This is a genomic window from Mesorhizobium sp. M1006, assembly GCF_040318825.1.
Lineage (GTDB): Bacteria > Pseudomonadota > Alphaproteobacteria > Rhizobiales > Rhizobiaceae > Mesorhizobium.
The window spans coordinates 1-57,071 of the sequence record NZ_JAMYMZ010000023.1 but is presented as its reverse complement, the minus strand read 5'-3'; the positions used below and the strand labels follow the sequence as shown (position 1 = coordinate 57,071).

General features: G+C 63.1%; 51 protein-coding genes and 1 pseudogene (1 of these 52 running past the window's edge). 34 read left to right on the top strand and 18 right to left on the bottom strand.

Going from position 1 to position 57,071, the window contains the following annotated elements; all coding sequences use genetic code 11:
* On the top strand, positions 1–58 hold the 3' end of the coding sequence (gene lpxK / locus NKH60_RS21455; RefSeq protein ID WP_352873241.1) for a tetraacyldisaccharide 4'-kinase. 971 nt of this gene lie to the left of the window's left edge; 58 of the gene's 1,029 nt are visible here — the last part of the coding sequence; its start codon lies off the left edge, out of view; its stop codon occupies positions 56–58.
* A gap of 249 nt (positions 59–307) precedes the next feature.
* Here the strand turns inward: lpxK and NKH60_RS21450 are convergent, their stop codons facing one another.
* Together NKH60_RS21450 and NKH60_RS21445 are read right to left on the bottom strand one after the other, a co-directional pair.
* Complete coding sequence (locus tag NKH60_RS21450) at positions 308–541, bottom strand: DUF2093 domain-containing protein (protein ID WP_031211156.1); 234 nt, start codon at positions 539–541, stop codon at positions 308–310.
* 118 nt (positions 542–659) lie between these two features.
* Complete coding sequence (locus NKH60_RS21445) at positions 660–1,586, bottom strand: LysR family transcriptional regulator (RefSeq protein WP_352873239.1); 927 nt, start codon at positions 1,584–1,586, stop codon at positions 660–662.
* A 90-nt stretch (positions 1,587–1,676) separates the two neighbouring features.
* Between NKH60_RS21445 and NKH60_RS21440 the strand changes: the two genes are divergently transcribed.
* Together NKH60_RS21440 and NKH60_RS21435 are read left to right on the top strand one after the other, a co-directional pair.
* On the top strand, positions 1,677–2,570 hold the full coding sequence (locus NKH60_RS21440; protein ID WP_352873237.1) for a DMT family transporter: 894 nt from the start codon (positions 1,677–1,679) through the stop codon (positions 2,568–2,570).
* A gap of 76 nt (positions 2,571–2,646) precedes the next feature.
* Positions 2,647–2,991: a DUF2185 domain-containing protein gene (locus tag NKH60_RS21435; RefSeq protein WP_352541554.1), complete on the top strand. Its 345-nt coding sequence runs from the start codon at positions 2,647–2,649 to the stop codon at positions 2,989–2,991.
* A 61-nt stretch (positions 2,992–3,052) separates the two neighbouring features.
* Here NKH60_RS21435 and mutL read toward each other — a convergent pair whose 3' ends face one another.
* Positions 3,053–4,903, bottom strand: a complete 1,851-nt coding sequence (gene mutL / locus NKH60_RS21430) for a DNA mismatch repair endonuclease MutL (RefSeq protein ID WP_352873235.1) — start codon at positions 4,901–4,903, stop codon at positions 3,053–3,055.
* A 630-nt stretch (positions 4,904–5,533) separates the two neighbouring features.
* Between mutL and NKH60_RS21425 the strand changes: the two genes are divergently transcribed.
* From NKH60_RS21425 to NKH60_RS21415, 3 genes and pseudogenes are all read left to right on the top strand, one after another.
* Positions 5,534–5,791 carry a colicin D domain-containing protein gene (locus NKH60_RS21425; protein ID WP_352474380.1) on the top strand — a complete coding sequence of 86 codons (258 nt, stop codon included), beginning with the start codon at positions 5,534–5,536 and terminating at the stop codon, positions 5,789–5,791.
* Positions 5,788–6,060, top strand: coding sequence for a colicin immunity domain-containing protein (locus tag NKH60_RS21420; RefSeq protein WP_352873232.1), 273 nt, complete (start codon positions 5,788–5,790; stop codon positions 6,058–6,060). The genes NKH60_RS21425 and NKH60_RS21420 overlap by 4 nt, the downstream gene beginning before the upstream one ends.
* A 73-nt stretch (positions 6,061–6,133) precedes the next feature.
* Positions 6,134–6,637: pseudogene (locus NKH60_RS21415) on the top strand (transposase); the annotation flags it as partial.
* A gap of 241 nt (positions 6,638–6,878) precedes the next feature.
* Here the strand turns inward: NKH60_RS21415 and NKH60_RS21410 are convergent.
* A complete protein-coding gene (locus NKH60_RS21410; RefSeq protein WP_352873231.1) occupies positions 6,879–7,781 on the bottom strand; it encodes a LysR family transcriptional regulator in 903 nt (300 codons plus the stop codon).
* 103 nt (positions 7,782–7,884) lie between these two features.
* Between NKH60_RS21410 and NKH60_RS21405 the strand changes: the two genes are divergently transcribed.
* Positions 7,885–8,874 carry a zinc-dependent alcohol dehydrogenase family protein gene (locus tag NKH60_RS21405; protein WP_352873229.1) on the top strand — a complete coding sequence of 330 codons (990 nt, stop codon included), beginning with the start codon at positions 7,885–7,887 and terminating at the stop codon, positions 8,872–8,874.
* Between the two features lie 17 nt (positions 8,875–8,891).
* Here the strand turns inward: NKH60_RS21405 and NKH60_RS21400 are convergent, their stop codons facing one another.
* Positions 8,892–9,794: a LysR substrate-binding domain-containing protein gene (locus tag NKH60_RS21400; protein WP_352682156.1), complete on the bottom strand. Its 903-nt coding sequence runs from the start codon at positions 9,792–9,794 to the stop codon at positions 8,892–8,894.
* Positions 9,795–9,885: 91 nt separating this feature from the next.
* Between NKH60_RS21400 and NKH60_RS21395 the strand changes: the two genes are divergently transcribed.
* The 6 genes from NKH60_RS21395 (at position 9,886) to NKH60_RS21370 (ending at position 16,366) form a co-directional block, all read left to right on the top strand.
* Complete coding sequence (locus NKH60_RS21395; RefSeq protein ID WP_352569798.1) at positions 9,886–11,436, top strand: trimethylamine methyltransferase family protein; 1,551 nt, start codon at positions 9,886–9,888, stop codon at positions 11,434–11,436.
* Between the two features lie 41 nt (positions 11,437–11,477).
* Positions 11,478–13,127, top strand: coding sequence for an ABC transporter substrate-binding protein (locus tag NKH60_RS21390; protein ID WP_352682154.1), 1,650 nt, complete (start codon positions 11,478–11,480; stop codon positions 13,125–13,127).
* A gap of 105 nt (positions 13,128–13,232) precedes the next feature.
* A complete protein-coding gene (locus NKH60_RS21385; protein ID WP_352542343.1) occupies positions 13,233–13,712 on the top strand; it encodes a DUF3828 domain-containing protein in 480 nt (159 codons plus the stop codon).
* Between the two features lie 4 nt (positions 13,713–13,716).
* Positions 13,717–14,274 (top strand): hypothetical protein, encoded by a 558-nt coding sequence (locus tag NKH60_RS21380; RefSeq protein ID WP_352845185.1) that lies wholly within the window; start codon positions 13,717–13,719, stop codon positions 14,272–14,274.
* 11 nt (positions 14,275–14,285) lie between these two features.
* Positions 14,286–15,470, top strand: a complete 1,185-nt coding sequence (locus NKH60_RS21375; RefSeq protein WP_352542345.1) for a mandelate racemase/muconate lactonizing enzyme family protein — start codon at positions 14,286–14,288, stop codon at positions 15,468–15,470.
* Between the two features lie 110 nt (positions 15,471–15,580).
* A complete protein-coding gene (locus NKH60_RS21370; protein WP_352873226.1) occupies positions 15,581–16,366 on the top strand; it encodes an alpha/beta hydrolase in 786 nt (261 codons plus the stop codon).
* A gap of 14 nt (positions 16,367–16,380) precedes the next feature.
* Here NKH60_RS21370 and queF read toward each other — a convergent pair whose 3' ends face one another.
* Complete coding sequence (queF, locus tag NKH60_RS21365; protein ID WP_023674394.1) at positions 16,381–16,842, bottom strand: preQ(1) synthase; 462 nt, start codon at positions 16,840–16,842, stop codon at positions 16,381–16,383.
* A 113-nt stretch (positions 16,843–16,955) separates the two neighbouring features.
* On the opposite strand from queF, the gene NKH60_RS21360 reads away from it, so the two are divergent.
* Positions 16,956–19,001 (top strand): oxidoreductase, encoded by a 2,046-nt coding sequence (locus NKH60_RS21360; protein WP_352473628.1) that lies wholly within the window; start codon positions 16,956–16,958, stop codon positions 18,999–19,001.
* 140 nt (positions 19,002–19,141) lie between these two features.
* Here the strand turns inward: NKH60_RS21360 and NKH60_RS21355 are convergent, their stop codons facing one another.
* On the bottom strand, positions 19,142–19,549 hold the full coding sequence (locus NKH60_RS21355) for a hypothetical protein (protein ID WP_023674396.1): 408 nt from the start codon (positions 19,547–19,549) through the stop codon (positions 19,142–19,144).
* A 117-nt stretch (positions 19,550–19,666) separates the two neighbouring features.
* On the opposite strand from NKH60_RS21355, the gene NKH60_RS21350 reads away from it, so the two are divergent.
* From NKH60_RS21350 to NKH60_RS21340, 3 genes are all read left to right on the top strand, one after another.
* Complete coding sequence (locus NKH60_RS21350; protein WP_352473629.1) at positions 19,667–20,092, top strand: MarR family winged helix-turn-helix transcriptional regulator; 426 nt, start codon at positions 19,667–19,669, stop codon at positions 20,090–20,092.
* 80 nt (positions 20,093–20,172) lie between these two features.
* Complete coding sequence (locus tag NKH60_RS21345) at positions 20,173–20,415, top strand: type II toxin-antitoxin system Phd/YefM family antitoxin (RefSeq protein WP_352873223.1); 243 nt, start codon at positions 20,173–20,175, stop codon at positions 20,413–20,415.
* A gap of 17 nt (positions 20,416–20,432) precedes the next feature.
* A complete protein-coding gene (locus NKH60_RS21340) occupies positions 20,433–20,870 on the top strand; it encodes a type II toxin-antitoxin system VapC family toxin (protein ID WP_352473630.1) in 438 nt (145 codons plus the stop codon).
* A gap of 11 nt (positions 20,871–20,881) precedes the next feature.
* Here NKH60_RS21340 and NKH60_RS21335 read toward each other — a convergent pair whose 3' ends face one another.
* Positions 20,882–22,954: a putative bifunctional diguanylate cyclase/phosphodiesterase gene (locus NKH60_RS21335; protein ID WP_352473631.1), complete on the bottom strand. Its 2,073-nt coding sequence runs from the start codon at positions 22,952–22,954 to the stop codon at positions 20,882–20,884.
* A 265-nt stretch (positions 22,955–23,219) separates the two neighbouring features.
* Between NKH60_RS21335 and NKH60_RS21330 the strand changes: the two genes are divergently transcribed.
* From NKH60_RS21330 to NKH60_RS21320, 3 genes are read left to right on the top strand one after another with little or no spacing between them, the layout of a single operon-like run.
* On the top strand, positions 23,220–24,407 hold the full coding sequence (locus NKH60_RS21330) for a glycine C-acetyltransferase (RefSeq protein WP_352873221.1): 1,188 nt from the start codon (positions 23,220–23,222) through the stop codon (positions 24,405–24,407).
* 48 nt (positions 24,408–24,455) lie between these two features.
* On the top strand, positions 24,456–25,490 hold the full coding sequence (gene tdh / locus NKH60_RS21325; protein ID WP_352836563.1) for an L-threonine 3-dehydrogenase: 1,035 nt from the start codon (positions 24,456–24,458) through the stop codon (positions 25,488–25,490).
* Between the two features lie 18 nt (positions 25,491–25,508).
* Positions 25,509–26,132: a DUF4304 domain-containing protein gene (locus tag NKH60_RS21320; protein ID WP_352873219.1), complete on the top strand. Its 624-nt coding sequence runs from the start codon at positions 25,509–25,511 to the stop codon at positions 26,130–26,132.
* A gap of 30 nt (positions 26,133–26,162) precedes the next feature.
* Here NKH60_RS21320 and NKH60_RS21315 read toward each other — a convergent pair whose 3' ends face one another.
* Positions 26,163–26,600 (bottom strand): MarR family winged helix-turn-helix transcriptional regulator, encoded by a 438-nt coding sequence (locus NKH60_RS21315; RefSeq protein WP_352873217.1) that lies wholly within the window; start codon positions 26,598–26,600, stop codon positions 26,163–26,165.
* A 153-nt stretch (positions 26,601–26,753) separates the two neighbouring features.
* Between NKH60_RS21315 and hmgA the strand changes: the two genes are divergently transcribed.
* From hmgA to NKH60_RS21290, 5 genes are read left to right on the top strand one after another with little or no spacing between them, the layout of a single operon-like run.
* Complete coding sequence (hmgA, locus tag NKH60_RS21310) at positions 26,754–28,067, top strand: homogentisate 1,2-dioxygenase (RefSeq protein ID WP_352873215.1); 1,314 nt, start codon at positions 26,754–26,756, stop codon at positions 28,065–28,067.
* Positions 28,068–28,077: 10 nt separating this feature from the next.
* A complete protein-coding gene (locus NKH60_RS21305) occupies positions 28,078–28,965 on the top strand; it encodes an MBL fold metallo-hydrolase (protein WP_352873214.1) in 888 nt (295 codons plus the stop codon).
* Positions 28,962–29,984, top strand: coding sequence for a fumarylacetoacetate hydrolase family protein (locus tag NKH60_RS21300; RefSeq protein ID WP_352682140.1), 1,023 nt, complete (start codon positions 28,962–28,964; stop codon positions 29,982–29,984). Before NKH60_RS21305 ends, NKH60_RS21300 begins: the two co-directional genes overlap by 4 nt.
* The gene (locus NKH60_RS21295) at positions 29,981–30,274 is read left to right on the top strand and encodes a hypothetical protein (protein WP_352873213.1); all 294 of its coding nucleotides are present in this window, start codon (positions 29,981–29,983) and stop codon (positions 30,272–30,274) included. The genes NKH60_RS21300 and NKH60_RS21295 overlap by 4 nt, the downstream gene beginning before the upstream one ends.
* Positions 30,275–30,278: 4 nt before the next feature.
* Positions 30,279–30,833 carry a DinB family protein gene (locus NKH60_RS21290; RefSeq protein ID WP_352873211.1) on the top strand — a complete coding sequence of 185 codons (555 nt, stop codon included), beginning with the start codon at positions 30,279–30,281 and terminating at the stop codon, positions 30,831–30,833.
* Here NKH60_RS21290 and NKH60_RS21285 read toward each other — a convergent pair whose 3' ends face one another.
* The 3 genes from NKH60_RS21285 to hppD all read right to left on the bottom strand — a co-directional run bounded on the left by NKH60_RS21285 (position 30,834) and on the right by hppD (position 32,617).
* A complete protein-coding gene (locus NKH60_RS21285; RefSeq protein WP_352542356.1) occupies positions 30,834–31,211 on the bottom strand; it encodes a type II toxin-antitoxin system VapC family toxin in 378 nt (125 codons plus the stop codon).
* Positions 31,208–31,432, bottom strand: coding sequence for a type II toxin-antitoxin system Phd/YefM family antitoxin (locus tag NKH60_RS21280; protein ID WP_352473643.1), 225 nt, complete (start codon positions 31,430–31,432; stop codon positions 31,208–31,210). Before NKH60_RS21280 ends, NKH60_RS21285 begins: the two co-directional genes overlap by 4 nt.
* 69 nt (positions 31,433–31,501) lie before the next feature.
* Complete coding sequence (hppD, locus tag NKH60_RS21275) at positions 31,502–32,617, bottom strand: 4-hydroxyphenylpyruvate dioxygenase (RefSeq protein ID WP_352873208.1); 1,116 nt, start codon at positions 32,615–32,617, stop codon at positions 31,502–31,504.
* Positions 32,618–32,756: 139 nt separating this feature from the next.
* Here hppD and NKH60_RS21270 point away from each other — a divergent pair, with 139 nt between their 5' ends.
* A complete protein-coding gene (locus NKH60_RS21270) occupies positions 32,757–33,224 on the top strand; it encodes an Lrp/AsnC family transcriptional regulator (RefSeq protein WP_023674409.1) in 468 nt (155 codons plus the stop codon).
* Positions 33,225–33,477: 253 nt separating this feature from the next.
* On the opposite strand, the gene NKH60_RS21265 is transcribed toward NKH60_RS21270, so the two are convergent.
* The 4 genes from NKH60_RS21265 to aztA all read right to left on the bottom strand — a co-directional run bounded on the left by NKH60_RS21265 (position 33,478) and on the right by aztA (position 36,590).
* Positions 33,478–33,816: a protein tyrosine phosphatase family protein gene (locus NKH60_RS21265; RefSeq protein ID WP_352771525.1), complete on the bottom strand. Its 339-nt coding sequence runs from the start codon at positions 33,814–33,816 to the stop codon at positions 33,478–33,480.
* A gap of 122 nt (positions 33,817–33,938) precedes the next feature.
* Positions 33,939–34,880, bottom strand: a complete 942-nt coding sequence (gene aztC, locus NKH60_RS21260) for a zinc ABC transporter substrate-binding protein AztC (protein ID WP_352747067.1) — start codon at positions 34,878–34,880, stop codon at positions 33,939–33,941.
* Between the two features lie 22 nt (positions 34,881–34,902).
* Entirely contained in the window at positions 34,903–35,778 is an 876-nt protein-coding gene (gene aztB, locus NKH60_RS21255; protein ID WP_352457155.1) for a zinc ABC transporter permease AztB, read from the bottom strand.
* The gene (gene aztA / locus NKH60_RS21250; RefSeq protein ID WP_352873205.1) at positions 35,778–36,590 is read right to left on the bottom strand and encodes a zinc ABC transporter ATP-binding protein AztA; all 813 of its coding nucleotides are present in this window, start codon (positions 36,588–36,590) and stop codon (positions 35,778–35,780) included. Before aztA ends, aztB begins: the two co-directional genes overlap by 1 nt.
* 211 nt (positions 36,591–36,801) lie before the next feature.
* On the opposite strand from aztA, the gene NKH60_RS21245 reads away from it, so the two are divergent.
* Complete coding sequence (locus NKH60_RS21245; RefSeq protein ID WP_352873203.1) at positions 36,802–37,146, top strand: RidA family protein; 345 nt, start codon at positions 36,802–36,804, stop codon at positions 37,144–37,146.
* A 154-nt stretch (positions 37,147–37,300) separates the two neighbouring features.
* On the opposite strand, the gene hutC is transcribed toward NKH60_RS21245, so the two are convergent.
* Entirely contained in the window at positions 37,301–38,062 is a 762-nt protein-coding gene (hutC, locus tag NKH60_RS21240; protein ID WP_352873201.1) for a histidine utilization transcriptional repressor HutC, read from the bottom strand.
* Positions 38,059–39,411: a formimidoylglutamate deiminase gene (locus NKH60_RS21235; protein WP_352873199.1), complete on the bottom strand. Its 1,353-nt coding sequence runs from the start codon at positions 39,409–39,411 to the stop codon at positions 38,059–38,061. The genes hutC and NKH60_RS21235 overlap by 4 nt, the downstream gene beginning before the upstream one ends.
* 98 nt (positions 39,412–39,509) lie before the next feature.
* Here NKH60_RS21235 and hutI point away from each other — a divergent pair, with 98 nt between their 5' ends.
* The 7 genes from hutI (at position 39,510) to NKH60_RS21200 (ending at position 56,791) form a co-directional block, all read left to right on the top strand.
* Entirely contained in the window at positions 39,510–40,760 is a 1,251-nt protein-coding gene (gene hutI, locus NKH60_RS21230) for an imidazolonepropionase (protein WP_352682120.1), read from the top strand.
* Positions 40,757–42,292 (top strand): histidine ammonia-lyase, encoded by a 1,536-nt coding sequence (gene hutH / locus NKH60_RS21225; protein WP_352873197.1) that lies wholly within the window; start codon positions 40,757–40,759, stop codon positions 42,290–42,292. Before hutI ends, hutH begins: the two co-directional genes overlap by 4 nt.
* Positions 42,293–42,701: 409 nt before the next feature.
* Positions 42,702–43,520, top strand: a complete 819-nt coding sequence (hutG, locus tag NKH60_RS21220) for an N-formylglutamate deformylase (protein ID WP_352873195.1) — start codon at positions 42,702–42,704, stop codon at positions 43,518–43,520.
* A 32-nt stretch (positions 43,521–43,552) separates the two neighbouring features.
* Positions 43,553–45,223 (top strand): urocanate hydratase, encoded by a 1,671-nt coding sequence (hutU, locus tag NKH60_RS21215; RefSeq protein WP_352873193.1) that lies wholly within the window; start codon positions 43,553–43,555, stop codon positions 45,221–45,223.
* Between the two features lie 8 nt (positions 45,224–45,231).
* On the top strand, positions 45,232–45,819 hold the full coding sequence (locus NKH60_RS21210) for a HutD/Ves family protein (RefSeq protein ID WP_352873191.1): 588 nt from the start codon (positions 45,232–45,234) through the stop codon (positions 45,817–45,819).
* Positions 45,820–46,086: 267 nt separating this feature from the next.
* Positions 46,087–54,657: a glycoside hydrolase family 94 protein gene (locus tag NKH60_RS21205; protein WP_352873189.1), complete on the top strand. Its 8,571-nt coding sequence runs from the start codon at positions 46,087–46,089 to the stop codon at positions 54,655–54,657.
* Between the two features lie 364 nt (positions 54,658–55,021).
* Positions 55,022–56,791: a glucan ABC transporter ATP-binding protein/ permease gene (locus NKH60_RS21200; protein WP_352473659.1), complete on the top strand. Its 1,770-nt coding sequence runs from the start codon at positions 55,022–55,024 to the stop codon at positions 56,789–56,791.
* Positions 56,792–57,071: the final 280 nt, after the last annotated feature.

Below are 57,071 nucleotides of genomic sequence, written 5' to 3'. Positions count from 1 at the left end.
GCAACGCATCATCGACGAGACGCTGGATGCCTGGCGGCAGCGCCGGCTTAAAGGCTGACCAGAAGCGTGAGCACCGAGGCAATGCGGGACTGGAATTTGCAGCTTTCCGCCGGTCGAGCGTATTTTGTTCTTGCTTTGTGCCGGCAGCTATGCTAGTAATTTGGGTATGGTGATGATTCGCCGGTGGCCCGCCCTCGAGCTTGAGGCGGGTTTTTTATTTCATGGCCTCTAAGGTTTCGGTGTTGCCGGCCTGACGCCGCGGCAGAGGGCGCAGGATCGCAACGGGGCGGCTTACATTTGCGCTGGACTAGCGTCGGCGGCGCAGTTCCGGATGCGCTTCGATCTCGCGGCGCAGCGAGGCGGCGGCGTTCACATAGGGTTCCTGCCTGGCGACACTCCAGTATTTGAGCTCGTCGAGCGGGATGCTCTCGCCGGTCACCGCACAGCGCACGAAGGCGCCGGGGCTGGTCACCTGGAAGTCGCCGTCGAGATAGCGGATGCGGGCTTCCTTGCCGCCGGGTCCTTCGAAACGGTTCATCATGGGGTGGTGCCGAAATTCATGACGATGTCATCGCCACAAATTGCGGCGAGGTCAAGCTTGACGTTGATGACGGCCGATCTCCCCCACAAGGGGGGAGATCAGCGCTTGTCCGTCGCTCCTAGCTCTCTACCTCAAGGAACGCTTCGATCTTCTCCGCTGGCAGCCCTGCCTGGACGGCGATGCGCCGGGCAAGCTCGGCGGCGGCGGCGCGCGGGCGCCCCAGCGGCCGGTCGAGCCAGTAGGATATCGGGCTTAGCGCACTGCGCTCGTCTACGGCGACGATGCGGCCCGATTTCAATTGGTCCACCGTCAACGGCGGACGTGCCAGCGCAATACCGAGCCCGTGCGCAGCGGCGTCGAGCACGAGGTTGTAGTCCTCGAAACGGCGGTCGTGCGGCCGCGGCCGATAGTCCATCTCCTGCGCCGCAAACCAGGCGCGCCACGCCGAAGCGTCGGAATCATTGATCACCGGAAATTCGAGCAGCCGGGCAGGATCTCCGCGACCGATCTCCCTGGCCAGTCCCGGCGAGGCGACCGGGAACACATATTCTTCGAAAAGCTGCACCGAGATCCGGCCCGGAATGCGGCCGCGCCCGCAGCGGATCGACAGGTCGATGCCCTCGTCGGCAAGATCGCCCTGGCGGATGTCGACGTCGAGCACGATACGCAGCTTGGACGGGTGGTTCTCCAGCGCCGCCATGCGCGGCATCAGCCACAGCCCGCTGACCGAAGGGATCGAGGTCAGCCGCACCACCGCCGTGCCGCGCGGCTCGACCCAGCGATCCGAATTGCTGGCGATCAGGGCAAAGGCTTCGGTGGTGCGCAGATGCAGCCGGTTGCCCTCGATGGTCAGCGAGACGCCGCGCGCGCCGCGATCGAAGACTTTCAGCCCGAGCCAACCCTCGAGCTTGGCGATCTGCCGGCTGACGGCGCCGTGAGTGATGTTGAGCTTCTCGGCCGCCGCCGAAAAGCTGCCGGTCCGAGCCGCGGCGTCGAAGGCGCGCAGCGTTTCGAGCGGCAGCATCGGGTCTAAGCTGTGATCCATAGTCACAGGTGATCCTCGATTTGTTCGTTTGTCAACCGACCCGCAATAGCGTTTCTCTACTTCATGGCATTGGATCGCGAGGACACCCAGATGAGCGCTTACACCGGCACGTTGAATACGACACAGCGCATGGATGCCACGGCTGCCATCGCGGTGGCGCTGACGGTGGTCGGCTGGGCCTCCGCCTTTCCGGCGATCCGCGCCGGCCTTGCCGCTTTCGGGCCGCTGGAACTTGGCGCGCTGCGCTTTGCCATCGCCGCGGTTCCGGCGGCGATCTTCTTCGCGGTCAAGCGGCCGGCACTGCCCAGGCTCGATGAACTCTGGCGCTTTGTCTTCGGTGGTGCCGTCTTCGTCGCACTCTACACGGTGATGCTCAATTTCGGCGAGTTGACCGTTTCGGCCGGTGCGGCCGGCTTCATCATCAATGTCAGCCCGATCTTCACCGCCATCATGGCCATGGCGCTGCTCGGCGAACGCTTCTCGGGCCTGGCCTGGGCCGGCACATTCCTGTCCTTCGCCGGTATCGGGATCATCGCCATGGGCGAGGGGCAAGGGCTGCATTTCAACAATGGTGCGCTGCTTGTCCTCGGCTCGGCGCTGTGCTCGGCCGTCAACACCATCGTCCAGAAGCCGCTGTTTGCCCGCCATCACCCGCTGACGATCTCGGCCTCGAACATGGTGCTTGGCGCGCTCTGCCTGTCGCCGTTCCTGCCGAGCGGTCTGACGCAGGCGGCGGTCGCCGATGCCGCCGGGCTCGGCGCGGTCATCTTTCTCGGCATCGTGCCCAGCCTGATCGCCTACGCTGCCTGGGCAACAGCGCTTTCCCGCCTGCCCGCGGCGCGTGCCTCGAACTTCCTCTATCTGGTGTCGCCGATGGCGACGCTGATCGGCTTCTTCTGGCTGGGCGAGGTGCCGACGCTGCTTGGCATCTTCGGCGGCGCGCTGGCGCTGGGCGGCGTCATCGTGGTGAATTTGAAGAGATGAGAGCTTTAGTGCTTGACTGCTGGTGGCGTACGCGGCTGATTTAACTAGAAGTACGGTTGCCACCAGTGAGCTTTGAATGCCTAAGACGTTTTTCAGGGATGGTTCGACGTTTCGCCCAATAGCAGTTGGTTACGGCAGCTGTATTGCGACCGACCGCATCACCGTGGATGGCGCGCAAGTAGGCTATCTTTACCGCGAAACGCCAGATCATCCGGTTGATAGCGGATGGTGCTTTTTTGCAGGCGATGAATCTGACGAATACATCAACGACCCCAACAATTCCGGGTTGTACGATGTCAATACAATTGCGAATTACGACCCGCTCATTACCTCTTGTTTAGAGGCGCCTTGTGGAAGTGCGTTTTTGAGAATCGAGGGGAAGTTTGTCCGTCAGAAGTTCGAACCCCCAGATGATGATTAAAGCCGCCTGTGGAACCAGCCTTGCTAGCGAGTTATAGACAGCGCCAGCGCGAGCGACCTTCTCACCGCCTCCCAAACAGCCTCTCGATATCCGCCAGCTTGAGCTCGATATAGGTCGGGCGGCCATGGTTGCAGGTGCCGGAGCCCGGCGTCGCCTCCATCTGCCGCAGCAGCGCGTTCATCTCTTCCGGTTTGAGCAGGCGGCCGGAACGTACCGAGCCGTGGCAGGCCATGGTCGCGGCTATTCTGTCCAGCCGCTCCTTCAGCGTGTCGACCGTGTCGTTGTCGGCGATCTCGTCGGCGAGATCGCGCACCAGCTGCTGGACGTTGGTCTCGCCGAGCATCGACGGCGTCTCGCGCACCGCGACGGCACCGGGGCCGAAGCGCTCGATGCCGAGGCCGAAGCGGGCCAGCGTCTCGGAATGCCTGGCAAGCCGCTCGGCATCCTCTTCCGACAGATCGACAATCTCGGGCAACAGCAGCATCTGCGACGGCACCGAGCGTGAGTGGAGGGCGTTCTTCAAGGCCTCGTAGACCAGCCGCTCATGTGCCGCGTGCTGGTCGACGATGACCAGCGAATCCCTGGTCTGGGCGACGATATAATTCTCGTGCACTTGCGCGCGCGCCGCGCCCAGCGCCGTGCCGAGCAGCGTTTCCGCCGCTTCGTTTTGCCCGGCGCGCGCATCGGCGCTGTGCAGCGGCCCGGCGTCGAAGGCCGCCTGCTCGTCCTCGCCGAACCCGTCGCCCATATTGAGCGGCCGCTGCGGCGAACGGGCAGGATCGAACCCGGCAAAGCCCGATGCCCGATAGGCGGCCTCGTAGCTGCGGTGACCGTTGGCCGGGCCACCATGCGCATAGGATGCGGCGCCTGGCCGGAACGCCGCCATCATGCCGGCGGCCCCGGTGGTGGCGGCGCGGATGCCGGCATTGGCCAGCGCTTCGCGGATAGCGCCGACGATCAGCCCGCGCACCAGCCCCGGGTCGCGGAAGCGCACGTCTGCCTTGGCCGGATGGACGTTGACGTCGACGATCGCCGGATCGAGCGCCAGGAACAGCACGGTGACGGCATGGCGGTCGCGCGGCAGCACGTCGGCGAAGGCGCCGCGAATGGCGCCGGCGATCAGTTTGTCACGCACCGGGCGGCCGTTGACATAAGCGTATTGCTGCAGCGCGTTGGCGCGGGTGAAGGAGGGGACCGAGACATGGCCGGCGAGATGCACGCCGTCCCGCGTCGCGTCGATGGCGATCGCATTGTCCGGAAAGTCGGCGCCCATCACCTGCGCCACCCGGCGCAGCCGGCCTTCCGGGCTGTCGTCGGTCGCCGGCAGTTCCAGCGTCGAGCGGTCCGGGCCGGCCAGGGTGAAGCGCACGGCGGGAAAGGCGATGGCGATGCGCTTGACCACGTCGCCGATGGCCGAGCTTTCGGCGCGCTCGCCCTTCATGAATTTGAGCCTTGCGGGCGTGGCGAAGAACAGGTCGCGCACCTCGACCGTGGTTCCGCGATTGGCCGCCGCCGGCCTGACCGCGGAGACGCGGCCGCCCTCGATGCCGATCTCGGCGGCGTTTTCACTGGACGCGGTGCGCGAGCGGATCGACAGCCGTGCCACCGAGCCGATCGAGGGCAAGGCCTCGCCGCGAAAGCCGAGCGAGCGGATGTCGTGAATGTTGTCGGCGAGCTTGGAGGTGCAATGGCGCGCAATCGCCAGCGCCAGTTCCTTTTCCGGAATGCCCGAGCCGTCGTCACTGACGCGGATCAGGTTCAGCCCGCCGCCGGCGGTGACGATCTCGACTCTGGTAGCGCCTGCATCCAGCGCGTTCTCGACCAGTTCCTTGACCACGCTTGCCGGACGTTCGATGACTTCGCCGGCGGCGATCTGGTTGATCATCGTTTCGGAAAGCTGGCGGATCGGCATGGGGCACTATAGGCGGATTCGTGGTCGATGCGGGAGGGGGAGAATAGCCTTGACCGTTGCAAGGCAGTGAGACTGCTCCGTTGCTCCGCCAGAGGGGGTGCTGTCCCGCCACGATATAGAGATAGGAATATTGTTGAGTGAATGGGCTTGGCCCCAACTGACTTATTAGAATTAGTCGGGCGAAGGCCAAAATCCGAAGCGAATGGCCGTTGGGGGCGACATTTGGACGTCATCCTAGATTACTTGATGGTAAAGTTCGCTCGATGGATACAGCGTCGAAAGAGTCGTATTGCGAGAATAATTTGGTTTACTATTTGGACGGTTATTTCGATATTGCTAACAGTTTTTCTATTTTACCTCCTGTATATTCGAAACCTGACCATATAGTTTCGTGTTTCTACCACTGCGGCGCAGGTGCCGCCGCAGGCTTGATCGCGGACACCCTCGATGCGGATCTCGGGGGCACTGTCGCGATAGTGTGCTGAAGGTTCTGCAAAAAGTTTTGGAGAGAGAACGGGGCTTGCTCTGAGGGGCGAGCTGCCATGGCACGCTGGTGACGTTTCGACTACCTATTCCCGTGGAAGGGGAGTGCCATGACCAATCGAGAAATTAGACTGAGCAGAGGGCGAGTTGAAAGCGTTGCTGTCGTCGGATGAGGACGGCTTTCGCAAGGTCTTGCAGATTGTGGTGCAGGAGGCTTTGGAGGCCGAGATGACGCAGGCCATCCAAGGAGCTTATCAAGGGCAATCAGTAACGCACTTCGTCGACCCGCAAACCGGCTTGAATGTCATTCGCGATAGTTCAGGAAATCTCCTGTCTGGATGGAAGCTCAGTCCCAAGCAGTTAGAATATGTCTTGACGACCGGAAAACTGGGAGGCGGACTATGAGCAGCGTATCTGGCGAATATCGTGCGTTGGTTGAAACCTTTCTCGCAAGGGAAATAGATGCTCCTAAGTTGGTAGAAATTTACTTAAAGAAATTTAAGAATGAGACGCGAGCCATCCCAGAGCAGGAGTTTAAGGTGATAGATGAGATCTTTGCTGACATTGACTCATACACTTCCGATATCAGCTTGATTAGAGAGAATCCTAGATTCTATGTTGACGAAGCACAACTGAGAGTAAAAGTTGCGGAGGCCCTAGACCGGCTCCCATGAGGCTTACCGGGATAACCGAAAGCAATTATCTCAATCCCGCTCTACAGCGGCGCGAGTTCGTGACAGAGCTCAAGCGGGCTCGCCGGCGGCAATCCGCGAAGTGCTGCCCGAGGCGGTCTGGCAGCGCTGCTACGTGCACTTCCTCAGAAACGCGCTCGACTACGTGCCGCGCAAGATCGACGACGATTGCCTGATGGAGCTCAGATGGTTCTACGACCGGCGCGACCTTGCCGAGGTCAAACGCGACCTGGCGCAGTGGATCGCCAAATGGCAGGCCAAATACCCGAAGCTGGTCAACTGGGTGGAAGATAACATCGAGGAGACGCTGAGCTTCTATCGGCTGCCGCTAGCTCACCACAAGCACATGAAGTCGACGAACATGCTGGAGCGGCTGAACCAGGAGATCAAGCGGCGCACCCTGGTCGTTCGCATCTTCCCCAACCCGCGGAGCTGTCTGCGGCTGGTTCGGGCGCTGGCGGTGGAGATCCACGAGAACTGGCTCGAGGCGACCCGCTACCTCAACATGGATCATCTGCGCGAGCACAAGAAGGAGAGCCTGAGGGCCTTGGCCGCCTGAGCACCGTCATGTGTCCGCCGCTCCGCTAAACACGGGGGCTGCGCGGCGGACACGCCGACGTCACTGCAATGCCACGCCATTTTGCAGAACTTGACGCACACAACTACTGTCGCCCAATGCGAGGCGCGAGCGGATCGATAGCGGCGCTGCCGAGCCGATCGACGAAGCCTCGCCTCGAACGGCTTGTGCTTGCGTCGAGTCGTTCTCGAGGAAATCCACGCAGATAACCGCGACCGTGCATTCAAGTCATGAGCTTGGGCAGCGCTGCCGACAGTGCATCGACGGCAAGGCGGACTTTCATCGGCAGATGAGGCGTCTGCAACCACAGGGCATGAACGTCATAGAGAAACCTCGGCTGTTCCGGCAACAGCGGGACAAGTACGCCGGCTTGAATGCGCTGGCGAACCATCCAGTATGGCAGCCAGGCGAGCCCCATGCCGGCGGCCGCGGCATCGGCGATGGCATCGAGGTCGTCGAGCCGCAATCTGCTGACTGGCCTGACCTCAATCGCGGGGTGGCCATTGCGCGGAAACAGCCACGGCTGAACGGCACGCCCGGAACGGCGGTAGATGATCGCGTGACGGCTGCCGAGGTCATCTATTTCCTGCGGCTGGCCATGCCGGTCGAGATAGGACGGCGACGCGCAGACGACCATGCGCTGGCGCGCGATGCGACGCGCCATCACCCCGGTCTGGTCCTCCAGGTCGCCGGTTCTAATGGCAAGATCGCAGCCGTCCTCGGCGAGGTCGGCGATGGCATCACTGAACGACAGGTCAAGTTCCAGCGCCGGATATTGCTGCGCAAACCCGAACAGGATCGGGGCAACGCAGCGCCGGCCGAAATGCACCGGCATGAGGACACGCAGCTTTCCGCGCGGTTCGGCAAGCTGGTCGGCGGCGAGTGCATCCGCGGCCTCCGCTTCGGCAAGCACCAGCCGGCAGCGTTCATAATAGGCGCGCCCGAAATCGGTCAGGCTTTGGCGGCGCGTGGTCCGGTTGATGAGGCGCACGCTCAGACGCTCCTCGAGAAACCGGACATGCTTGCCGACCATCGGCCCGGACAGATCGAGAGCCGCCGCCGCGGCTGCGAACGAGCCCAGGTCGACGGCTTTGACGAACACGGCCATGCTCGTAAGGCGATCCATATTCAAAACCTACAGTTTCTGCTGATCTACTCAAGCGGCTATTTATCCGCCTGATGAGCGCTGGCATAGCTGATTCAGTTCAAATATTTTGGAGTTTTGACCGATGGCACGTGTCGTTCGCTTTCATGAACTCGGTGGTCCCGAGGTCCTGCGCATCGAGAATGTTGACACGCCTGCGCCCGCGAGCGGTGAGATTCAGATCCGCGTCAAGGCGTTGGGTATAAACCGCGCCGAGGCGCTGCTGCGTTCGGGGACCTACATCCAGACCGCGCCGTTGCCTTCCGGTCTTGGGCTCGAGGCCGCGGGTATAGTCGAGATGGTCGGCGAAGGCGTGGACGGGTTTGCGCCTGGCGATGCCGTCAGCATCGTGCCGCCATTATCGATGGCCCGCTGGCCTGCCTATGGTGAGATTGCCACATATCCGGCCGAGCTCGTCGTCAAGCATCCACCATCGCTGAGCTGGGAAGAAGCCGCCGCAGCGTGGATGCAATATCTCACCGCCTACGGTGCGCTGATCGACATTGCCAACCTCCAAAGCGAGGACTTTGTTGTCATTACCGCGGCCTCGAGCAGCGTCGGACTTGCCGCGATCCAGATCGCCAACATGATTGGCGCGACCCCGATCGCGGTCACACGGACGTCCGCCAAGAAGCGGGCTTTGCTTGAGTTCGGCGCGGCCCACGTCATCGCCTCGGCAGAGGAGGACCTGGAAGCCAGGCTGAAGCGAATCGCCGGCCCGGACGGCGTGCGCGTGGTGTTCGATGCCGTCGGCGGCCCGATTTTCAAGCCTCTGACGGCAGCGATGGCACCGGGCGGCATTCTCATCGAATATGGCGGCTTGAGCCTCGACCCGACACCCTTTCCGCTACCTGCAGTGCTGGCAAAGACACTGACGCTGCGCGGTTATCTCGTCCATGAGATCGTGCGCGATCCGGTCCGGCTGCAGGCCGCCAAGGCGTTCATCCTCGACGGACTGAGCTCGGGTTCGCTGAAGCCGGCAATCGCCAGAACCTTTCCGTTCAACCAGATCGTCGAGGCGCACCGCTATCTCGAATCGAACGAACAGTTCGGCAAGATCGTCGTGACCGTTTGACCGGGCATTTATCGGCCTCACGCCTGCGCTGCCAGCCAGTCCCGCACCTTGCGGGCGTTGTCGCTGAGTTCGCGGTTCCTCGACCAGATGACATGAAAGCCCTTGCCGGTCGTCATCGTGTGGCCGGTGACGCGCACCAGCAGCCCTGATGCCAGCAGCCGCTCCGCGAGGTGACCCCAGCCGAGCGCGATGCCTTGTCCTTCCATGACGGCCTGGATCACCAGCGCATAGTCGTTGATGCGCAAGCCGCGTCCGGCATCGGCGATGTCGACACCGGCTGAGGCGAACCATTCGTCCCAGCTCGCGGCCTCGCGAAACGGCTCTTCAAGATGAATAAGGCGGTGCGATTGAAGGTCCGCGACACGCTCCGGCAGCCCGAACCGTGCCACATAACTAACGCCGGCAACGGGGAATATCACCTCATCGGCCAGCGGCAGCGAATGATAATCCGTCCATTCCCTGGGCTCGCCGCCGCGGACGCCGAGCGGGATGTCTTCGGCGATGATGTCGAGATCGCGGTCGGCGGTCTGGATGCGCAGGTCGATGCCCGGCAATTCGTCGCGAAACTGCTGCAGGCGCGGCATCATCCAGAACGAGGCGAAGGCGGTCGAGGCGGCGAGCGTCACATGCGCGCCGACGGCGATCTGGCGCAGATCCTCCGCCGACTTGCGAATGTGCGACAGGCCGAGCGAGACGTCGGCATGGAAGCGGTCGCCGGCCTCGGTCAGGCTGACCTGCCGGTGGCGGCGCTGGAAGAGTTTGGCGCCGAGCTGCTCTTCGAGCCCACGGATCGCATAGGAGACGGCAGCCTGCGTCATGCCGAGCTCGCGTCCGGCGGCGGTAAAGCTCGACAGCCGCCCGGCGGCCTCGAAAACGATCAGGCTGCCGGCCGACGGCAGCAGGTGGCGCAAGCTTCGCATAAACTGAGCTTATACAAGAGATCAGGATTTTCCAGCGTCACAGCCGCATTTTGTCTGGCTAGATTGGTCGAGACAGGAAGATGGAGCCTCCATGAACGCACCGGCCGTTGAAGTGAGCGAACACACCAACCGCCGCAGCGGTGGCCGCCTGGGGCGCAAGGCGCTGCGGGGCGCACCCATAGCGTCGTTTCCAACCCTGGTCCGCCAGATTCCCGTCTATCAGATGGTTCCGGACGAGGCGGTTGAGCTGATCCACCAGGAGTCGCTCTCCATCCTCGAAGAAGTCGGATGCGAGTTCCGCGACGACGAGGCGATCGCAATGTGGAAGGCGGCGGGCGCCGATGTCTCGGAGACAAGGGTCCGGATCGACCGCGCCCTGCTGATGGAGCTCATCTCGAAGGTCCCGTCGGAGTTCACGCTCAATGCGAGGAATCCCCAGCGTTCCGTACGTGTGGGTGGAAACAACTCCATCTTCGTGCCGATGTACGGGGCGCCTTACGTGCGCGACCTCGACAACAACAGGCGCTACGGCACACTCGCCGACCTCAACAATTTCCACAAGCTCGCCTACATGGCGCCGGCGCTGCATTCGTCGAGCTCGATCATCTGCGAGCCGATGGAAATTGCGGTGCCGAAGCGTCACCTCCACATCATCCATTCGGCGCTTAAGCACTCCGACAAGCCGTTCATGGGCATCGTGACTTCCAGGGATCGGGCCGAAGACACGATGGCGATGGCGGGCATCGTGTTCGGCGAGGATTTTGTCCGCGACAACCCGGTCCTGGTGTCGATCACCAACTGCAATTCGCCGCTGGTGTGGGACGCCACCATGCTGGACGCGATGAAAGTCTATGCGCGCCACAACCAGCCGCTGATCCTCGCCCCCTTCGCCCTTTGCGGCGCCTCGACTTCGGCCTCTGCCGTCGGTGCGGTCGCGCAGGTCAATGCCGAAGCGCTCGCGGGCGTCGCGTTCACACAGCTCCTGCGTCCGGGTTCGCCGCAGATCTACGGACAGTTCATGGTGACGGTCGACATGAAGACCGGCGCTCCCATGGGCGGCACGCCGGAGGCGGCCCAGATGATGTATCTGATGGGCGCGCTGGCGCGGAAGTATCGTCTGCCGTGGCGCACGTCAGGTTTCCACGTCGGCTCGAAGCTGAATGACGCCCAGGCGGGCTACGAGGCGAACATGCTGATGCATGCCGCCATCCTTGCCGGCGCCAACTACATCTGGCACTCCGCCGGTTGGCTCGAGGCCGGCCTGACCTGCGGCTATTCGAAATTTGCCACCGACTGCGAGCAGCTTGTCGGCTGGTACAAATATGCTGGCGGGCTGCCATTCGACGATTTCAAGGAGGCGATGGCGGCTATCCGCGAGGTCGGACCGCAGGGCCATTTCCTCGGCACCCAGCACACGCTTGAACATTTCGAGTCCGCCTTCTTCATACCGAGCATCATGGACTTCAATTCATTCGAACAGTGGAAGGCGGAAGGAGCAAAGGACCACGACACCCGCGGCCGCGAGAAAGCGCGCAACATGCTCGCCGATTATGAGGAGCCGAAGCTCGATGAGGGCATCGCCGATGGTCTCAAAGATTTGATTGCGCGGCGCGAGGAGAAACTGCCGGACAGCGTTAGTTGATCACGGGCGAAGACCCGATGCGAACCATAAGGGAGGAAAAAATGACACTCTTCAGAAGCAACGGCGATCGCGTACCGAGCGCCATCGAAGCAATGGCCAGCGAGGCGCGCGCCGGTCGCGTCGACCGGCGGGAGTTTCTGGCCCTGGCAAGCGCTTTCGGCGCATCGACGGCCCTTGCCTACGGCATGATTGGACTTGCCGTGCCGGAGCGGGCTTTGGCTGAAGAGCCGAAGAAAGGCGGAACGCTGCACGTTTCGATGTCGGTGAAGGCGCAAAAGGACACGCGCACCTACGACTGGGTGGAACTTGCGAACATTTCACGCTGCTGGCTCGAGCCGCTCGTACGCTACACCCGCCAGTTCACATTCGAGCCGGTTCTGCTCGAAAGCTGGGAGGTCAACGACGACGCCACCGAATACGTGCTGCATGTGCGCAAGGGCATCGCCTGGAACAACGGCGATGCTTTCAACGCCGATGACGTGGCCTACAATCTAACGCGCTGGTGCGAGAAGGCTGCCGCCGGCAATTCGATGGCCGCGCGCGTCGGTGCGCTGATCGATGCAAAGACCGGCAAGGCCAGGGAAGGGGCGATCACCAAGGTCGACGACAACACGGTGAAGCTGAAGCTGAACGAGCCGGACGTCTCGCTGATTCCGAACTTCACCGACTATCCGGCGCTGGTGGTCCATCGCAACTTCGACGCCGACGGCGCCAATCCGATCGAGAAGCCGATTGGCACCGGGCCGTTCGAACTGGTGTCTTATGCGGTCGGCCAGAAAGCGGTCGTCAAGCGTCGTGAGAATGGCAAATGGTGGGGCGGTGAAGCGCTTCTCGACGGCGTCGAATTCATCGACTACGGAACCGATTTCAACGCCTCGATAAATGCATTCGACTCCGGCGAAATCGACCTCAATTTCGAGACGCCGGCCGACTTCATAGACATTCTCGACAAGATGGGGCTGGTCAAATCGGAGGTTGCGACAGCGACCACGCTCGTCGCCCGGACCAACATCACGAACAAGCCCTATGACGACAAGCGGGTTCGCAACGCCCTCCAGATGGCCGTCGACAACAAAGCGGTGCTCGAACTTGGCTACGCCGGGCGAGGCACTGTTGGTGAAAACCACCACGTCAGTCCGATTCATCCGGAATACTACGCGCTGCCCAAGAAGACACGCGACGCCGCGGGCGCCAGGAAGCTTATGGCCGATGCCGGGCAGGACGACTTCGAGCATGAACTGATCACCGTCGAGGACGATTGGCAAAAGAACACCGGCGACGCTATTGCCGGCCAGTTGCGCGATGCCGGGATCAAGGTGAAGCGCACCGTGCTGCCGGGATCGACATTCTGGAACGACTGGACGAAATACCCCTATTCGATGACCATCTGGTACATGCGCCCGCTTGGCGTACAGGTGCTGGCGCTCGGCTATCGCACCGGCGAGGCCTGGAACGAAACCGGCTACTCGAACCCTGATTTCGACGCCAAGCTCAAGCAGGCTCTTTCGCTCATCGACGTGGAAAAGCGCCGCGAGGTCATGAAGGACATCGAGCAGATCCTGCAAGATTCGGGCGTCATCATTCAGCCGTTTTGGCAGAAGCTGTTCAGCCACATGAACGAGAAGGTGAAGAACTACGGTGTCCACCAAACCTTCGAGATGGATCTCCAGAACGTCTGGCTGAACGCCTGAGTTGCCAGCAGAGGACGCGTTGCAGGATTTCATGGACCGCAAGAAGGCCGACGGGCAAGATGCGTGGTACTGATAGCTTCCGTCAGTGAACAATCGGGGACACCCATGAAACTGCCACTTTTTGTTGCCGCGCTTTCGATGGCCGTGCCGGCGGCCGCGTTTGCCGGCCCTGCTGCCAACGCCGTGAAGTTCTTTTATGTCCCGTCGGTCAAGTTCGAGGCCGATGCGCAATATCGCGACCGCTTCACCGCGCCGGTGACGAAACTGTTCGAATTGAACGACAATGCGGCAAAGAACCATCCGGATGAAGTTCCCTGCATCGACTTCGCCCCTGGTCTCGATGCGCAGGACTATGACGAGAAGACCGTGGCCAAGACGCTGACGCTGGCCGAAACGCTGGACGGCGACAGCGCCGAGGTGACGGCGACGTTCAACCTTTTTCCGGAAGGCGATGGTTCCAAACGCGAAATGGTCTGGTCGTTGAAGAAGATCGACGGCCAGTGGAAGGTCGCCGACATTACCTCGAAGACCAGCGGCTGGACCCTGAGTGCGCTCGAATGCCTGGCCGGACAGTCGCCGGAGTGATGCCGTGCTTCGCTGCCGTCCCTGGATTTTGGCGACTGCGTGCCTGCTGGCCGGATTGAGCAGCGCCGCCGCTCAGGGCCTATTCGGCGCGCCGCCCGCAAATGCGCCGGCCGACAGTGCGGCACCTCCGCCGGCAGTTTCGCCGCCGGCAGAAAACGCGCCGGCCGCAGCCGTGCAGCCGGGCTCGCCGACCGCGGTGGTGAAGCCGTTCTACGAGCATGCCGGGCTCGAGGTCGATCCGGCTCAGCGGGGTCATTTCACCGACCCGGCAAAGTCGGTGCTGGACAAGAGCGACGCGCTGCGGAGGTCGGGGCAGGGCGAGTGCCTCGATCCCAACATGGCGCTCGACAATTCCGAATACGAAAAGGCGGAGATCGACAAGAGCCTGAAGACCATCGAAGCGATCAAGGGCGACGAGGCCAAGGTCGTCGTCGCTTTTGTCGTCTCCGGCAATCCGCACCGGCTGGAATGGAAGTTCAAAAAGATCGATGGCGACTGGAAGATATCGGACCTGCTCTCGGTGACCGGCGAATGGGCGCTAAGCCAATACCAGTGTGAGTGAGAACGGAACCGATGAAGATCACCAACATCCGCGTCACCCACGTCAACGTCCCGCTCGATGCTCCGTTCTGGTGGACGGCTGGTCTCTACGGCGGCGCCTCGAAATCGATCATCGAGGTCGAGACGGACGAAGGCGTGGTCGGACTGGGCGAGGCGCCATGGTGGCATTTCGGCGAGGTGATCAAGGCCGAGATCGCGCCGGCGCTGATTGGCGCCGATCCGCTCGACATCGCCGACTGCGAGGCGCGCTGCGTGCCGCCCTGGCAGATTACCGCCAACACCGGCGAGAATGCAGCCACGGTGGCGTTCGGCGCCGTCGAACTGGCGCTGTGGGATATAAGAGGCAAGGTCTTCGGCATGCCGCTCTACAAGCTGCTCGGCGGCGCGGTGCGCAAGGACATTCCGTTTTCGGAATATTTCGCCTTTCGCCCCGCTCACGGCGGAGCCGGCGGCGAGATGACCGCCGAAGCGATCGTCGACTACTGTCTCGGCATGCGAGAACAGCACGGCTCGACGATTTTCGAGGGCAAGCTGATCATGGGCGATCCCGAGCTCGAGATCAGGACAGTGCGCATGCTGCGCGAGGCGCTTGGCGATAAAGCGCAGATCAAACTCGATTCCAACATGCAGTGGTCGCTGACCACAGCGCGCTGGGTGCTGCGCGAGATCGAGCCGTTCAACATCCGCAACTACGAGGATCCGGTCGCGACCTTCGAGGAGATGGCTGCGCTGCGCCAGCATTCGCGCATTCCGTTCTCGACGCACATCCCGGATCTCAGACGGGCAGTCGCGCTCGGTGCGCCGGATTACTTCGTCTGCAATTTCGCAGCACTCGGCGGATTGTCGAAAACTCTGAAATTCATCGCCGCCTGTGAGGCGATGGGCAAGGGGTTCTGGTGCTATTCGAACGATCTCGGCATTATGACATCGGCTTATCTGCACGTCGTGGCGGCGACACCGTGGATCACCGAGGCGTCGCAGTCGTTGTTTCGCTGGCAGATCGGCGATGTCATCAAGGACGGTCCTTTCCGCCAGACGGGCAATACGGTGCGCGTGCCGGAGGGTGACGGGCTGGGCGTCGAACTCGATCCGGCGGCAATGAAACGCTGGTCAGCGCACTTTGCCGAACACGGGCCGATGCACCATTTCAGCGACCCGAACAGCCCCAGCCGCTACCGGCGGCTGCCGCTCAACTGATGCGAAGTGCACGTGACCGATCGATGAGAAGAGGTCCTGTCGTGGTTGCTTTATTCGCGGCGGTTTGCGTCCTGGCCTGCGCTGTCACCTGGGAGGCAGGAAGCCATGCGGTGGCCCGCGTGCCTCAGCAAAGCTTCACGCTGCCTGTGGGGTTACCGGTGGAGCGCATCGTTCTGAAGCGGGAGGGCGCGCCCGACCTTGCCGGTTGGGTGGCGGATCGGCAGGACAGTTGCGGAACAATCGTGCTGTTACACGGACGTGGTTCAAACAAGCTGGCCATGGTTCCAAGAGCGAAGCTGCTTTTCGAAAGCGGCTACTCGATCGTGCTGTTCGATCTGTCGGGACATGGCGAAAGCGGCGGCGATATCAGAGGCTTTGGTTACATCGAACGGCAGGACGCCAGCCGCATCCTCGCCTTTGCCCGGCAACGCTTCGCCGGTCGCAAGGTGGCGGCCATCGGCTCGTCGCTCGGTGCGGCTGCTTTTGTATTTGGCGCTCAGCAGGAGCATGCCGACGCCTATGTCCTGGAGCAGCTCTACGCGACTTTGCTGGAAACCACGGCGTTGCGAGCGCCCTTGCCTATGTTGCGCGACATACAGGCGACCATCCTCTTGGCGCAGATGCAGCTCCGCCTTGGCTTCGGGGTAGATGATGTCAGGCCGGTCGATCGCATCGGCGCGATTGATCGGCCGATATTGCTGCTAGCAGGCAATTCGGATCCGTTTGTCGCTCGCAGCCAGACACTGGCGTTGAAAGATGCGGCAGGCGCTGACGCAAAGCTGGTCTGGTTCGACGGCGCGCGGCATGTTGATCTCTATCGCTATGACCAACAGCAGTACCGCGACGCGGTGATGCCTTTCCTGGAGACCAACCTGTGCCGGACCGGGATCAGGTGAGCCGCTCCGTCCGATCAGCCGCGCCCGCGATAGGGGGCGACGCCGGTGTCGGGCAACCACACACCTTCCGGCGGCGCGCCGGTTTGCCAGAACACGTCGATCGGAATGCCACCGCGCGGATACCAGTAGCCGCCGATGCGCAACCACAATGGCTTGGTCGCGGCGATGATGCGGCGGCCGATCATGACGGTGCATTCTTCGTGGAAGGCGCCATGGTTGCGAAACGAGGTCATGAACAGCTTGAGCGACTTCGATTCCACCAGCAGCGCATCGGGTGCGTAGTCGATGACGATATGGGCGAAGTCCGGCTGGCCGGTGACCGGGCAGAGCGAAGTGAATTCCGGGCAGGTGAAGCGAACGATGGCCGGCGGGCCGTCGCCGCGCGAAAACGGCACGGTTTCCAGGACTGCCGCTTCAGGGCTCTGTGGCGCCTCGACGTTGGTGCCGAGCTGGGTGAGGTTTTTCGTATCGGTCATGAGCAGGTTCCTTGCTGCATGTCGCCCAAAACTGCGCAGCGATTTTGGGACAGCGACATGCGTAAAAACAAAATTTGCCGCTCATTAGCACAATTTGAAACAGCAGGAAGACGATGACCAGCAACGACCCGCTCCTCCAGCCCTATCAGCTCAAGCATCTGATGCTGAAGAACCGGGTGATGTCGACCAGCCATGAGCCGGCCTATTCCGAGGACGGCATGCCGAAGGAACGCTACCGGCTCTACCATGCCGAAAAGGCCAAGGGCGGCATGGCGCTGACCATGACCGCCGGTTCGGCGATCGTCTCGCGCGACAGCCCGGCCGCTTTTGGCAATCTGCATGTCTATGACGACCGCATCGTGCCGTGGCTCGCCGAGCTTACCGATGCCTGCCACGAGCACGATTGCAAGGTGATGATACAGATCACCCATCTCGGCCGCCGCACCGGTTGGAACAAGGCCGACTGGCTGCCCGTGCTGTCGGCTTCGCCGGTGCGCGAACCGGCCCATCGCGCCTTTCCCAAGACTATCGAGGACTGGGATATCGAGCGCATCGTAGCCGACTATGCGGCGGCCGCGCAGCGCTGCCAGGCTGCCGGCCTCGACGGCATCGAGTTCGAAGCCTACGGCCATCTGATGGACGGTTTCTGGTCGCCGGCCACCAACCAGCGCGACGACGATTTCGGCGGCTCGCTCGACAACCGGCTGCGCTTCACCGGAATGGTGCTCGACGCGGTGCGTGCCGCGGTCGGCGAAAAGTTCGTCGTCGGCATCCGCATGGTCGCCGACGAGGATTTCGAGAAAGGCCTGTCGAAACAGGAGGGCGTCGAAATCGCCAGGCGGCTGGCCGGCTCCGGCAAGGTCGATTTCCTCAACATCATCCGTGGCTCGATCGAGACCGATGCGGCGCTGACCAAGGTCATCCCGGTGACCGGCATGCGGTCGTCGCCGCATCTCGACTTTGCCGGCGAGATCAGGGCAGCGACGAAATTCCCGACCTTCCATGCGGCGCGGATTTCCGACGTCGCCACCGCGCGTCACGCCATCGCCACCGGCAAGCTGGACATGGTCGGCATGACGCGCGCCCACATTGCCGACCCGCATATCGTCAAAAAAGTGATGGAGGGCCGCGAGCACGAGATCCGCCCTTGCGTCGGCGCCACCTATTGCCTCGACCGCATCTATGAGGGCGGCGAGGCGCTGTGCATCCACAATGCGGCGACGGGCCGCGAGGCTGATATCCCCCATATTATTCCGAAAACCGAGGGACCGAAGCGGAAGGTGGTCGTCGTCGGTGCCGGCGCCGGCGGGCTGGAGGCGGCGCGCGTCGCCGCCGAGCGCGGGCACCAGGTGACGGTGCTGGAAGCATCGAGCCAGGCCGGCGGCCAGGTGCGGCTGGCAACGCAAAACCCGCGCCGCAAGGAATTGATCGGCATCATCGACTGGCGCCTGGCCGAACTCGACCGGCTGGGCGTCGAGATCCGCTACGACAAATGGGCGGAGACGGACGACGTGCTGGCGCTGTCGCCGGACGTGGTGGTGGTCGCCACCGGCGGCCTGCCGCAGAACCCGCCTCTGACGGCGGGCGACGATCTCGTCACCTCGAGCTGGGACATCATGGCCGGCAGCGTCAAGCCGGCCGAGAACGTGCTGCTCTATGACGACAATGGCGGCCATCAGGGCATGGGTGCCGCCGAACTGATCGCCAATAGCGGCGCCAGGCTGGAGCTGGTTTCACCAGAGCGCTTCTTCGCCCCGGAAATGGGCGGCATGAATCATGTGCCCTACATGCGCGCCTTCCAGGAAAAGGGTGTCACGGTGACCATCAACACACGGCTACGTTCTGTGCGGCGTGAAGGCAACCAGCTGATCGCCGAGCTCGCCTCCGACTTCGCCGATGGCTGGCGCGGCGAGCGGCGGGTCGACCAGGTGGTGGTCGAGCACGGCACGCTGCCGCTCGACGATCTCTACCTGGCGCTGAAGCCGCTGTCGAAGAACGCCGGCGCGATCGATTACGAAAAACTGATCAATGGCGGCGACATCTTTCCTGCGCGCAATCCGCAAGGCGGTTTCGTCGTCTTTCGCATCGGCGACGCGGTAGCTTCACGCAATATCCACGCTGCGATCTATGACGGCATCAGGTTCGGCTTGCGAATCTGAGGAATATTTTGGATTGATTGGTGGCGCGCAGCCGAACCTCCGTACGGAGAGCCACCACGGTACGTCGGTCCGGTCTGCGCGCCGCGCACGCCGCCGGCCATCGCCGGGCACCGTACGATCTTGCGATTGCGGCAGGACGTTCAAAACATCCTGGCGGTGGCCATGCAGAACACGGTGATGACCAGCAGGCCGCCGGCGATGCGTTCGCCCTTTGTCATCTTGGCGCGCAACTGGGTTTGCTTCGCCGCATCAGCGCCGGCCAACTGCCTGCTGGCGGAACCCACCAGCGCGCCCTGAACCCCGGCGGCGATTAACGCCGTCAAGATGCCGAGCGCCAAGACCTTCTCCATCGAGCCGAAAGAGCCGTTGTGGAAGAAATACCACAGCAGCAAGCCGGTGAGGAAAACCACGCCGGCTGCGCCCATTTGCGGCCGGAAGAAACGTTCCGCCCTGATCTCCGGTTCGCGGGCGACCGCGATGGTGGTGCCGGCCCAGAACACGCCCGCCATGACGTGAAGGCCGAGGACGATGATGTAGACATATTGCATGACCGCATTTCCTCTCTTGCCCACCGCCAGGCATATCGATAGATATCAAATGATTAGATGTCAACGCATAAGCTCGAGCCGGTTCCATAGGCTTTGCCCTTGTTCTAGTGTCGGATCATGACGCCCTTTGACCGCCCGCCGATCGGGATGAATCTCGCGCGCACCGCCAAGCTGGTTGCGCAGGCTTTCGACGCTGCCTTGGTCGAGGCAGGCGGCACGCTGCCGGTCTGGGTCACGTTGCTGTCGGTCAAGTCGCGGGAGCTGGCCAACCAACGCGAGCTCGCCGGCATGATCGGCATCCGGGGCGCAACGCTGACCCACCACCTCAACGCCATGGAGACGCAAGGCCTGCTGATGCGCCGCCGCGATCCCGAGAACCGCCGGGTTCACCAGGTGGAGCTGACCCAAGCCGGAGAAGCGCTGTTCCTGCAATTGCGCACCGCCGCGTTAGCCTTCGACAAGCGGCTGCGGAAAGGACTGTCCGACGACAGGCTGGCAGAGTTTGCACAGGTGCTGGCCGCGTTGCGGGCCAATGTCAGTTGATACCGATTGGACCGCAACCCTTGTTCCAAGCCGTCTGCAATGTTATATGACCATGGTAGTCATATGCGAGGGTGGCAAACATGCGCGAAATTCAGTTGAAAGACGCCAAGGCGACGCTTTCGGCAGTCGTCGATCAGGCAGTTGCAGGAGAGCCTGCCATTATCACACGCCACGGTCGGAAGCAGGCCGTCATCCTGTCGTTCGAAGATTATCAGCGGCTGTCTCGGGTGCCGAGCTTCGGGCGGCTGCTGGCGGCTTTTCCCGGGGACAAGGACGACATTCCGCCTCGTTCCCGTAAGCCGGCTCGCAAGATTGCGTTGTAGCGCGGCGACCAGCCCTGATGTTTCTGCTGGACACCAACATCATCTCGGCAATGGCTCCAGCCAGGAAGGTTGATCGGGCGGCGCTGATGGCATGGCTCGATATGGCGAGCGAATACCTGTTCCTATCCGTTGTGACTGCGTCCGAAATCGCGGCGGGGATAGCGAAGGCGGAGCGCGACGGCGCGACCACAAAGGCCGCGCTGCTACGCGACTGGTGGCAGGCAGTCGAGCACCTTTACGGGGCAAGGATTCTGCCCTTCGATTTGCGAGCCGCGCATGCCGCGGGTTCTATTCTTGATCGCGCAAGGGCTCATCGGCCGGGATTTGAAGATATAGCGATTGCTGCTACGGCCGAGGTTCACGGCCTGGTGATACTGACGGATAACGAGCGTCATTTCGCACCACTTGGGGTGCCGATGCTCAATCCGCTGAGAAACCTGCCGCCATTGCAGTAGTTCCGACTTTCCTACGCCCGGCAGCCCTGCAGCACCGTCAGCCTGGCCTTCTTGGGCGTTCGCGCCACCAGCCATTCGCGCACGCTGTCCGGCGGCATCGGGAAAGCGATGGAATAGCCTTGCACCTGGTCGCAGCCGATCGCCATCAGCGAGTCGAGCTCGGCTTCGGTTTCGGCGCCCTCGGCAACGATCGAGATGCCGAGACCGCGGGCGAGCTCGGTGAGGGCACGCACGATCTTGGTGTTGCCGCTGTTCTCGTTGATGTTCTGGACGAACCGGCGGTCGATCTTCAGCCGATCGATCTCGTTTGGATTGACATGGCTGAGCGATGCGTAGCCGGTGCCAAAATCATCGAGCTCGAGATGGATACCGGCGGCGCGAATGTGCCGCAGCTTTGCCGCGATACCGGTCTTCTCGTCGTCGAGGATGACGGATTCGACGATCTCCAGCGACAGTTTGTGCGCTGGCAGGCCAGCCCTCTCCAGCATGTCGAACAGGAAGACTTCGAAATCTGTCTCGCGCAGCTCCGAGCCGGATACATTGACGGCGATCCGTCCGAAGGCGATGCCTGCGCGGTTCCATTCGGCTGCTTCGTCGATCGCCTTGGCGATGACGATGCGGCCGATCTCGGGCATGAGACCGCATTTTTCCGCGATCGGAATGAACTCGCCCGGCGCGATCATGCCGCGCTCGGCATGTCTCCAGCGAACCAGAGCCTCGATGCCGCTGATGGCGCCGTCCGACAGCGAGACTTGCGGCTGGAAATAGACTTCGAACGCCTTCTCCGAGATAGCGGTCCTGATATCGAGCTCGAGCTGCTTGCGATAATCGAGTTCGTGCCTCAGCTCCTCGGAGAAGAACGACAAGCTGCCGCCGCCCTGCTTCTTGGCGGAATACAGCGCCAGATCGGCATGGACGAGCAGATCCTGCGCATTGTCGGCGTCGACAGGGTAGACCGCAATCCCGGCACTTACGCCCGGATGGATTGTCGTGCCTCGAAAGACGATCGGCTTGTTGAGCTTGGTCAGGATGCGCCGGGCGACGGTATCGATGTCCTCGGTGCTGCCGGCACCGTTGAGAATCATGACGAATTCATCGCCGCCGAGCCGCACGTTGAGATCCGACGTACGGCACGAATCACGCATGCGCTGCGCAGCCGCCACCAGCACATAATCGCCGGCGGCGTGGCCGAACGTGTCGTTGATCTGCTTGAACCGGTCGAGATCGAACTGCACCACGGCAACCCGTTCACGCCGTCGCCGCGCGGCATTGATCAGCGTATCGAAATGCTCGGTCAAAAAGGTGCGGTTGTGCAGGCCGGTCAGCCCGTCATGCACGGCGATAAAGGCCATGGAATTGCGCGCATCGACCAGCTCGCGCGTCCTGCGCAGGATGGCATTCGACATTGGCCTGAAAATGAAAAGCGCCACCAGCACGATGACGCCGATGGTCGAGTAGAACAATGTGCGGTTAAGATCGAGAAGTGTTTCGGATCGCTGGTCTGCAAAGGCACTGATGCGCTGGCCAAGTGCGGCATAGCCCGACAATGTTGCGTTGGCAACGGAAGCGTTCAGGTTGACGCGCTCCTCTCCGCCTTTGTAGCCACCATTGCCGGCCATGTTGAGCCGCGATTCGAATGACGAGATCAGGCGTTCGCCGTTGGCGATAAGCCCGACCGAGAAATAGTCGAGATGGTACGGCTTGGCGAAAAGTACGCTCTCGATCGATCTCGGATCGAACCTTGCCGGCGACGCCGGATCGGCGGCGGTCCGTTCGAGCAGCAGATCGTAGTTCTCCTCGAACTCCACAGTCGCTTGCTTGAGCGCGCTAACCAGGGCCGGCTGCTGGTCGCGTGAGGCGGTACCGGTGGCGCCGGCAAGGAAGACGATGCGCTGCGATAGGGCTTTTTGTGTGCTGACCACATCGAGCAGTGCCTGGTTGTGCTGCTGGGCCGCCATCATCTGCTGCAGCAGGATGAAGGAGGCCACGACCATGGCGGCGATGATCAGCAGAGCCAGCCAGTAGCCGGATTTGATCAGGAGTATGAGCCTGCCCGAAACGGCGTGCACCGGCTGCTGTGACATTTTCTGAGGCGGCCCTCTCGCCAACGAATTCTTGTGCGACAACCTTTGGCTTCAAAGTGTTAACAGGTTTGGGACGGCAGCATGCCGGCGGCGGCGACCGTGGCGAGAAACCCGCAAAGTGGTTATTGCAATCTTTCGCGGCGCCTCCGCATTTGAACATCGTGGCCTCTGCCGTGCCATTGCCGCCACCGAAGCGGTCGCTTTTGCGATGGATTTTTCGTCCGCGCGGCGCGACAGTCCTCATCGATCTCAACAGGGCCTGATCATGACCGAAGCATTCCTTTCCCACATCGACAGCGAGCTTGAAGGACTGAAATCGGCCGGCCTTTACAAATCCGAACGGGTGATAACCTCGACCCAATCGGCCGAGATCGAGGTCGGCGGCGAGAAGGTGCTGAATTTCTGCGCCAACAATTATATCGGCCTCGCCGACAGCGCCGAACTGCGCGAGGCGGCCAAGCAGGCGCTCGACCGGTACGGCTACGGCATGGCATCGGTGCGCTTCATCTGCGGCACGCAGGAAGAACACAAGCAGCTCGAGGCGACCATTTCTGACTTCCTCGGCATGGAGGACACCATCCTCTACGGCTCCTGCTTCGACGCCAATGGCGGCCTGTTCGAGACGCTGCTCGGCGAGGAGGATGCGGTCATCTCCGATGCGCTGAACCACGCCTCGATCATCGACGGGGTACGGCTGTCGAAGGCAAAGCGCTTCCGCTACGCCAACAACGACATGGCCGATCTGGAAGCGCGGTTGAAAGAGGCGCGCGACTGTCGGTTCCGGCTGATCGCCACCGACGGCGTGTTCTCGATGGATGGCATCATCGCCAATCTGAAAGGCGTCTGCGACCTCGCCGACAAATACGATGCGATGGTCATGGTCGACGACAGCCATGCTGTTGGCTTCGTCGGCAGGAACGGCCGTGGCTCGGCCGAACATTGCGGCGTCGAGGGCAGGGTGGACATCATCACCGGTACGCTGGGCAAGGCATTGGGCGGCGCGTCGGGCGGCTACACATCGGGCAGGAAGCAGGTGGTCGACTGGCTGCGCCAGCGCTCGCGGCCCTATCTGTTCTCCAACACGCTGATGCCGGCGATCGCTGGCGCTTCGATCCGGGTTTTCGAGATGATCCGCAATGGCGATGCGTTGCGCCAGCGCCTATATGCCAATGCGGCGCGGTTTCGCTCCGAGATGGGCAAGCTCGGTTTTACTCTGGCCGGCGCCGACCATCCGATCATCCCGGTGATGCTGGGCGACGCGACGCTGGCGCAGGAAATGGCGGCGCGGATGCTGAAGCGCGGTATCTATGTCATCGGCTTCTCGTTCCCGGTGGTGCCGAAGGGCCAGGCGCGCATCCGCACGCAGATGTCGGCCGCCCATTCCGGCGCCGACATCGACCGCGCGGTCGAAGCGTTCGCCGCAGTCGGTCGCGAACTCGGCGTGATTTCCTGAGCGGCCGGATCAAGAGATTCAAGCGACTAAGGTTCTGGGGACAAAAGAATGTCGAACATGATGAAGGCGCTGGTCAAGGCCAAGGCCGAGCCGGGCATCTGGATGGAAGAAGTGCCGGTGCCGGAAATCGGCCCGAACGATGTTCTGATCAAGATCAGGAAGACCGCGATCTGCGGCACCGACGTCCACATTTATAATTGGGACCAGTGGGCGCAGAAGACCGTGCCGGTGCCGATGGTGACCGGTCACGAGTTTGTCGGCACCGTCGCCGATTTCGGCGCGGCGGTGACCGAGTACAAGATCGGTCAGCGTGTTTCGGGCGAGGGCCATATCGTCTGCGGCCATTGCCGCAACTGCCGGGCGGGCAGGGGGCATCTGTGCCGCAACACGCTCGGCGTCGGCGTCAACCGGCCGGGCGCCTTTGGCGAATACCTTGCGATCCCGCAGCACAATGTCGTGCCCATCCCCGACGATGTGCCGGACGAGATCGCGGCAATTTTCGATCCTTTGGGCAATGCGGTTCACACCGCATTGTCCTTTGATCTCGTCGGCGAGGACGTGCTGGTCACCGGCGCCGGGCCGATCGGCATCATGGGTGCACTGGTGGCGCAGTGCGTTGGCGCGCGAAAAGTGGTCATCACCGACATCAACCCGGTGCGCCTGGCACTGGCGAAAAAGCTCGGCGTCCAGCATGTCGTCGATGCGTCGAAGGAAAAGCTGCGCGACGTGATGCCGGCGCTCGGCATGACCGAGGGTTTTGACGTCGGCCTTGAAATGTCGGGCGCCGCACCTGCCTTCCGCGACATGATCGACACCATGAACAATGGCGGCAAGATCGCCATTCTCGGCATCGCGCCGACCGGCTTCGAGATCGACTGGAACAAGGTCATCTTCAAGATGCTGCATCTGAAAGGCATCTACGGCCGCGAGATGTTCGAGACCTGGTACAAGATGATCGCGCTGGTGCAGGGTCCTCTCGACGTCAGCGGCCTGATCACCCACCGCATCGGCATCGACGACTATATTTCCGGCTTCGAAGCGATGAAGAGCGGCAATTCCGGCAAGGTGGTGATGGATTGGTGAGGCATATAGCGGTGCAAGATGGCGGATAGTGAGCACGGTCGCATCATTGCCTCGCAGGCAAAGATCGGACTGAAGCCCGCCGGATTTCAACGCAAAGGGAAGTCTCGAATCTGGATCGCCGATCGCGGCTTCTGGCTAAGTGTAGTCGAGTTCCAGCCCAGCTCTTGGTCCAAAGGCACTTACCTTAACGTAGCAGTCCACTGGCTCTGGGGTTCGCTCCCTGAAACAGTTACCTTCGATCGTCCTCAGCGCATTGGACAGTTCGTTCCGTTCGAGAGCCCGGCACAGTTTCTGCTCGCGGTTGATCAAATGGCCAAGAAGGCCGTCGAAATCGATCGGGTTCACCGATCAATGTTCCCTTCCGTGCAGGCGACAGCGACAATCCTCGTGAATGAATTGCAGCCGGGCGCCTACGGCGAGTGGGCGGCCTTCCACGCCGGGGTGGCGGCCGGTTTGGCTGGTGATTTTGAAACGGCAAGGCGGCTGTTTGAAAGCGCTCAGAGACATGCGGCTTCGCAGGCGCAGCTTCTCTTGGGCTACATCGATGATCCGATAGCATTTCGAAGCCGTGTCAGAGGCTTCATTGTAGCCGAACGCGCCTACTACGGTCTAGGAGCGTTACCTGCCGCAACAGCGATCTGATTTCTACGACGGTCAAACCTATGGAGGATTTCAACCCACTGTGAGTTTTGCCTCCAGCGCCGCTACCCCACTGACAATCGCCGCCCGCTCTTCCGCACCAAGCCTCTCCAGCAGCTCCCGCTCGAACGCCTTCGCCAGCGGCACCATTTCGCGATAGGCGGCAAGCCCCGCTTTGGTCAGCGTCAGATGCTCGACGCGACGGTCTTTCTCGTCTGGCGTGCGGGTCAGCCAGCGGCGCCGCTCGAGTTCGGCGACCGCGCGCGAAACCTTGGTCTTGTGCATGGCCGATTGCTCGCCGAGCGCCGTCGCCGTCATCGTGCCGTGCTGTCCAAGTCCCGCAAGCGTGCGCCATTCGGGCCGGGTCAGGCCGTGGCGGTCCTTGTATATCCTTGAGAATTCGCGGCTGACGGCATCGGCAAGCCGATAGAGCCGGTAAGGCAGGAAGGATTCCAGCTCGAGGATTTCCATGGTTGGCCCTGACTGGCATGCTGGCGGCTCATGCCGAAATCACCGTTGATGGTTACATTTTCAATGGTTACAGATGAAACCGGTATGGTCAACTCGGAGCATCCTTGCGGATGCGCAAACGATGCTCCGAGACCATGAATTCGGGAGGATTCCATGGCCTATTCCTACATGCCGGGTTTCGGCAACGACTTCGAGACCGAGACTCTGCCGGGCTCGCTGCCGCAAGGGCGAAACTCGCCGCAGCGGCCGGCCTACGGCCTCTATGCCGAGCAGCTTTCGGGCTCTCCTTTCACCGCGCCGCGCGGCACCAATGAGCGCTCCTGGCTTTATCGGATAAGGCCGAGCGTCAGGCACACCGGTCGCTTCAAAGCGGCGAATTATCCGCTTTGGAAAAGCGCGCCGAACGTCGGCGACCATCAGCTCGCACTCGGCCAGTATCGCTGGAGCCCCGTGCCGATGCCGAAGGAACCGACCGATTTCATCGCCGGCATGCGCTCGATCACCACCGCCGGCGACGTGCTCGGCCAGGCCGGCATGGCGGCACACGTCTATGTCGCCAATCGCTCGATGGTCGACGATCATTTCTTCAACGCCGACGGCGAGTTGCTGGTCGTGCCCCAGGTTGGAGCCTTGCGCTTCGTCACCGAGATGGGTGTTATCGAACTCAGGCCGGGCGAGATTGCCGTGCTGCCGCGCGGCCTGGTGTTCAAGGTCGAACTGGTCGATCCGCAAGTGCGCGGCTATGTCTGCGAAAATTACGGCGCCAAGCTGACGCTGCCGGATCGCGGCCCGATCGGCGCCAATTGCCTGGCCAATCCGCGCGATTTCAAGACGCCCTGCGCCTGGTTCGAGGACAAGGACACGCCCTGTCGGCTGATCGCGAAATGGTGTGGCCAGTTCCATGTCACCGAAATCGACCATTCGCCGCTGGATGTGGTGGCGTGGCACGGCAATTATTCGCCCTACAAATATGATCTTGCGACCTTTTCGCCGGTCGGTGCGATCCTGTTCGACCACCCCGATCCGTCGATCTTCACCGTGCTGACCGCGCCGAGCGGCGAGGAAGGCACCGCCAATATCGATTTCGTCATCTTCCCGCCGCGCTGGCTTGTGGCGGAAAACACTTTCCGCCCGCCCTGGTATCACCGCAACATCATGAGCGAGTTCATGGGCCTGATTCATGGTCAGTACGATGCCAAGGAAGAGGGCTTCGTGCCGGGCGGCATCAGCCTGCACAACATGATGCTGGCTCACGGACCCGATGCCTCTGGTTTCGAAAAAGCCTCGCGCGCGGAGCTGAAACCGGTCAAGCTCGACAACACCATGGCCTTCATGTTCGAGACGCGCTTTCCGCAAATGGTGACCCGCTATGGCGCCGAGCTCGAAACCCGGCAGGACAATTACATCGACTGCTGGGCCGGCCTGAAGAAGCGCTTCAACGGCACGCCAGAGGGCGACTGGTCTTGAGCGCCGTCGCGTGACGGATCGTCTGGTGCTTCTGGGTTCGAAGGGTGGCCCGGCGCTGCGGCCGGGCGGCCCGTGGCCGAGTTCGTCGCTGCTGGAGATTGGCGGCCGCACCATCGTCGTCGATTGCGGGCTGGGCGTAACGCGCGGGCTGACTGATGCCGGCATCAGCCTGAAGGCGCTCGACCTGATCTTCATCACGCATTTGCACTCCGACCATGTTCTGGAACTCGGACCTCTCATCCACACCGCCTGGACCGCCGGCCTGGCGGCGCCCGTCACTTTGTTCGGCCCGCCCGGCATCGGCCATTATTGGCAGCGCTTTTGCCAGGCGATGGAGTTCGACATCGAGATCCGCATCGCCGATGAAGGCAGGCCGGATCTCCGCGACCTGGTCTCGATCGTCGAATTTGGTGAAGGCCAGGTGGCCGAAGAGCGCGGTCTCAAAATATCGGCGCTGCGTGTCGACCACCCGCCGGTGACGGATTGCTTTGCGCTGCGCTTCGATCATGCGGGGCAAGGCATCGTCTTTTCGTCGGATACGGCGTTCTTTCCGCCATTGGCGGATTTCGCCGAGGGCGCCGACGTCCTGGTCCACGAGGCCATGCTGGAAAAGGGTATCGAGCGGCTGGTCGCGAAGACCGGCAACGGCGCAAGGCTGAGGGAACACCTGCTTGCCAGCCACAGCTTTGCCGAGGAAGCGGGCCGCATCGCCAGCGAGGCAGGCGTCAAAAGACTGGTCCTCAACCACCTCATTCCCGCCGACGATCCCGAGATCGGCGAGGCCGACTGGATTGCCGCCGTCAGGAAAACATGGGCCGGCGACTTGACGATCGCCCGCGACGGCCTTGTTGTGGAATTAAGCAGCGCCAAAGCTGCGCCAGGAGAGGAAACCGCATGAAGCTTGCCACATTGAAGGACGGGACGCGCGATGGAAAGCTCGTCGTCGTCTCGCGCGACCTGACGCGGTTTACCGATGCTTCGTTCCTGGTGCGCACGCTGCAGGCCGCGCTCGACGACTGGCATCGCATCGCCCCGCATCTCGCTGCCATGGCGGAATCGTTGGAAAACAATGCAGTACCGTCCGCGCGCTTTCACGAGCACGACGCCCATTCGCCGCTGCCGCGCGCCTACCAATGGGCCGACGGCTCGGCCTATGTGAACCATGTCGAGCTGGTGCGAAAGGCGCGCGGTGCCGAGATGCCGGCAAGCTTCTGGACCGATCCGCTGATCTACCAGGGCGGCTCGGACGCTTTCCTCGCACCGCGCGACCCGATCCGCATGGTCGACGACACCCTTGGCATCGACATGGAAGGAGAGGTCGCCGTCATCGTCGACGATGTGCCGATGGGCGCAAGCCTCGATGAGGCGCGGGCGGCGATCCGGCTGGTCATGCTGGTCAACGATGTAACGCTGCGCGGCCTGACCGGACCCGAGCTCGCCAAGGGGTTCGGCTTCTACCAGTCGAAACCGTCATCTGCCTTTTCGCCGGTTGCGGTGACGCCGGACGAGCTGGGCGATGCCTGGGACGGCGGCAAGGTCAGCCTGCCGCTGCTGGTCGATCTCAACGGCAAGCCGTTCGGCCGGGCGAACGCCGGCATCGACATGACCTTCGACTTTCCGGCGCTGATTGTTCACGCCGCAAAAACGCGGCCGCTGGCCACCGGCACCATCGTCGGTTCGGGCACCGTCTCCAACAAGCTCGACGGCGGGCCGGGCAAGCCTGTCTCGGCGGGCGGCGCCGGCTATTCCTGCGTCGCCGAGCTGCGTATGATCGAGACCATCGAAACCGGCGAACCGAAAACGCCGTTCCTGCGCTTTGGCGATAGCGTGCGCATCGAGATGAAGGACAGGGGTGGGCATTCGATCTTCGGCGCCATCGAGCAGAGGGTCGAGAAGTACGAGGGGGCAAGAGAATGACGGGCGAGACATTCTATCTGCTGTGCGGTGTCTGGGCCCTTGTCATGCTGGCGATCTTCATCCTGGCGATCCGCCTGAGCTATCGCATCGAGGCGCGCTCGCCAGGCCTGACCAACCGCAGCGGCTTTCCGCGCAAGGCGATGATGTTTCACACCGTCACCAACACGAATGTCGCGCCGGACCAGGAAACGCAAGCCATGCGGCGGCACATGATCGGGCTGCTGCTGATTGTTTTGGCTGGGTTTGCGCTTCTATGGGCGGGTGTGTCGCTATTCCGGGTCGCGCCGTGAAGTCATGGACCTGCTGAACCATTTTCGGCGCATGGCAGCCAACAATCTCTGGTCGAACGACCGGCTCTATCGTGCCGTGCTGCAGCTTGAGCCCGACGAATTCGAGGCTGAAAGGATAAGCTTCTTCCCCTCGATCAAGGCAACGCTCAATCACATCCTGGCGGTCGATCACCTCTATCTCGATTTTCTCGAAGAGGGCGGCGTCGGCGCCGCCGCCCATGACGATTTTGTGCCGTTCAATGATGCCAAGGCGCTTTTTGTTGCACAGGCGGAGGCCGATCGGCGGCTGATCGCCTTTTGCGGCCGCCTGTCGGCGGACGATCTCGAGCGCCGCGTTCTCACCGACCGGCGCGAGGACGGCATGATACCGGAACGGATCGGCGATCTGCTCGCCCATCTCTTCATCCACGACATCCATCATCGCGGCCAGGTGCACGCGATGCAGTCCGGCACCTCGGTGAAACCGCCGCAACTCGACGAGTTTTTCCTCGATTATGATCTGACACTCAGGAAAGCCGAGGTCGAGAGGTTGGGCTTGCGAGACCAACTGCTTGGATAATCATGCCAAAGCCACATCGTAACGGGCGAAATGCGGGTCGGATGTCAGGATGGTGAGGTTCTCCACTTGCGCCTGCGCAATCAGAAGTCTGTCGAACGGATCACCATGGTGGTGGGGTAGGCCGCCGACGGCGTTCGCGTGCTGGAAGGTTACGGCGAGCGGCTGAAATTGCATCCTTGGAAGCAGCGCTGGCAGATCGTCCGGCGCATTAAGTTTTCTGATCGAACGTTTGATGGCAATTTCCCAGACGCTTGCCGCGCTCGCGAACACCACCGCTTCCGAAGCCAGAATGACGCGGTGGTGCTCGCTAAGACGTCGATCGTCCGAAATCGACCAGAGGATGATGTGTGTGTCGGCGAGAAACGGGCCGACCGTCATTTCACGTACTCATCCCACTCGGGACCGAGTTCATCAAAATCGTCCGCAATCCAGATCTTGCCCTTCAACGCGCCTATACGCGGCAGGGGTTCGGCCACTGCCGGAGGTACGATACGCGCCGCCGCCTTGCCGTGGCGTGTGAGCACGATCTCCTCGCCGGCTTCCGCGCGGCTGACGAGTTCCGACAATTTGGCCTTGGCTTCGGCAATTGAAACATTCATGGTCAGACCTCTTATGACCAGAATTTAGGTCATAATTGATCAAACCACAAGGCACCTCGGCCGAGTTGGCTACGCTGCCTTGCCGTCCACCTTCAGCACGCCGCGCTTGATCTGGTCCTGCTCGATCGATTCGAACAAGGCGCGGAAATTACCCTCGCCAAAGCCTTCGTCGCCCTTCCTCTGGATGAACTCGAAGAAGATCGGGCCGATCACTGTCCTGGAAAAGATCTGCAGCAGGATCTTGGTCGTGCCGCCGTCGACGACGCCTTCGCCGTCGATCAGGATACCGTGCTTCTTCATGCGCTCGATCGGCTCTTCATGGCCGTTCACGCGGGCATAAGACATGTCGTAATAGGTCTCCGGCGGGCCCGGCATGAACTTCAGGCCGTTGGCGGCCAGCCTGTCGGTGGCACCGTAGATGTCGTCGGTGCCGACGGCGATGTGCTGGATGCCCTCGCCATTATACTTCTTCAGATATTCGGCGATCTGGCTGGTCTCGTCCTTGGACTCGTTCAGCGGAATGCGGATCTTGCCGCAGGGCGAGGTGATGGCGCGGCTGACCAGGCCGGTGATCTTGCCGTCGATGTCGAAGAAATGGATCTGCTTGAAGCCGAACAGGTCGCGATAGAAATCCCACCATTTGTCCATCTGGCCGCGATAGACATTGTGGGTGAGGTGGTCGAGGTAATAGAAGCCGACGCCTTCCGGCCTGGGGTCACGCTCGCCCAGCCAGTCGAACTCGGCATCATAGGCCGAGCCCTTCTCGCCGTAGGTTTCGATGAAATAGAGCAGCGATCCGCCGATACCGACGATCGCCGGCACATCGAGCGTCTTGTCGGTGCCTTCATAGGGCGTCGCGCCCTTGGCCACCGCGTGGTCGAAGGCATGCCTTGCATCGACCACCCGCCACGCCATCGAGGCGGCGCAAGGGCCGTGCTTGTCGACGAATTTCATGGCATGCGAGCCGGGTTCGGCATTGACGACATAGTTGATGTCGCCCTGCCGCCAGACGGTGATGTCCTTGCTGCGGTGCTTGGCCACCGGCACATAGCCCATGCGGGTGAACAGTTCGGCGAGCTTTTCCGGCTCGGCATGCGCGAATTCGACGAACTCGAAGCCGTCGGTGCCGGCGGGATTGGTTTTGCTGATCTTGGCGGGCGGTGCGTCGTGCGGGAAGGGACCCATGGCATTGCTCCGAAATCTGGAACTGGCCGCGTCGGCCATCTAAACCCAATTATAGCGCGGAGCGAGTGCAAATTGCTTGCATTCAAACGCTTGAAATGGTCTGATCATGCGCGAGTTGTGCACTGCGGACCCGAAATACATGGATGAGGCGCGCATCGACCAGTTTGACCGCAAGATAATGGCTCTGTTGCAGGGCGATGCACGGCTGACCAACAACGATCTGTCGGAACGGGTGAACCTGTCCGCGTCGCAGTGCTCGCGTCGTCGCCAGCGGCTGGAGGAGGACGGCTATATCAAGGGTTACCGGGCGGTGCTCGACCGCGACAAGCTCGGCTTTTCCCTGGTCAACGTCATCTCGGTTACGCTCGCCACCCACAACCGCGACAATGCGCGGCGCTTCGGCGAATTGGTGGCGCGGCTGCCGCAAGTGCAGGAAGCGCACGCGCTGACCGGCGAGATGGATTATATATTGAAGGTCGTGACGCCCGATCTCAAATCATTGTCGGAGTTCGTCAACGGCGTGCTGCTGCCGCACGAATCGGTGCAGCATGTGAAGACGGCGATCGTGCTTGAGACATTGAAGGAAACCGGCGCGCTGCCGATTTAGCCCGGGCTTTTCGTTAGATTAGATATGGCGGAGGGACAGCGCCCCCCCTCTGGCCTGCCGGCCATCTCCCCCTCAAGTGGGGAGATTGGCAGGCCTGACCTCGCTGCCCACTCCGCAACGCTGAAAATTGGCGAAAGCCAACGCGACATCCAATCTCCCCACTTGAGGGGGAGATGTCCGGCAGGACAGAGGGGAGTGTGAAGGATCGCCACAGTGCGGAACTTGACTTCCTCCGCTCGGAACGTGAGGCCTCTCACCCCTTCGACTGCTTGATCAGCCCATAGAGATTGGTGCAGCGGGCGCCGGAGCGGCAATAGGCGAAGACCGGGCCTTCGAGTTCGTCAAGCGCCTCGGCCTGGTCCTCGACATTTTCGGCCGTGATCTGGCCGCTGACGACAGGGATGTAGCGGAAGGCGAGCCCGGCGCCCTCGACCGCCGCCTTGACGGTGTCGGCCGATGGCTGGCCGGGCTGCTCATCGTCCGGCCGGTTGCAGATCACGCTTTTGAAGCCGGCGGCCTTGATGGTGGCGACATCCTCGGGCTGGATCTGGCCCGAGACCGAATAGTCCTCGCTGATCTGACGGTATTCCATGGCGGTGTCCTCACAATCTGGCTAGCGGCAGTCTTGCCACTCCCGGACCCGGTCGGCAACCGCCATTAGATAGAAATCCGGCCGGGCAATTTCAGCCCGACCGGATGGAGTGACTAGACAGCTCAGCTTCCTAGGATCGCGCCTTTGATCTGGGCGATGTTGTTGTGCATCAGATCGATATAGGTCGCGGCCGGGCCGTCGGGCTGCGACAACGCATCGGAATAGAGCGTGCCGCCCACCTTGATGCCGGTCTCGCTGGCGATCTGCTCGATCAGCCGCGGGTTGGTGATGTTCTCGACGAAGATCGCCGCCGCCTTGTCCTGTTTCACCTGGCTGACCAGCTTGGCGACGTCGGCAGCGGAGGGCTCCGACTCGGTCGACACGCCTTCCGGGGCCAGGAACGTCAAGCCGTAGGCCTGCTCGAAATAGCCGAAGGCGTCATGCGAGGTGATGACGACGCGCTTCTCCTGCGGGATCGACTGGATCGCCGCCTGCACTTCGCCCTCGAGCGCCTCGAGCTTTTGCGTATAGGCGGCTGCATTGGCCTTGTAGCTGTCGCAACCCGCAGCGTCGGCCGTGCAAAAGGCGTCGGCGATGTTCTTCACATAGATCTCGGCATTGGTGATCGACTGGAAGGCATGCGGATCGGTGACCGTCTTGCCGCCGTCGGTTTCCGCGCCTTCGGCGACATCGGCCTCGGCGAATTCGGGTTTGAAATTGATCGGCGTGACCCCCTTGGTCAGCACGGCAATCGAAGCCTTGGTGGCGCTGGCGTCGACCAGGCGCTGCAGAAAACCTTCGAAATGCAGGCCGTTGACCAGCACGATGTCGGCCTTGGCCATCGCCACCGCATCGGCGGGGCTCGGCTCGTAGACGTGGGCGTCGCCGTCCGGCCCGACGATGGTGGTCAGATCGATGCGGTCGCCGCCGACATTTTTGGCGAAATCGGCGATTATCGTGAAGCTGGCGACCACCTTCAAAGGCTCAGCAAAGGCCGAAGATGCGCCAAAGGCGGTTAATGTTATAACGCTCACGGCCAAAGCGGCGCGGATCGATTTCAGCATGGACAGTTTCTCCTTGTTGGTTTCAGGCAGTTCTGTGGCGGTGATGGACGATGCGGGCGCGCAGGATGCCGCGCGTGCCGAACAGGATCGAGGCGAAATAGACGACGCCGGCGGACAGGATGATGGCCGGGCCGGACGGCAATGACGCATGGTAGGACAACAGCAGCCCGGCAATACAGGAGGCAAAGCCGATTACTGTGGCCAGCACGCACATCGGCTCGACGCGCGAGGTCCAGAAGCGGGCCGCCGCTGCCGGCAGCATCATCAGCCCGACCGACAGCAAGGTGCCGAGCGCCTGGAAGCCGCCGACGAGGTTGAGCACGACGAGGCCGAGAAAGATGAAATGCACCGGGCTGCCCATCCGGCTGACCGAGCGCAGGAACAAAGGGTCGAGGCATTCGGCGACCAGCGCCCGCCAGAAGATGGCGAGGCTGACCAGCGTCACCACAACGATGCCGCCGATCAGCGTCAGCGCCTCGTTGTTGAGCGCCAGCACGGTGCCGAACAGCACATGCATGAGATCGACGCTGGAGCCGCGGATCGACACCATGAGCACGCCGATGGCCAGCGAAATCAGATAGAAGGCCGCCATGGAGGCGTCTTCGCGCTGGATGGTGAAGCGCGAGACGGCGCCGGCGCCGAGCGCCACGATGATGCCGGCGATCAGTCCGCCGATGGTCATCGGCAGGATCTCCAGGCCATAGAACAGGAAGCCGGCGGCAGCACCCGGCAGGATGGCATGCGCCATGGCATCGCCGGACAGGCTCATGCGCCGCAGCATCAGGAACACGCCGACCGGGCAGGCGCCGAGCGACAGCATCATCGAACCGGCGAGCGCCCGCTGCATGAAGGCGTAGTCGGCGAAAGGAGCGACGAACAGACCGTAAAGCACCTCCATCATGCCGCCCTCGGCCCGGAGCCGTGATAATGGTCGTGGTCATGGCCGTGCTCGTGGCCACCGTGCTCGTGATCATGCTCGCCGGGCTCACACCATGGCGCGTTCTCCTCCCAGGCTTCGTGGAAGCGGCGCGCGCGCAACAGATTCTCCGGCTGCAGCGTCTCCTTGGTCTCGCCCCAGGCGATCGGCTGGCGCGCCAGGAGCAGTGTTTCGGGGAAATTCTGCCGCACCAGATCGAGATCGTGGACCACAACCATGATCGTGCGTTCCTCGCCGTGCCAGCGCTTGATCAGCGCGATCAGGTCACCGACCGTCTTGGCATCGACGGCGTTGAACGGCTCGTCGAGCAGGATGAGCTCGGCATCCTGCAACAGCACGCGGGCAAACAGCGTGCGCTGCAGCTGGCCGCCCGACAGTGTGTCGATCGGGCGCTTTTCGAAGCCGCCGAGGCCGACGGCCATCAGCGCCTCGCTGACAGAGTCGCGATCTTCCCTCGTATAACGGCCGAGCATGCCGCGCCGCGGCCACAGACCAAGTGAAACCAGGTCGACGACACGGGCCGGAAAGGAGCGGTCGAGCTCCGATTGCTGCGGCAGATAGGCGGCGCGCACGCCGGGCGCCCGGATCACCGTGCCGGCCATCGGCTTCAGGACGCCGACGATGCCCTTCATCAGCGTTGATTTGCCGGAGCCGTTGGCGCCGACGACCGCCGTCAACGACCCCTTGCGGATCGTACCATCGAGGTGGTGGACCGCAGGATGGCTGTTGTAGCCCAGCGTCAGGTCGCGGAAGGTCAGGCAGGTTTGGCTCATGTGACGATCCATGGGGCGATGATCGGTGCTGCAGGGGCGGATTCGATATGTGATGTTATTACATTAGTCAACAAGCCAATCGGGCGGAATTGCGGCCGGGCCGTCTTGTTGTGTGCTTTGGCTTGGCTCAAGAAGTTCCGCTCGAGCGGCCTTGCTCCCGGCGAACCCGGCCCCTAAACAGGCGCAGCGACAAGAGGAGAAGGAATATCCAATGAGCATTCGTCGTATCGATGTAGGCCCGCGCATGAGCCAGATCGTCATCCACTGCAACACCGTCTATCTGGCCGGTCAGGTCGGCAAGCCGGGCGGAAACGTCGGTGCCCAGACCAGGGACATTCTGGCGGCGATCGACGAATTGCTGGCCAAGGCCGGCACCGACAAGACCAAGATCCTGCAGGCGATCATCTGGCTGGCCGACATGAGCACCTTTGCCGAGATGAACGCGGAGTGGGACAGATGGGTACCGCAGGGCAACACGCCGGCCCGCGCCACCGGCGAAGCCAAGCTTGCCGGACCGGAATATCTGGTCGAGATTATTGTTACCGCGGCGATTTGAGGCGCGGCTCCTAACCCTCCCCCTCGAGGGGAGGTCGGCGAGTAGTCGACTGCGAGACTGGGTGGGGTCGGCGAGGTTGCACCGACCCCAACCCGCGTCACAAATGCCGCCATGCGGCAATTTGCTCCGCGACCCTCCCCTCAAGGGGGAGGGTTTACCCCTGCGACGGCGTGAACCGCGCCACCAGCGTGTGGTTTTCTGCCGCATAGGTGAAGCGGACATGGGTGACGGGGTGCTCGGCGCTCCATGTCCGCCGCTCGATCACCAGGCACGGCGCGCCGGTCTCGATGTCGAGCGCCGCCGCGATGTGCTTTTCGGCGGCAACCGCGCGAATGCGATGCTCGGCGGCACTCCACGGCACGCGCCCGATCAGCCACGGACCGGGCGCCGTGTCGAAAAACGCCTCTTCGGCAGCCTCCGGCACGGCGGCCAGGTTGATCAGCCGCTGCTCGTGGGCGAACGGCCGCTTGCCGGCGAAATGCCGGCATTCCAGCACCAGCACCGGCCCGGCGACGTCGAGTTCCAGCAGGGCGCGGTCGTCGGCGCTGCTGCGCCTTCTGTTTCGCGCCATGCGCTCATAACGGTAGGGCAGGCCAAGTGCCTCGACCTCGATCCGGATGTCGTGGATTTCGAGAACGGCTGCCTGCGACTGCGGCCGGCGGACAAAACTGCCCGAGCGACGCCGGCGCTCGATCAGCCCGGCCTTGGCCAGTTGCGACAGCGCCTTGTTCACTGTCATGCGCGAACATCTGTATTCGGCCGTCAGTTCATGCTCGAACGGGATGCGGTGGCCGGGCGCCCAGGCACCCGACAGGATCCGTTCGCTGATGTCCGACAGGATGCGCTGGTGCAGCGAAAGAACCTCGCCGCCGTCCGCGCTTCCGGAATCCGCGCTTATTGCCTCGATCATGCTCATGCCGAAAGCGCCGTCATCACCTTGCGGAAGCGCTCGGCGATGGCATCGCGCCTGGCATGGATGCCGCCGCTGACCAGTTTCTTGCCATGCACCCAGACGCAATCGACCTTGGTGCCGTTGGCAAAAATCCAGGCATCAAGGATTGCATCGCCCGTCTTGCCGGCCAGCGATGGATGCTTGCCGTCGAGCGAGACGAAATCGGCCGAGGCACCTGCTGCGATCTGCGAGAGGCCGGCGCCCAACGCGGCACTGCCACCATCGAGCGCTGCATCGAACAAGGCACGGCCGGTCGAGCCACCGGCCACCGCCAGCACGTTGCGGGCGCGGTGGGCGAGGCGCTGCGAATATTCGAGCTGCCGCAACTCGTCCGGCAGGCCGATCAGTACGTTTGAATCCGAGCCGATGCCGAAGCGGCCGCCATGCTGCATGAACAAGGACGCGGCAAAGGTGCCGTCGCCGAGATTGGCCTCGGTGATCGGGCAGAGGCCGGCAACGGCGCCGCTTTTCGTCATTTGCACCGTCTCGGTCTCGGTCATGTGCGTAGCGTGGATGAGACACCAGCGCCGGTCGACCTTGGCGTTGGCAAGCAGCCATTCGACCGGCCGCGCCCCGGACCAGGCAAGGCAGTCCTCGACCTCCTTCATCTGCTCGGCGATGTGGATGTGGATCGGCCCCTCCGGCGCCATCACCGTGATGTCTTCCAGTTCCTCCGGTGTCACGGCACGCAGGCTGTGCGGGGCGACGCCGACGACGCCTTGATTCAGCGCGCGAATGGAGTCTCGGCATTTGTCAACAAGCCGCGAGAACTGGTTCACATCGTTGATGAACCGGCGCTGGCCTTCATTTGGCGCAGCGCCGCCGAAAGAGGAATGCGCGTAGGACACGGGCAGCAAAGTCAGCCCGATGCCTGTCTCGGACGCTGCGGCAACAATGCGCTGCGCCATCTCGGCGATGTCAGCATAGGGCCGGCCATCACGGTCGTGGTGGAGATAGTGAAACTCGCCGACGCGCGAGAACCCGGCCTCCAGCAACTCGACATAAAGCTGGGCCGCGACCGCCTCGACCTGGTCCGGCGTCATCGACAGCGCGAAACGGTACATCACCTCGCGCCAGCTCCAGAAACTGTCGGCGGAAGGGCCGCGCAATTCAGCAAGGCCGGCCATGCCGCGCTGGAAGGCATGGCTGTGCAGGTTCGGCATGCCGGACAAAAGGATGGCACGGCGCTCGTCGCCGGGCAGGAGCGAGGTATTCGCCTCGACCGTGGCGATCCTGCCGTCGGAGATGACGATCCGCACATTGCTGTGCCAGCCGTCGGGCAGAAGCGCCTGTTCTGCAAAGATTGCTGTCACGTTTTTCTCCAAATCCCGGTCTGCCGTGCGATGATAGCGCTTGCAGTGCCTTTTCATATGTATATACATAATCGTCACCTATTGAAACGGAAAAGATGATGGCTGCAGAGAGCAAAAGCCGGGCAGGGGAGGTTCGCCTCTGGCGCAATGCGCGCCTCGCGACCATGGCCGAAAGCAGCCCCGGGTCAGGCGTTGTCGAGCACGGTGCAATCGCCGTGCGCAATGGCCGGATCGTCTATGCCGGGCCGGAAGCCGACATGCCGGCAGCGCTCCGCCCCAGAGCACTTGGCAAAGACGCCGAGGCGACCGACTGCGAAGGCCGCTGGATTACGCCCGGCCTGATCGACTGCCACACCCATCTGGTTCACGCCGACAACCGTGCCAATGAATTCGAGATGCGGCTGGCCGGCGCTACCTATGAAGAGGTTGCCAAGGCCGGCGGCGGCATCGTTTCCTCGGTCAAGGCACTGCGCGCCGCCGGCGAGGACGAGCTGGTCGCCCAGTCGCTGCCGCGCCTCGATGCGCTGATCGCCGAAGGCGTCACCACCGTCGAGATCAAATCCGGCTACGGTCTCGACCTCGAAAACGAGAAGAAGTCGCTGCGCGCCGCACGACGGCTCGGCGGTGAGCGGCCGGTGACGGTCAGGACCACTTTCCTCGGTGCTCATGCACTGCCGCCCGAAGCAAAAGGCGACAAGGACGCTTTTATCGATCTTGTCGCCAACGAGATTTTGCCGGCCGTCGCTGCCGAGGGCCTGGCCGATGCCGTCGACGGCTTTTGCGAAGGCATTGCCTTTTGGCCGGAGCAGATCGCCCGCGTGTTCGATGCCGCAAAGGCTGCGGGCCTGCCGGTCAAGCTCCATGCGGACCAGCTGTCCAATCTGCACGGCGCCGAACTTGCGGCGCGCTATGGTGCGCTATCGGCCGACCACCTCGAATACACCGACGAGGCCGGTGCGGCGGCGATGGCGAAGGCCGGAACCGTGGCGACCATCCTGCCCGGCGCCTACTACTTCATCCGCGAGACCAAGAAGCCGCCGATCGCCTTGTTTCGCCAGCATGGCGTCAGGATGGCCGTTGCCACCGACAACAATCCCGGCACGTCGCCGCTGACCTCGCTGCTGCTGACCATGAACATGGCCGCGACGTTGTTCGGCCTGACCGTCGATGAATGCCTTGCCGGCGTTACCCGCGAGGCTGCCCGCGCGCTCGGGCTGCTTGGACAGACCGGCACGCTGGAGGCCGGAAAATCCGCCGATCTGGCGATCTGGAACGTCGAGCGCCCGGCCGAACTCGTCTACCGCATGGGCTTCAACCCGCTGCATGCCCGCATCTGGAGGGGACAATGACCGAACTCAAGCTAAGGCCGGGCAATGCCACGCTGGCCGATTGGCGCGCCATCTATCGCGGCGCCGCACTGAGGCTCGACGATGCCTGCCGGCCGAAGATCAAGGCCAGCGCCGAGGCCGTCGCCAGGATCGTTGCCAAGGGCGAGCCGGTCTATGGCATCAATACCGGCTTCGGCAAGCTGGCCAGCGTCCGCATCCCCGCCGCCGATCTGGAAACGTTGCAGCGAAACATCGTGCTGTCTCATGCCGCCGGCGTCGGCGAGCCGATGTCCGTCGCAATCTGCCGGCTGATGATGGCGCTGAAGCTGGCCAGCCTGGCACAGGGCGCCTCCGGCGTGCGGCCGCGGACGATCGAACTGCTCGAGGCGATGCTGGCCAACGACGTTATCCCCGTGGTGCCGGCGCAAGGCTCGGTCGGCGCTTCCGGCGACCTTGCGCCGCTGTCGCACATGACCGCCGTGATGATCGGCGTCGGCGAGTGCTTTACCCCGCACGGCCGCTTTCCCGCCAAGGTCGCCTTCGTTTCGCACGGCCTGGAGCCGGTGACACTGGGCGCCAAGGAAGGCCTGGCGCTGCTCAACGGCACCCAGTTTTCGACCGCCTATGCGCTTGCCGCTTTGTTCGAGGCGGAAGTGCTCTACCAGTCGGCACTGGTCGCCGGCGCGCTGTCGACCGATGCCGCCAAGGGCTCCGACGCTCCGTTCGATCCACGCATCCATCTGCTCAGGAAACATCGCGGCCAGATCGAGACGGCCGAGGCGTTGCGCAATTTGATGGCCGGCAGCGCCATCCGTGAATCGCACCGCGTCGGCGACGAGCGTGTGCAGGATCCGTATTGCCTGCGCTGCCAGCCGCAGGTGATGGGCGCAGCACTCGACGTGCTCCGCAAGGCCGCCGAGATGCTCGGTACCGAGGCCAACGGCGTCACCGACAATCCGCTGATCTTTGCCGAGGACGACTCCGCACTTTCGGGCGGCAATTTCCATGCCGAGCCGGTCGCCTTCGCCGCGGACATGATCGCACTCGCCGTCTGCGAGATCGGCTCGCTGTCGGAGCGGCGCATCGCCATGCTGGTCGATCCGGCGCTGTCGGGCATGCCGGCCTTTCTCACGCCCAAGCCGGGTCTGAATTCCGGTTTCATGATCCCTCAGGTCACGGCGGCAGCACTGGTTTCTGAAAACAAGCAAAAGGCCTATCCGGCCAGCGTCGATTCGATCCCGACCTCGGCCAACCAGGAAGACCATGTCTCGATGGCGGCGCATGGCGCGCGCCGCCTCATCGGCATGGTCGAGAATGCGACGGCCGTCATCGGCATCGAATTGCTGGCCGCCGCGCAAGGCTGCGATTTTCACGCACCGCTGGCCTCGAGCGCGGCACTGGAGGCGGTGCGCCGGCTGGTCAGGGCAGAGGTGCCGCATCTCGACAACGACCGGCACTTCCACCCCGACATGGAGAAGGCCATCGCCATGATACGCAGCGGCGCGGCGGTCGAAGCGGCAAGCGCGGTAAAGCTGCCGGGGGTGACGTCGTGAGACGGTTCACCGTCACAGGCCGCGTTCTGTCGCGCCCCCCTCTGTCCTGCCGGACATCTCCCCCACGAGGGGGGAGATTGGCTGTCGTCTCGGCTTTCGCCAATCTCCAGCGTTGCAGGACTGAGCGAGGCGCCGAAGCTGCCAATCTCCCCACTAGAGGGGGAGATGTCCGGCAGGACAGAGGGGGGCGCTGTCCCGCCAACCTCAGCCCGGCAACACCGAAACTTTCAAATCCAGAAACAAAAAACCCGCCTCAAAGGCGGGTCGTCGGGCCGAATCAGCACCATACCGAATTTAGTAGCATAGCTGCCGGCACAAAGCAAGAACAAAATGCGTTGCGAGCGATAAAAACCGAAGTCGGTGTTCAAGGACGATTGCAAAGTCGCGTTCCTTCGCGCGGAGACTTCCGATGACCTCACCCTCCTGGCTCACCGTCACCCAAGGCACAGCACCCCTGCTGGTTTCGATCCCGCATACCGGCATCGATCTCGCCGGCCTCGACAGCCGGCTGGTCTCGCCCTGGCTCGGCCGCCGTGACGCCGACTGGTGGATCGACAAGCTTTATGACTTCGCCGAGAGCCTCGGCGCGACGGTCGTGCATACGGCGATTTCGCGCACCGTTATCGACGTCAACCGCGATCCGTCCGGCGTTTCGCTCTACCCCGGCCAGACGACGACCGGGCTCTGTCCGACAGAGACCTTTGACGGCGATCAGCTCTACCGCAAGGGTGAAGAGCCGGGGCCGTCTGAGATCGACGAGCGCCGCGAGAAGTTCTTCGTACCCTATCATGCCGCCCTGCAGGCTGAGATCGACAGGCTGCACGCTTTGCATGGGAAGGTCGTCGTCTATGACTGCCATTCGATCCGCTCGGTGCTGCCGCGCCTTTTCGAAGGCAAATTGCCGGTCTTCAATCTCGGCACCAATGACGGCAAGAGCGCCGATCCGACGCTGCAGGCGACGGTTGGCCAGATCCTCGCCGAAACCGGCGAGAGCTACGTCGTCAACGGCCGCTTCAAGGGCGGCTGGATCACGCGCCATTTCGGCCAGCCGCAAGCCGGCGTCCACGCGCTGCAGATGGAACTCTCCAACCGCGGCTATATGCGCGAGCCCGAAGGCAAGGGCGAACCGGCTAACTGGCCGGTGCCTTACGAGGCCGAATTCGCGGCGCCGATCCGCGTCACGCTGAAGAATATCCTGGAAACCGCGATCGCCTGGGCCGAACGCTGACGCGCGGTGGACCTCACTCGAAAGGGACAATCATGACCGATCCTCGCCACAACATCCGTGAAGTGCGCAGCCCGCGCGGCAGCGAGCTCAACGCCCGCACCTGGCTGACGGAAGCGCCGTTGCGCATGCTGATGAACAATCTCGACCCAGACGTCGCCGAAAACCCCAACGAACTGGTCGTCTATGGCGGCATCGGCCGGGCGGCGCGCACCTGGAACGATTTCGACCGCATCGTTGCCTCGCTGAAGACGCTTGGCGACGACGAGACGCTGTTGGTGCAATCGGGCAAGCCGGTCGGCGTGTTCCGCACTCATCCTGACGCCCCGCGTGTGCTGATCGCCAACTCGAATCTCGTGCCGCACTGGGCGACATGGGAGAAATTCAACGAGCTCGATAGAAAGGGCCTGATGATGTACGGCCAGATGACGGCCGGCTCGTGGATCTACATCGGCACGCAAGGCATCGTGCAGGGCACCTACGAGACCTTCGTCGAGGCCGGCCGCCAGCATTATGGCGGCAATCTCAGGGGCAAATGGATCCTGACCGGCGGCCTCGGCGGCATGGGCGGTGCCCAGCCGCTCGCCGCGGTGATGGCCGGCGCCTGCTGCCTGGCCGTCGAATGCGATCCCGATCGCATCGATTTCCGGCTGCGCACCCGCTATGTCGATGAGCGCGCCGACACGCTCGACGAGGCTCTGGAAAAGATCGAGCGCTGGACCAAAGCCGGTGAGGCGAAATCGGTTGGCCTGGTCGGCAACGCCGCCGACATCCTGCCGGAACTGGTGCGGCGCGGCGTGCGCCCCGACATCGTCACCGACCAGACCTCGGCGCATGACCCGCTCAACGGCTATCTGCCCAAGGGCTGGTCGCTGGCCGAGTGGCGCGAGAAACGCACCTCCGACCCGAAGGCCGTCGAAAAAGCTGCCCGCGCGTCGATGCGCGAGCATGTCGAGGCGATGGTGGCGTTCTGGAACGCCGGCGTGCCAACGCTCGACTACGGCAACAACATCCGCCAGGTGGCGAAGGAGGAGGGGTTCGAGAATGCTTTTGCCTTCCCGGGTTTCGTGCCGGCTTACATCCGTCCGCTGTTTTGCCGCGGCATCGGCCCGTTCCGCTGGGCAGCGCTTTCCGGCGATCCCGAGGATATCTACAAGACCGACGCCAAGGTGCGCGAGCTGACCCCCGGCAACACCCATCTGCACAACTGGCTCGACATGGCGCGTGAGCGCATCGCCTTCCAGGGCCTGCCGGCGCGCATCTGCTGGGTTGGGCTTGGCGATCGCCACCGGCTCGGCCTCGCCTTCAACAAGATGGTCGCCAGGGGCGAACTGAAAGCGCCGGTGGTCATCGGCCGCGATCACCTCGATTCCGGCTCGGTCGCCTCGCCGAACCGCGAGACGGAGGCGATGAAGGACGGCTCCGATGCCGTCTCCGACTGGCCGTTGCTCAATGCCTTGCTCAACACGGCGTCCGGCGCCACCTGGGTGTCGCTGCACCATGGCGGCGGCGTCGGCATGGGCTTTTCGCAGCATGCCGGCATGGTCATCGTCGCCGACGGCACGCCCGAGGCGGCCAAGCGCCTGGAGCGGGTTCTGTGGAACGATCCGGCGACCGGCGTCATGCGCCACGCCGATGCCGGCTATGAGATCGCGATAGAGTGCGCCCGGGAGAACCAGCTCAACCTGCCCGGCATTTTGGGCTGAGCCGCGCCTTGCACATCCTTCGGGCAGCCGAATACCGCTCGATGCCGTGGAAGAACGGCGGCGGGATGACGACGGAGATTGCCGTCTCGCCGCCAGGTGCCGGGCTCGACGATTTCGACTGGCGCGTCTCGATGGCGCGCGTCGAGAGCAGCGGACCGTTCTCCGGCTTCGCCGGCGTCGATCGGACCTTGGCGTTGCTGGAAGGCGAGGGCATGATCCTCGGCATCGCCGGCCGGCTACCGGTCGAAATCACCAAGGCTTCCGCACCGCTTGCCTTTCCGGCCGACGTGCCGACGCAAGCCACGCTGATCGCCGGTCCGATCACCGACCTCAACGTTATGACCCGCCGCGCCCGGGCGATCCACACGGTCGAGAGCCTGCTGATTTCGGCTCCGACGGAGATCCAGGCCGAAGCCGATGAAACACTCATCCTGTGCGTCGACGGCGAACTCAGCGTGGTCGGCGCGGCGCCCATGCAACTGGGCCCGCTCGACGCGCTGTTGCCCGGGGCGCAAGTGCCGGAACTGCGCCTCGATTCGGTCCGGCCGGCCATGCTGTTCGTGATCCGCATCGACCGCATTGCCGGCAACGATTAACGTCTGTTTCCAAACATGATCGTGACGCCGGCCAAATATCGCGTAAGCTGGTCGCTGCATCACGAAAAAGCCTGAATCTTCCGCCGATCAGAAGCCGAAACGATGCTCATAGTGCTCGCCTGGAAGTTGTCGAAAGACGGCATCTTGTCGTGGTGCGGAAACAAACTTTCGGCCAAGTGTTGCGATGCAACCAATTGCATTTGGACCGGTTTTAGGGACATTGCCGTGGCGGTGACGCCGCACTGCGTCCCCAACACGGAACCTTAGATGAATATCCAGACCAATCTCGCACAGATCGAAAAGACGAGCGCCAGCTTCCCGGCTGTCACCGACGAGCCGATACGCTCCAATTTCCTGCCGGAAGATCGGCTGCGCGCTTTGGGCGCAGCCCTTGCCAATGGCGATGCCAAGGACTTGTTCGGTCTGACGCCTTTCGATTTTCAGGCCCGCATCCGCGACAGCGCCAGGAAAATTCTCGATGTCTACCGTTCCACCAACGCTGCCCAGGCGAGGGGCGAAACGATCACGCCCGCGGCGCAGTGGCTGCTCGACAACAACTACCTAGTCGAGGAGACCATTTTTCAGGTCAAGCGCGACCTGCCGCGCCGCTTCTACCGTCAGTTGCCGACGCTGAAACTGTCCGACGGATCCAGCGTGCCGCGCGCACTGGCGGTCGCGTGGACCTATGTCGCGCATTCCGACAGTTCCGTCTCGTCGGCCATGTTCAAGGCGATTGTCGAAGGCTTCCAGTCCGTCGAGCCGCTGAAGATCGGCGAATTATGGGCGCTGCCGTCGCTGCTGCGCTTCGTCCTGATCGAGAACCTTCGCCGGATCGCGGTCCGCGTCAATCGCACGCGGGAACTGCGCCAGATCGCCAACGAGGTCGCCGACCGTGTGCTGGCGACGGACGACAGCGCCGACCGGCAGGCGATACTTTCCCACTACAGCGCCCATGCGCAGGACACCACCTTCGCCACCCAGTTGCTCTACCGGCTGCGTGACGGCTCGCAAAATGCCGGCAGGGCGCTGGAATGGCTGGAGGGCGAGCTGGAAAGGACCGGCTCCGACGCCGAGGAGATCATCCTCAGCGAGCACCACACGCTGTCCAGCGGCAACGTGACCACCGGCAACATCATCCGCGGCCTGCGCCTGATCAACGACATCGACTGGACGGTGTGGTTCGAGGGCGTCAGCCGCATCGACACCTTGCTGCGCGAACGCACCGATTTCGCCGCGCTCGATTTCTTTTCCCGCGACCAGTACCGGACTGCGATCGAGGAGCTGGCGCGCCGTTCCGATCTCTCCGAATTTCGCGTTGCCGAAAGGGCGATCGAGCTCGCCGGCCATGCTGCCGCTGCACCGGGCTCCGAAACCGGTCCGATCGCTCACACCGACGTCGGCTTCTTTCTGGTCGGCCCTCGCCGGCAGGAGCTCGAGCGGTCGATCGGCTACCGGCCGACCATCGGCAAGACGCTCAACCGGACCTTCCGCAAGACCGGATGGCTGGGCATTGTCGTGCCGGTGTTTGCGCTGACGGTCCTGCTTCTGGTCGTTTCCGGCAATGCGCTTGCCAATCTCGGCCTGTCGGTGCCGTCGATCGTCCTGATGCTGGCCCTGTTCGCGGTGCCGGCCAGCGAAGGCGCGCTCGCATTCTTCAACACCGTCGTCTCGCTGTTTTTGAAGCCGACGCGTCTCATCGGCTATGATTTCAGGCACGGTGTGCCGCCCGAGGCGCGCACGCTGGTGGTGGTGCCGTCGCTGATCGGCTCGCGCGACGATGTCGAGGAGAACATCCGCAACATCGAGGTGCATCACCTCGCCAACACGGCGGGCGAAGTCTATTTCGCGCTGCTTTCCGACTGGCCGGACTCGAAGACCGAGATCGATACTGCGGATGTCGAAATCCTCGAATTCGCCCGCGCCGAAATCGCCAGGCTGAACGCCCGCTATCCCTCGGAGGGGGCGCCGCGCTTTTATCTGCTGCATCGGCGCCGGCTCTACAACGCATCGCAAGGCGTCTGGATGGGCTGGGAGCGCAAGCGCGGCAAGCTGCACGAATTGAACCTTCTGCTGCGCGGCGACAGCGACACCACCTTCCTGCCGCTGGAAGTGCCATTGCCGGAGAGCGTCGTCCACGTGATGACGCTGGACGCCGACACCCGCACCACCCGCGACGCCGTCGCTGCGCTGGCCGGCAAGCTTTGCCACCCGCTCAACCGTCCGCATTTCGATGTCGCACGGCGCGAGGTTACGGCAGGTTATTCCATCCTGCAGCCGCGTATCACCGCGTCGCTGACCAGTGGCGACGAGGCGTCGTTCTTTCAGCGTGTCTTTTCCGCCAATCGCGGGCTCGATCCGTACGTCTTTGCCGTGTCGGACCTCTACCAGGACATCTTCGGCGACGGTTCCTTCACCGGTAAGGGTCTCTACCATGTCGACGCCTTCGAGGCGGCGCTGAAGGGCCGCATCGAGGAAAACACCATCCTCAGCCACGATCTGCTCGAAGGCGCGCTGGCGCGATCGGCTTTGGTCACCGACGTCGAACTGGTCGAGGACTATCCGACCCGCTATTCGGTCGACGCGTCGCGCCACCATCGCTGGGCACGCGGCGACTGGCAGCTTCTGGGCTTCATTCTTGGCCCGCGCTCAAACGTGCCGGCGCTGTCGCGCTGGAAGATGGTGGACAATCTGCGCCGCTCGGTGACGCCGATCTTCTGGGTGATGGCCGCGATCGCCGGCTGGACGCTGCTGCCCTTCACGCAGGCCGCCCAATGGCAGGCGCTGCTGATCCTCACGCTGTTCATGGCGCCCACTTTCGACATCGTCGACGCCATCCTGCCGAAGAGCGGCGATCAGACGCCGCGCGGCCATTTCTCGGCACTGGCACGCGACGTTGCCTTCGGCACCGCCCTGGTGGCGCTGAAGATCGTGCTGATGGCGCATCTTGCCTGGATGATGGGCGACGCGATCATCCGCACGCTCTACCGCCTGTTCGTCAGCCGCCAGAACCTGCTCGAATGGCGCACCGCCTCGCAGGCACACAAGGGCGGCGACAACGATCTCGGCTCCTACTACAGCATCATGTACGGCGCGGTGATCATCGGCGTCGTCGGCCTCGCCGTGCCGGTGCTGGCCGATTCCACCGGCGCTTTCGTCGCCTTCTTCTTTGCCTTGTTCTGGATCGGCTCGCCCGCCATCGCCTGCTGGATCAGCCGTTCGGCCGAAACCGAGGACCGCCTGCGCATATCGGCCGCCGACATCCACGCGCTGCGCACCGTGGCGCGGCGTACATGGCACTATTTCGAGACCTTCGTGACGGCCGAGCATCACCATCTGCCGCCGGACAATTTCCAGGAAAGCCCGGCCCCCGTTGTGGCGCCCCGCACCTCGCCGACCAATATCGGCGTCTACCTGCTGTCGGTGATTTCGGCACGCGATTTCGGCTGGATCAGCCTCTCCGACGCCGTCAACCGCATCGACGCGACCATGTCGACCATCGAGAGCATGCCGCGCGACCGCGGCCATCTCTTCAACTGGTATGACACGACGACCCTGAAGCCGCTCTATCCGCTTTACATTTCTGCAGTCGACAGCGGCAATCTCGCCGGCCATCTGGTGGCTGTGGCCGCAGCTTGCGCCGAATGGGCCGAAGCGCCGTCGGTGCATGTGCAGGGCGACTTCGAAGGCATCCTCGACACCGTCACCATCCTCGACGAAAGCCTTGAGGAACTGCCCGACGACCGGCGTCAATTGCGGCCCTTGCGCCAGCGGCTCGCCGACCGTCTCGACGGCATGCGGCGGGCGGTCGAATTGATCAAGGCGCAGCCGGAGATGGCGTCGATCCGTACCATCAACCTGGCCGTCCTGGCCGGCGAGATACGCAAGCTCGCGACAGCCATCCACACCGAGGCCGCGTCGACCCAGAGCGACACCATCGCCGATTGGGCGGCCAGGCTCGAAGCCACCTGCGAGGCGCATGTGCACGACGCGCACAGCGACGAAAACGCGGTCGCGGCGTTGCGGGCCAAGCTTCTGACCTTGCGCGAGCGCACGCGCCGCTTCGCCTTCGAGATGGATTTCTCGTTCCTGATGCGGCCCGAGCGCAAGCTCCTGTCGATCGGTTACCGGGTCGAGGAGCATCAGCTCGACGAAAGCTGCTACGACCTTTTGGCGTCCGAGGCGCGGCTGACCAGCCTGTTCGCCATCGCCAAGGGCGATTTGCCGACCGAGCACTGGTTCCGGCTCGGCCGGCCGATCGTCGAGATCGGCTTCCAGGGCGCACTGATGTCCTGGTCCGGCTCGATGTTCGAATATCTGATGCCGCCGCTGGTGATGAAGGAGCCGCAAGGCAGCATTCTCAACCAGACCAGCAAGCTCATCATCAAGCGCCAGATCCAGTACGGCCGTTCGAAGAACGTTCCCTGGGGGATTTCGGAAGCGGCCTACAACGCCCGCGACCGTGAACTGACCTACCAGTACACCAATTTCGGCGTGCCCGGGCTCGGCCTGAAGCGCGGCCTTGGCCAAAACACGGTGATCGCGCCTTACGCGACCGTGCTGGCAGCGCAGTTCACGCCGCATGAATCCGTGCAGAACCTGGCTAGGCTGAGGCGGCTGGGCGCACTGGGCCGGCACGGTTTTTACGATGCGGTGGATTTCACGCCGCAACGCGTCCCCGAGGGCACCGACCACGCCGTCGTGCTCAACTACATGGCCCACCACTCCGGCATGTCGATTGCCGCAGTTGCCGATGCGATCTTCGAAGGGCGCCTGCGCGACCGCTTCCACAGCGACCCGGTGATCGAGTCGGCCGAATTGCTGCTGCAGGAACGGGCGCCGCGGGACATCCCGACTGCGACCGTCCGGACCGAGGCCGACGAGCGCTCGAAGGACGAGACCGAGCTGGAAAGCCCGGATACCCGCATCGTGCTCGATCCGCTCAGGGCGCTCCGCTCGACCAGTGTCATGTCCAATGGCCGCTATTCGGTCATGGTCACCGCCACCGGCTCCGGGTACAGCCGCTGGGGCGAACTTGCCGTCACGCGCTGGCAGCCGGATCCGACCGAGGACCGCCTTGGTTCCTATATTTTCCTGCGCGACGCCAGCAACGACGACTGGTGGTCGGCCACCGCCGAGCCGAAGCGCGCCGCCGGCGAGCGTGCGCAGACGCTGTTCTCCGACGACAAGGCGAGCTTCGTCAAATCGATTGGATCGCTGCGTTCGGAAGTCGAGTGCATCGTCATCTCGGAAGGCAATGGTGAGGGCCGACGGGTGACGCTCCACAATGATGGCCCCGCCGACCGGCATATCGAAGTAACCTCGTTTGCCGAACTGGTGCTGGGCTCCGAGCCCTCGGATAATGCCCATCCGGCTTTTTCGAAGATGTTCGTGGAAACCGAAATCGCGCCGAACAACGGCGCGATCTTCGCCACCAGGCGCAAGCGCGAAAAGGACGAACCCGACGTCACCATGGTGCATTTCGTCACCGACCCGTCTGGATCGGCGCGAGACGCCGAGGCGGAAACCGACAGGCGCGCCTTCATCGGCCGCGGCCGCACCATCACCGAAGCGGCGGCCTTTGATCCCGGCGCCAAGCTTGGCGGCCATTCCGGCTTTACCCTGGATCCGATCGCATCGCTTCGCCGGCAGGTGCGCGTGCCGGCCAACAAGAAGATTTCGCTGACGTTCTGGACCGTCGTCGGTACCCATCGCGCCGAATTGGATGCCGCCATCGCACGGCTCGACCATCCCGAAAGCTTCGCCCGCCAGGCGATGCTCGCCTGGACGCGCTCGCAGGTACAGACCCGGCACCTTGGCCTCAGCCTGTCCGACGCCGCCAATGTGCAGAAGCTGGCGCGCTATCTGATCTATCCCGATCCGTTCCTGCGCCTTCCGGGCGAATCCATCGTCTCCGGGCTCGGCAGGCAGTCCAGCCTGTGGCCGACCAGCATATCCGGCGATTTTCCGATTTTCCTGGTCAGGATCGCCGATGTCGCCGATCTGGAGATCGTCGCCCAGGCGCTTCGCTTCCAGGAATACATGCGCGCCCGCGGCATGATGATCGACTTTGTCGTCGTCAACGAGCAGGCGTCATCCTACGTGCAGGACCTGCAGCGCGCGGTGGAGACGCTGTGCGAAAACAGCCGGTTGCGCGGCAAGGAACTCGGACCCCGCCAGCACATCTTCGCGGTGCGCCGCGATCTGATGGAGGAAACGACCTACCGGACCTTGCTCGCCGTCGCTCGGGTGGTGCTGCATACGCGCAACGGCACCATCTTCGACCAGATCGAGCGCGCCGAGGCCGCGGCATTGCAGGCGCGGGACGCCGCCCTCCAGCCGGCAGACCTTGCAGCGCTTCGCGAGCCGTCCTTGCCGGTGCCGACGTCGCAAGCATCGGCCGCTCAGGCACTGATCGAGGGCCGCGTCGACGGCAGCGGGCTCGACCAATGGAACGGGTTCGGCGGCTTCGACGGCGGCGGACGCCACTACGTCGTGCGTCTTGCCGGCCGGCGCACGACGCCGCAGCCGTGGATCAACGTCATCTCCAACCCATCGTTCGGGTTCCACATTTCGGCTGAAGGCGCTGCCTTCACCTGGAGCCGCAACAGCCGCGACTATCAGTTGACGCCATGGTCGAACGATCCGGTCACCAACCGGCCGGGCGAGGGCATCTACATCTACGATCACGCCAGTGGCAGGGCGTTCTCGCCAATGGCTGCCGTGGTGCGTGATCCGACAATGACCTACGAAACCTGGCACGGGCAGGGTTTTTCGACGTTCCGCTCAAAACGCGGGCCGCTGTCGATGGACCTGACCCATGTCGTCGATCCCGTCGATCCGGTGAAGATATCGCGGCTGCGCATCCAGAATTCGGGTTCGGTACCGATGCGGCTGCGCGTCTACGCCTATGCGGAATGGGTTCTTGGCGGCCATCGCTCGCGCACCGCTGCAAGCATCGTTCCGTCGAGGGATGCCGCAACCGGCGCATTGCTGGCGCAAAATCCCTATGGGCTCGATTTCGGCGAGCGGATCGCCTTTCTGGCCGCCGACGGTGCTGTGCATTCGGTCACCGCCGATCGCGGCGAGTTCATCGGCAGGCAAGGCACGAGCGAGTTTCCGCATGCCGTGCTGAGCGGCGCCGGCCTGTCCGGCCGTGTCGAGGCCGGCGACGATCCCTGCGCGGCCATCGCACGCGACATCGACATCGCTGCCGGCGGCGACGTCACGCTGCTCTGGCTGCTCGGCGACGCGGCCTCGCCCGAGGCGGCCAGCGCGCTGGTGCAGACCCATCGCTCCAGGGATTTCGATCAGCGGCTGGCCGACAACGAGCGCACATGGCGCGGCTTTCTCGACACCATCCAGGTCGAGACGCCGGACAAGGCACTCGACGCCATGGTCAATCACTGGCTGCCCTATCAGAGCCTGGCCTGCCGCATCCGTGCCCGCTCTGCGTTCTATCAGGCGAGCGGTGCCTTCGGCTTCCGCGATCAGTTGCAGGATACCTTGGCCTTGCTGGCGCATGACCCCAAGCTGGCGCGCGATCAGATCCTCAACGCGGCGCGGCGGCAATTTCCCGAAGGCGACGTACAGCATTGGTGGCTGCCGCGCACCGAGGCCGGGGTCCGCACCATGATCTCGGACGACGTGGTCTGGCTGGCCCACGCCACGGCCCGTTACCTGCTGGTGACCGGCGACACCGCGATCCTGAAGGAGCAACTGCCGTTCATCGAAGGGCAGGCGCTGGGCGAAGGCGAGCACGATGCTTTCTTCATCCCGGAAATCTCGAAGAAGACAGCCTCGCTCTATGACCATTGCGCGCGGGCGCTCGATCTTGCCGTCAAGCGCAGCAGCCCAGCCGGGCTGCCGCTGATCCTCGGCGGCGACTGGAACGACGGCATGAACCGCGTCGGCGAGCACGGCAAGGGCGAGAGCGTGTGGCTGGGCTGGTTCCTGCTGAAGACGCTGGGCGACTTTGCCGCTGTCGCCAAGGCGGAGCGCGATGCCAAGCGGGTGCAGGCCTGGACGAAGCACGCCGAGGTGCTGAAACGGGCGCTGGAAAGCACCGCCTGGGATGGCGAGTGGTATCGGCGCGGCAGCTTCGACGACGGCACGCCGCTCGGCTCGCGCAAGTCGGACGAGTGCAAGATCGACTCGATCGCCCAGTCCTGGAGCGTGCTTTCGGGCGAGGGCGACCCGGCGCGGTCGACCACGGCAATGGCGCAGGCGATGAAAGCGCTCGTCGACGACGACCTCAACATCGTCAAACTGTTCACCCCGCCCTTCTCGAAGACGGAAAAGGACCCGGGCTACATCAAGAGCTATCCGCCGGGGGTCCGTGAAAACGGCGGCCAATACACGCACGCGGCAACATGGTTCGTCATTGCGCTCGCCGAAATGGGCCGCACCGACGATGCCTACCGCTGCCTTTCAATGCTCAATCCGGTCTACCATGCGCTCGATGAAGCCGCGGCAGAGCGCTACCGCGTGGAACCTTATGTCGTCGCGGCCGATGTTTATTCCGGGCAAGACAAGGGCGGCCGCGGCGGCTGGACCTGGTATACCGGGTCGGCGGGCTGGCTTTATCGCGCCGCGGTCGAGAGCATTCTCGGCATAGAGCGCCGCGGACAGCGCCTCCAGTTCACGCCGAGACTTCCTAGCCATTGGGACGGCTATTCGGCAACTCTGAAGATGCTGGGCGCGGAGATCAAGGTACGCGTCGTCCGCGACAAAAAGGCCCGGGCCATCTCACTTGAAGTGAATGGCACGAAGACCAAATCTTCGTCCTTCGAGCCAAAAGCCGGAGATAGCGCCGAGGTGGTCGTCAGAATACCGGCCTAGATTCAAGGGCTTGGAGCGTCACTTTGGCGTTCCCAGGGCACGCACGGGCGCTCCAAGTGCCTCTACCGGTTATATTTGCGTTTGACCTTGCTGAATGCCTGCACACGACTTTAGACGTCGTGCCCAGGGTCTTGCTGATTAAAATTGTGGCAGTGCTTTCCAACTGCCATGATTTTGCCGCAACGCTGACATTTCACCTTTTATCTCAAACTGTTAGACGATCACGGCAAATTTCGAAGCGTCGTCATCTTTTGTTCGCGGAATGGGAACGGAAGAGCTAGACGAGCATTGTTTTGCGACGCGTCAACCGATACGAGTCAAAAAATGACGCACTGCACCATAAATAATTGGCGGAGTAGCTGAAGTGTCACTTCTGCAAATCTACTGGCGAGCCCTTGGTTATCTCGCTGCCGACAGGAAACGCGTTGCGTTTATCTGCGGGGCGAATGTCGCGCTTGCCATTATCGCCATTCTCGAGCCGATCATGTTCGGCCGGGTGATCGATGCCATTTCGGACCGCGGCTCGGTATTCGCGACGCTCGCAATGTGGGCCGGCCTCGGCGCGTTCAACATCATCGCCTTCGTGCTGGTGGCGCGCGGCGCCGACCGCTTTGCCCACCAGCGGCGCAGCGAGGTTCTTTGCCAGTCGTTCGAGCGCGTGATCACCATGCCGCTTGCCTGGCATCATCAGCGCGGCACCTCCAATTCCCTGCACACGCTCCTGCGCGCGGTCGAGACCTTGTTCAGCCTCTGGCTGGAATTCATGCGGCAGCATCTGTCGACCGCGGTTGCGTTGGTCCTGCTGGTGCCCACCGCGCTCAGCATGGATATCCGCATGTCGATGGTGCTGCTGGCGCTTGGCGCGCTCTATGTCGGCATCGGACGGCTGGTGATGCGGCGCACCAAGGAAGGCCAGGCGGCCGTGGAGCGGCACTACCACAAGGTATTTGCGCATGTGACCGACTCGGTCAGCAACGTCGCCGTCCTGCAGAGCTACAACCGCATCGGCCATGAGACCGAGGCGCTGAAGTGCTACGTCAAGAACCTGCTCGACGCACAGAATCCGGTGCTCGACTGGTGGGCGATGGCCAACGCGCTGCACCGCCTGTCGTCGACGATTTCGATGATGGTGGTGCTCTTGATCGGCGCCTATCTGGTGACGCACGGCCAGTTGCGCATCGGCGACGTCATCGCCTTTACCGGCTTTGCCACGCTGCTGATTGCCCGGCTCGACCAGATGTCGGCCTTCGCCAACCAGATTTCCGAGGCGCGCGCCAAGCTCGAGGAATTCTATCATCTCGAGGACTCTGCATCCGACGCCGCCGAGCCCGATGGGCTGCGCGATCTCGTCAACGTCACCGGTCATGTGCGTTTCGAGAATGTCTGCTTCGAGTTCGGCAATTCCGGGCAGGGCGTCGACGACGCGTCGTTCGAGGTCCAGGCCGGCCAGACCGTCGCCATCGTCGGCCCGACGGGCGCCGGCAAGACGACGCTCATCAACCTTCTGCAGCGCGTCTTCACCCCGTCCAGCGGCCGTATCCTGATCGACGGCATCGACACCCGCACGGTGACCCGCAAGTCGCTGCGCCATTCGATCGCCACCGTCTTCCAGGATGCCGGCCTGCTCAACCGCTCGATCGAGGACAACATCCGCGTCGGCCGCGCGGAGGCGAGCTATGACGAGGTCCATGCCGCGGCCAATGCCGCCGCCGCGCAGGATTTCATCCTGTCAAAGAGCGAGGGCTACGACACGGTCGTCGGCGAACGCGGCGGACAGCTGTCCGGTGGCGAGCGCCAGCGCATCGCGATCGCCCGCGCCGTGCTGAAGGACGCGCCCATCCTGGTTCTCGACGAGGCGACCAGCGCGCTCGACGTCGAGACGGAAGACCGCGTCAAGGACGCCATCGACGAATTGCGGCGCGGCCGCACCACCTTCATCATCGCCCACCGCCTGACCACCGTTCGCGACGCCGATCTGGTCGTGTTCATGGACAAGGGCCGGGTGGTCGAGATGGGCGGGTTCACCGAACTGTCGCTGCGCAACGGTCGCTTCGCCAGCCTGCTGCGCGCCGGCGGCCTGCTCAACGACGAGGAGGTCCGCCGCCTCAGCCGTCCGGTGAACGAAGCCGCCTGAACGCTTTCCCTTCTCCCCTTGTGAGATCCACAGTGGAAGGCGGGCTATCGCAGGTGGAAAGCCGAGGCTTTCGCTCTACGATGTACCCCCACCCCTAACCCCTCCCCACAAGGGGGAGGGAGACTTCCGTTGGCGCTGACCTCGGCAAATTTGAGTTGTGTGCGTCAAGTTCTGCAAAATGGCGTGGCATTGCGGTGACGTCGGCGTGTCCGCCGCGCAGCCCCCGTGTTTAGCGGAGCGGCGGACACATGACGGTGCTCAGGCGGCCAGGGCCCTCAGG

Bases quoted from the DNA above. Each gene is read 5' to 3' on its own strand.
- NKH60_RS21345 (WP_352873223.1), top strand. From the start codon at position 20,173: ATGCGCGAAATTCAGTTGAAAGACGCCAAGGCGACGCTTTCGGCAGTC.
- NKH60_RS21315 (WP_352873217.1), bottom strand. From the start codon at position 26,600: ATGGAAATCCTCGAGCTGGAATCCTTCCTGCCTTACCGGCTCTATCGG.
- NKH60_RS21270 (WP_023674409.1), top strand. From the start codon at position 32,757: ATGGATGAGGCGCGCATCGACCAGTTTGACCGCAAGATAATGGCTCTG.
- hppD (WP_352873208.1), bottom strand. From the start codon at position 32,617: ATGGGTCCCTTCCCGCACGACGCACCGCCCGCCAAGATCAGCAAAACC.
- tdh (WP_352836563.1), top strand. From the start codon at position 24,456: ATGTCGAACATGATGAAGGCGCTGGTCAAGGCCAAGGCCGAGCCGGGC.
- NKH60_RS21390 (WP_352682154.1), top strand. From the start codon at position 11,478: ATGACACTCTTCAGAAGCAACGGCGATCGCGTACCGAGCGCCATCGAA.
- NKH60_RS21280 (WP_352473643.1), bottom strand. From the start codon at position 31,432: ATGAATGTTTCAATTGCCGAAGCCAAGGCCAAATTGTCGGAACTCGTC.
- mutL (WP_352873235.1), bottom strand. From the start codon at position 4,903: ATGCCGATCCGCCAGCTTTCCGAAACGATGATCAACCAGATCGCCGCC.
- NKH60_RS21420 (WP_352873232.1), top strand. From the start codon at position 5,788: ATGAGCAGCGTATCTGGCGAATATCGTGCGTTGGTTGAAACCTTTCTC.
- hmgA (WP_352873215.1), top strand. From the start codon at position 26,754: ATGGCCTATTCCTACATGCCGGGTTTCGGCAACGACTTCGAGACCGAG.
- aztC (WP_352747067.1), bottom strand. From the start codon at position 34,880: ATGCTGAAATCGATCCGCGCCGCTTTGGCCGTGAGCGTTATAACATTA.
- NKH60_RS21360 (WP_352473628.1), top strand. From the start codon at position 16,956: ATGACCAGCAACGACCCGCTCCTCCAGCCCTATCAGCTCAAGCATCTG.
- NKH60_RS21290 (WP_352873211.1), top strand. From the start codon at position 30,279: ATGGACCTGCTGAACCATTTTCGGCGCATGGCAGCCAACAATCTCTGG.
- NKH60_RS21300 (WP_352682140.1), top strand. From the start codon at position 28,962: ATGAAGCTTGCCACATTGAAGGACGGGACGCGCGATGGAAAGCTCGTC.
- hutU (WP_352873193.1), top strand. From the start codon at position 43,553: ATGACCGATCCTCGCCACAACATCCGTGAAGTGCGCAGCCCGCGCGGC.
- NKH60_RS21335 (WP_352473631.1), bottom strand. From the start codon at position 22,954: ATGTCACAGCAGCCGGTGCACGCCGTTTCGGGCAGGCTCATACTCCTG.
- NKH60_RS21400 (WP_352682156.1), bottom strand. From the start codon at position 9,794: ATGCGAAGCTTGCGCCACCTGCTGCCGTCGGCCGGCAGCCTGATCGTT.
- NKH60_RS21265 (WP_352771525.1), bottom strand. From the start codon at position 33,816: ATGGAATACCGTCAGATCAGCGAGGACTATTCGGTCTCGGGCCAGATC.
- NKH60_RS21205 (WP_352873189.1), top strand. From the start codon at position 46,087: ATGAATATCCAGACCAATCTCGCACAGATCGAAAAGACGAGCGCCAGC.
- NKH60_RS21295 (WP_352873213.1), top strand. From the start codon at position 29,981: ATGACGGGCGAGACATTCTATCTGCTGTGCGGTGTCTGGGCCCTTGTC.
- hutC (WP_352873201.1), bottom strand. From the start codon at position 38,062: ATGAGCATGATCGAGGCAATAAGCGCGGATTCCGGAAGCGCGGACGGC.
- NKH60_RS21410 (WP_352873231.1), bottom strand. From the start codon at position 7,781: ATGGATCGCCTTACGAGCATGGCCGTGTTCGTCAAAGCCGTCGACCTG.
- queF (WP_023674394.1), bottom strand. From the start codon at position 16,842: ATGACCGATACGAAAAACCTCACCCAGCTCGGCACCAACGTCGAGGCG.
- aztB (WP_352457155.1), bottom strand. From the start codon at position 35,778: ATGGAGGTGCTTTACGGTCTGTTCGTCGCTCCTTTCGCCGACTACGCC.
- NKH60_RS21340 (WP_352473630.1), top strand. From the start codon at position 20,433: ATGTTTCTGCTGGACACCAACATCATCTCGGCAATGGCTCCAGCCAGG.
- NKH60_RS21320 (WP_352873219.1), top strand. From the start codon at position 25,509: ATGGCGGATAGTGAGCACGGTCGCATCATTGCCTCGCAGGCAAAGATC.
- NKH60_RS21245 (WP_352873203.1), top strand. From the start codon at position 36,802: ATGAGCATTCGTCGTATCGATGTAGGCCCGCGCATGAGCCAGATCGTC.
- NKH60_RS21385 (WP_352542343.1), top strand. From the start codon at position 13,233: ATGAAACTGCCACTTTTTGTTGCCGCGCTTTCGATGGCCGTGCCGGCG.
- NKH60_RS21350 (WP_352473629.1), top strand. From the start codon at position 19,667: ATGACGCCCTTTGACCGCCCGCCGATCGGGATGAATCTCGCGCGCACC.
- NKH60_RS21435 (WP_352541554.1), top strand. From the start codon at position 2,647: ATGCCTAAGACGTTTTTCAGGGATGGTTCGACGTTTCGCCCAATAGCA.
- NKH60_RS21330 (WP_352873221.1), top strand. From the start codon at position 23,220: ATGACCGAAGCATTCCTTTCCCACATCGACAGCGAGCTTGAAGGACTG.
- NKH60_RS21355 (WP_023674396.1), bottom strand. From the start codon at position 19,549: ATGCAATATGTCTACATCATCGTCCTCGGCCTTCACGTCATGGCGGGC.
- NKH60_RS21440 (WP_352873237.1), top strand. From the start codon at position 1,677: ATGAGCGCTTACACCGGCACGTTGAATACGACACAGCGCATGGATGCC.
- NKH60_RS21285 (WP_352542356.1), bottom strand. From the start codon at position 31,211: ATGACGGTCGGCCCGTTTCTCGCCGACACACACATCATCCTCTGGTCG.
- hutH (WP_352873197.1), top strand. From the start codon at position 40,757: ATGACCGAACTCAAGCTAAGGCCGGGCAATGCCACGCTGGCCGATTGG.
- hutI (WP_352682120.1), top strand. From the start codon at position 39,510: ATGGCTGCAGAGAGCAAAAGCCGGGCAGGGGAGGTTCGCCTCTGGCGC.
- NKH60_RS21375 (WP_352542345.1), top strand. From the start codon at position 14,286: ATGAAGATCACCAACATCCGCGTCACCCACGTCAACGTCCCGCTCGAT.
- NKH60_RS21445 (WP_352873239.1), bottom strand. From the start codon at position 1,586: ATGGATCACAGCTTAGACCCGATGCTGCCGCTCGAAACGCTGCGCGCC.
- NKH60_RS21450 (WP_031211156.1), bottom strand. From the start codon at position 541: ATGATGAACCGTTTCGAAGGACCCGGCGGCAAGGAAGCCCGCATCCGC.
- NKH60_RS21395 (WP_352569798.1), top strand. From the start codon at position 9,886: ATGAACGCACCGGCCGTTGAAGTGAGCGAACACACCAACCGCCGCAGC.
- aztA (WP_352873205.1), bottom strand. From the start codon at position 36,590: ATGAGCCAAACCTGCCTGACCTTCCGCGACCTGACGCTGGGCTACAAC.
- NKH60_RS21405 (WP_352873229.1), top strand. From the start codon at position 7,885: ATGGCACGTGTCGTTCGCTTTCATGAACTCGGTGGTCCCGAGGTCCTG.
- hutG (WP_352873195.1), top strand. From the start codon at position 42,702: ATGACCTCACCCTCCTGGCTCACCGTCACCCAAGGCACAGCACCCCTG.